The sequence below is a fragment of the Chthoniobacter flavus Ellin428 genome (genome assembly GCF_000173075.1).
Classification (GTDB): domain Bacteria; phylum Verrucomicrobiota; class Verrucomicrobiia; order Chthoniobacterales; family Chthoniobacteraceae; genus Chthoniobacter; species Chthoniobacter flavus.
This window is the reverse complement of sequence record NZ_ABVL01000018.1, coordinates 57,423-115,093: the sequence shown is the minus strand read 5'-3', so window position 1 is coordinate 115,093 and position 57,671 is coordinate 57,423. Positions and strand designations below refer to the sequence as shown.

46 protein-coding genes and 1 pseudogene are annotated in these 57,671 nt (G+C 60.7%); 23 read left to right on the top strand and 24 right to left on the bottom strand.

The annotated features are described in order from the left end of the window. Positions 1–214 precede the first annotated feature (214 nt). From CFE428DRAFT_RS23885 to CFE428DRAFT_RS36130, 6 genes and pseudogenes are all read left to right on the top strand, one after another. On the top strand, positions 215–1,480 hold the full coding sequence (locus CFE428DRAFT_RS23885; RefSeq protein WP_006982241.1) for an MFS transporter: 1,266 nt from the start codon (positions 215–217) through the stop codon (positions 1,478–1,480). Positions 1,481–1,494: 14 nt separating this feature from the next. After that, positions 1,495–2,145, top strand: a pseudogene (locus CFE428DRAFT_RS41320) (PP2C family protein-serine/threonine phosphatase); the annotation flags it as partial. Between the two features lie 207 nt (positions 2,146–2,352). Next, a complete protein-coding gene (locus CFE428DRAFT_RS41315; RefSeq protein WP_420196895.1) occupies positions 2,353–3,117 on the top strand; it encodes a serine/threonine-protein kinase in 765 nt (254 codons plus the stop codon). Position 3,118: 1 nt separating this feature from the next. Beyond that, positions 3,119–4,894: a sulfite reductase subunit alpha gene (locus CFE428DRAFT_RS23875; RefSeq protein WP_006982239.1), complete on the top strand. Its 1,776-nt coding sequence runs from the start codon at positions 3,119–3,121 to the stop codon at positions 4,892–4,894. 5 nt (positions 4,895–4,899) lie between these two features. Continuing rightward, positions 4,900–6,627, top strand: coding sequence for a NirA family protein (locus tag CFE428DRAFT_RS23870; RefSeq protein ID WP_006982238.1), 1,728 nt, complete (start codon positions 4,900–4,902; stop codon positions 6,625–6,627). Positions 6,628–6,629: 2 nt separating this feature from the next. Next, complete coding sequence (locus tag CFE428DRAFT_RS36130; protein WP_162145307.1) at positions 6,630–10,403, top strand: DmsC/YnfH family molybdoenzyme membrane anchor subunit; 3,774 nt, start codon at positions 6,630–6,632, stop codon at positions 10,401–10,403. A gap of 89 nt (positions 10,404–10,492) precedes the next feature. Here CFE428DRAFT_RS36130 and CFE428DRAFT_RS23860 read toward each other — a convergent pair whose 3' ends face one another. The 5 genes from CFE428DRAFT_RS23860 to CFE428DRAFT_RS23840 form a co-directional block, all read right to left on the bottom strand. Next, positions 10,493–11,266, bottom strand: a complete 774-nt coding sequence (locus CFE428DRAFT_RS23860) for an SDR family NAD(P)-dependent oxidoreductase (protein WP_006982236.1) — start codon at positions 11,264–11,266, stop codon at positions 10,493–10,495. 15 nt (positions 11,267–11,281) lie between these two features. After that, positions 11,282–13,051, bottom strand: a complete 1,770-nt coding sequence (locus CFE428DRAFT_RS23855; RefSeq protein WP_006982235.1) for an IlvD/Edd family dehydratase — start codon at positions 13,049–13,051, stop codon at positions 11,282–11,284. Continuing rightward, positions 13,048–14,529, bottom strand: a complete 1,482-nt coding sequence (locus tag CFE428DRAFT_RS23850) for an NAD-dependent succinate-semialdehyde dehydrogenase (protein WP_006982234.1) — start codon at positions 14,527–14,529, stop codon at positions 13,048–13,050. Before CFE428DRAFT_RS23850 ends, CFE428DRAFT_RS23855 begins: the two co-directional genes overlap by 4 nt. 20 nt (positions 14,530–14,549) lie before the next feature. Continuing rightward, positions 14,550–15,695, bottom strand: a complete 1,146-nt coding sequence (locus tag CFE428DRAFT_RS23845; RefSeq protein WP_006982233.1) for an iron-containing alcohol dehydrogenase — start codon at positions 15,693–15,695, stop codon at positions 14,550–14,552. A gap of 100 nt (positions 15,696–15,795) precedes the next feature. Next, entirely contained in the window at positions 15,796–17,154 is a 1,359-nt protein-coding gene (locus CFE428DRAFT_RS23840; protein ID WP_049975737.1) for a glycosyl hydrolase family 28 protein, read from the bottom strand. Between the two features lie 212 nt (positions 17,155–17,366). On the opposite strand from CFE428DRAFT_RS23840, the gene CFE428DRAFT_RS23835 reads away from it, so the two are divergent. Both CFE428DRAFT_RS23835 and eno read left to right on the top strand, forming a co-directional pair. Further along, a complete protein-coding gene (locus CFE428DRAFT_RS23835) occupies positions 17,367–18,359 on the top strand; it encodes a phosphotransferase family protein (RefSeq protein ID WP_049975736.1) in 993 nt (330 codons plus the stop codon). Then, a complete protein-coding gene (gene eno / locus CFE428DRAFT_RS23830; RefSeq protein WP_006982230.1) occupies positions 18,356–19,663 on the top strand; it encodes a phosphopyruvate hydratase in 1,308 nt (435 codons plus the stop codon). The genes CFE428DRAFT_RS23835 and eno overlap by 4 nt, the downstream gene beginning before the upstream one ends. Here the strand turns inward: eno and CFE428DRAFT_RS23825 are convergent. The 6 genes from CFE428DRAFT_RS23825 to CFE428DRAFT_RS35105 all read right to left on the bottom strand — a co-directional run bounded on the left by CFE428DRAFT_RS23825 (position 19,583) and on the right by CFE428DRAFT_RS35105 (position 24,519). Continuing rightward, positions 19,583–20,932: an MFS transporter gene (locus CFE428DRAFT_RS23825; RefSeq protein WP_006982229.1), complete on the bottom strand. Its 1,350-nt coding sequence runs from the start codon at positions 20,930–20,932 to the stop codon at positions 19,583–19,585. The two genes, eno and CFE428DRAFT_RS23825, sit on opposite strands and share 81 nt — an antisense overlap. 115 nt (positions 20,933–21,047) lie before the next feature. Next, a complete protein-coding gene (locus CFE428DRAFT_RS23820; RefSeq protein ID WP_006982228.1) occupies positions 21,048–21,869 on the bottom strand; it encodes a sensor histidine kinase in 822 nt (273 codons plus the stop codon). Further along, a complete protein-coding gene (locus CFE428DRAFT_RS23815) occupies positions 21,866–22,849 on the bottom strand; it encodes an ATP-binding SpoIIE family protein phosphatase (protein ID WP_042725659.1) in 984 nt (327 codons plus the stop codon). Before CFE428DRAFT_RS23815 ends, CFE428DRAFT_RS23820 begins: the two co-directional genes overlap by 4 nt. 29 nt (positions 22,850–22,878) lie before the next feature. Further along, the gene (locus tag CFE428DRAFT_RS23810; protein WP_006982226.1) at positions 22,879–23,289 is read right to left on the bottom strand and encodes an anti-sigma regulatory factor; all 411 of its coding nucleotides are present in this window, start codon (positions 23,287–23,289) and stop codon (positions 22,879–22,881) included. Continuing rightward, a complete protein-coding gene (locus CFE428DRAFT_RS23805) occupies positions 23,286–23,660 on the bottom strand; it encodes an STAS domain-containing protein (protein ID WP_006982225.1) in 375 nt (124 codons plus the stop codon). The genes CFE428DRAFT_RS23810 and CFE428DRAFT_RS23805 overlap by 4 nt, the downstream gene beginning before the upstream one ends. Before the next feature lie 13 nt (positions 23,661–23,673). Continuing rightward, positions 23,674–24,519 (bottom strand): PAS domain S-box protein, encoded by an 846-nt coding sequence (locus CFE428DRAFT_RS35105; protein WP_006982224.1) that lies wholly within the window; start codon positions 24,517–24,519, stop codon positions 23,674–23,676. Positions 24,520–24,768: 249 nt separating this feature from the next. Here CFE428DRAFT_RS35105 and CFE428DRAFT_RS23795 point away from each other — a divergent pair, with 249 nt between their 5' ends. After that, the gene (locus tag CFE428DRAFT_RS23795) at positions 24,769–25,077 is read left to right on the top strand and encodes a putative quinol monooxygenase (protein WP_006982223.1); all 309 of its coding nucleotides are present in this window, start codon (positions 24,769–24,771) and stop codon (positions 25,075–25,077) included. Between the two features lie 24 nt (positions 25,078–25,101). Here the strand turns inward: CFE428DRAFT_RS23795 and CFE428DRAFT_RS23790 are convergent, their stop codons facing one another. The 4 genes from CFE428DRAFT_RS23790 to CFE428DRAFT_RS23775 are packed head-to-tail and all read right to left on the bottom strand — an operon-like array spanning position 25,102 to position 28,883. Then, positions 25,102–25,845 carry a polysaccharide pyruvyl transferase family protein gene (locus CFE428DRAFT_RS23790; RefSeq protein ID WP_006982222.1) on the bottom strand — a complete coding sequence of 248 codons (744 nt, stop codon included), beginning with the start codon at positions 25,843–25,845 and terminating at the stop codon, positions 25,102–25,104. Beyond that, complete coding sequence (locus tag CFE428DRAFT_RS23785; RefSeq protein WP_006982221.1) at positions 25,842–27,350, bottom strand: glycosyltransferase family 2 protein; 1,509 nt, start codon at positions 27,348–27,350, stop codon at positions 25,842–25,844. Before CFE428DRAFT_RS23785 ends, CFE428DRAFT_RS23790 begins: the two co-directional genes overlap by 4 nt. 25 nt (positions 27,351–27,375) lie before the next feature. Beyond that, positions 27,376–27,996: a hypothetical protein gene (locus CFE428DRAFT_RS23780; protein ID WP_006982220.1), complete on the bottom strand. Its 621-nt coding sequence runs from the start codon at positions 27,994–27,996 to the stop codon at positions 27,376–27,378. 53 nt (positions 27,997–28,049) lie between these two features. Then, entirely contained in the window at positions 28,050–28,883 is an 834-nt protein-coding gene (locus CFE428DRAFT_RS23775; RefSeq protein ID WP_006982219.1) for a hypothetical protein, read from the bottom strand. An 81-nt stretch (positions 28,884–28,964) separates the two neighbouring features. Here CFE428DRAFT_RS23775 and CFE428DRAFT_RS36125 point away from each other — a divergent pair, with 81 nt between their 5' ends. The 3 genes from CFE428DRAFT_RS36125 (at position 28,965) to CFE428DRAFT_RS23760 (ending at position 30,489) form a co-directional block, all read left to right on the top strand. Next, positions 28,965–29,459, top strand: coding sequence for a GNAT family N-acetyltransferase (locus tag CFE428DRAFT_RS36125; protein WP_083805313.1), 495 nt, complete (start codon positions 28,965–28,967; stop codon positions 29,457–29,459). Positions 29,460–29,537: 78 nt separating this feature from the next. After that, positions 29,538–29,870 carry a PadR family transcriptional regulator gene (locus CFE428DRAFT_RS23765; RefSeq protein ID WP_042725657.1) on the top strand — a complete coding sequence of 111 codons (333 nt, stop codon included), beginning with the start codon at positions 29,538–29,540 and terminating at the stop codon, positions 29,868–29,870. Then, entirely contained in the window at positions 29,863–30,489 is a 627-nt protein-coding gene (locus tag CFE428DRAFT_RS23760; RefSeq protein WP_006982216.1) for a permease prefix domain 1-containing protein, read from the top strand. The genes CFE428DRAFT_RS23765 and CFE428DRAFT_RS23760 overlap by 8 nt, the downstream gene beginning before the upstream one ends. A gap of 108 nt (positions 30,490–30,597) precedes the next feature. Here CFE428DRAFT_RS23760 and CFE428DRAFT_RS23755 read toward each other — a convergent pair whose 3' ends face one another. After that, positions 30,598–30,804 (bottom strand): hypothetical protein, encoded by a 207-nt coding sequence (locus tag CFE428DRAFT_RS23755; protein WP_006982215.1) that lies wholly within the window; start codon positions 30,802–30,804, stop codon positions 30,598–30,600. An 11-nt stretch (positions 30,805–30,815) separates the two neighbouring features. Here CFE428DRAFT_RS23755 and CFE428DRAFT_RS23750 point away from each other — a divergent pair, with 11 nt between their 5' ends. From CFE428DRAFT_RS23750 to CFE428DRAFT_RS23730, 5 genes are all read left to right on the top strand, one after another. Next, entirely contained in the window at positions 30,816–31,832 is a 1,017-nt protein-coding gene (locus CFE428DRAFT_RS23750; RefSeq protein WP_006982214.1) for a 3-keto-disaccharide hydrolase, read from the top strand. 214 nt (positions 31,833–32,046) lie between these two features. Then, complete coding sequence (locus CFE428DRAFT_RS23745; protein WP_006982213.1) at positions 32,047–32,538, top strand: PepSY domain-containing protein; 492 nt, start codon at positions 32,047–32,049, stop codon at positions 32,536–32,538. Positions 32,539–32,901: 363 nt separating this feature from the next. Next, positions 32,902–33,555 (top strand): response regulator transcription factor, encoded by a 654-nt coding sequence (locus CFE428DRAFT_RS23740; RefSeq protein ID WP_006982212.1) that lies wholly within the window; start codon positions 32,902–32,904, stop codon positions 33,553–33,555. Further along, entirely contained in the window at positions 33,552–34,991 is a 1,440-nt protein-coding gene (locus CFE428DRAFT_RS23735) for an ATP-binding protein (RefSeq protein ID WP_006982211.1), read from the top strand. The genes CFE428DRAFT_RS23740 and CFE428DRAFT_RS23735 overlap by 4 nt, the downstream gene beginning before the upstream one ends. A gap of 39 nt (positions 34,992–35,030) precedes the next feature. Beyond that, the gene (locus CFE428DRAFT_RS23730) at positions 35,031–35,972 is read left to right on the top strand and encodes a hypothetical protein (protein ID WP_006982210.1); all 942 of its coding nucleotides are present in this window, start codon (positions 35,031–35,033) and stop codon (positions 35,970–35,972) included. A 482-nt stretch (positions 35,973–36,454) separates the two neighbouring features. Here CFE428DRAFT_RS23730 and CFE428DRAFT_RS34355 read toward each other — a convergent pair whose 3' ends face one another. After that, positions 36,455–37,477 carry a lactate racemase domain-containing protein gene (locus CFE428DRAFT_RS34355; RefSeq protein ID WP_006982208.1) on the bottom strand — a complete coding sequence of 341 codons (1,023 nt, stop codon included), beginning with the start codon at positions 37,475–37,477 and terminating at the stop codon, positions 36,455–36,457. A gap of 848 nt (positions 37,478–38,325) precedes the next feature. Here CFE428DRAFT_RS34355 and CFE428DRAFT_RS23720 point away from each other — a divergent pair. From CFE428DRAFT_RS23720 to CFE428DRAFT_RS23700, 5 genes are all read left to right on the top strand, one after another. Then, positions 38,326–40,608 (top strand): glycosyltransferase family 4 protein, encoded by a 2,283-nt coding sequence (locus CFE428DRAFT_RS23720; protein WP_006982207.1) that lies wholly within the window; start codon positions 38,326–38,328, stop codon positions 40,606–40,608. After that, positions 40,605–42,059, top strand: coding sequence for a glycoside hydrolase family 130 protein (locus CFE428DRAFT_RS23715; protein ID WP_006982206.1), 1,455 nt, complete (start codon positions 40,605–40,607; stop codon positions 42,057–42,059). The genes CFE428DRAFT_RS23720 and CFE428DRAFT_RS23715 overlap by 4 nt, the downstream gene beginning before the upstream one ends. Before the next feature lie 197 nt (positions 42,060–42,256). Further along, positions 42,257–43,162 carry a hypothetical protein gene (locus tag CFE428DRAFT_RS23710; RefSeq protein ID WP_006982205.1) on the top strand — a complete coding sequence of 302 codons (906 nt, stop codon included), beginning with the start codon at positions 42,257–42,259 and terminating at the stop codon, positions 43,160–43,162. A 634-nt stretch (positions 43,163–43,796) separates the two neighbouring features. Next, positions 43,797–44,468: a PEP-CTERM sorting domain-containing protein gene (locus CFE428DRAFT_RS23705; protein ID WP_006982204.1), complete on the top strand. Its 672-nt coding sequence runs from the start codon at positions 43,797–43,799 to the stop codon at positions 44,466–44,468. Between the two features lie 203 nt (positions 44,469–44,671). Next, entirely contained in the window at positions 44,672–47,653 is a 2,982-nt protein-coding gene (locus tag CFE428DRAFT_RS23700) for a beta-galactosidase trimerization domain-containing protein (protein WP_006982203.1), read from the top strand. Positions 47,654–47,682: 29 nt separating this feature from the next. On the opposite strand, the gene CFE428DRAFT_RS23695 is transcribed toward CFE428DRAFT_RS23700, so the two are convergent. Next, positions 47,683–48,930, bottom strand: coding sequence for a sialate O-acetylesterase (locus CFE428DRAFT_RS23695; RefSeq protein ID WP_157447614.1), 1,248 nt, complete (start codon positions 48,928–48,930; stop codon positions 47,683–47,685). Positions 48,931–49,605: 675 nt separating this feature from the next. After that, entirely contained in the window at positions 49,606–51,123 is a 1,518-nt protein-coding gene (locus tag CFE428DRAFT_RS23690; protein WP_006982201.1) for a methyltransferase regulatory domain-containing protein, read from the bottom strand. A gap of 170 nt (positions 51,124–51,293) precedes the next feature. Between CFE428DRAFT_RS23690 and CFE428DRAFT_RS23685 the strand changes: the two genes are divergently transcribed. After that, the gene (locus CFE428DRAFT_RS23685; RefSeq protein ID WP_006982200.1) at positions 51,294–53,261 is read left to right on the top strand and encodes a carbohydrate binding domain-containing protein; all 1,968 of its coding nucleotides are present in this window, start codon (positions 51,294–51,296) and stop codon (positions 53,259–53,261) included. An 8-nt stretch (positions 53,262–53,269) separates the two neighbouring features. Here the strand turns inward: CFE428DRAFT_RS23685 and CFE428DRAFT_RS23680 are convergent, their stop codons facing one another. From CFE428DRAFT_RS23680 to CFE428DRAFT_RS23655, 5 genes are all read right to left on the bottom strand, one after another. After that, positions 53,270–54,031 (bottom strand): phytanoyl-CoA dioxygenase family protein, encoded by a 762-nt coding sequence (locus tag CFE428DRAFT_RS23680; protein WP_006982199.1) that lies wholly within the window; start codon positions 54,029–54,031, stop codon positions 53,270–53,272. 419 nt (positions 54,032–54,450) lie between these two features. Further along, positions 54,451–55,005, bottom strand: a complete 555-nt coding sequence (locus tag CFE428DRAFT_RS23670; RefSeq protein WP_006982197.1) for a hypothetical protein — start codon at positions 55,003–55,005, stop codon at positions 54,451–54,453. Beyond that, positions 55,005–55,550 (bottom strand): DUF4166 domain-containing protein, encoded by a 546-nt coding sequence (locus CFE428DRAFT_RS23665; RefSeq protein ID WP_006982196.1) that lies wholly within the window; start codon positions 55,548–55,550, stop codon positions 55,005–55,007. The genes CFE428DRAFT_RS23670 and CFE428DRAFT_RS23665 overlap by 1 nt, the downstream gene beginning before the upstream one ends. 18 nt (positions 55,551–55,568) lie before the next feature. Further along, on the bottom strand, positions 55,569–56,729 hold the full coding sequence (locus tag CFE428DRAFT_RS23660) for a serine hydrolase domain-containing protein (RefSeq protein ID WP_006982195.1): 1,161 nt from the start codon (positions 56,727–56,729) through the stop codon (positions 55,569–55,571). Between the two features lie 33 nt (positions 56,730–56,762). Continuing rightward, the gene (locus CFE428DRAFT_RS23655; RefSeq protein ID WP_006982194.1) at positions 56,763–57,551 is read right to left on the bottom strand and encodes a hypothetical protein; all 789 of its coding nucleotides are present in this window, start codon (positions 57,549–57,551) and stop codon (positions 56,763–56,765) included. Between the last annotated feature and the right edge of the window lie 120 nt (positions 57,552–57,671).

Sequence of the window (57,671 nt, the reverse complement as noted above, 5' to 3'; positions counted from 1 at the left end):
AAAGACGCCATTGCCGGCGACCCGCGAAGAAGCCCGATTTCAGAGGAAAAGCGGGGATCGCGAAAATTTTTTGTCAAGGGCGGACCGCCCAGGGACGTCGTAAAGCTCCGAAAATCAGAGGCATCGCCCGTGTATGAAAGTTTTTCATGACGTGAATGAGGACGATGAACGGCATTTCGCGAGCAATTCGTCTTCTTTGGCACGGGCGGAGCTAATGGCTCGGGCGCGTGCTGTCACAACTGCCAGTGCGTTAAACCCAAAACCAACCGCCAATTTGAAATTCTCCGATCTCAAAAACTCCGGCCACTGGCCAACGTTGCTCACCGCATTCCTGTATTTCGATTTCAGTTTCATGGTCTGGACCGTGCTCGGTCCGCTCGGCGCGCAGATAGGCGATGCCCTGCATCTCTCGCCGGAGCAAAAGGGCTTCATGGTCGCGGTGCCGATCCTCTCGGGTGCGGTGCTGCGTATTATCCTCGGTTTGTTGGTGGATCGCATCGGCGCGAAGAATACCGGGATCATCGCCCAGCTCGTGGTGATCGCTGGCTTGATCGGCGCTTACGTTTTCGGGCTGCCAAATTATCAGGCCACACTGCTCATGGGCATGGTCCTCGGCTTCGGCGGGGCCAGCTTCGCGGTCGCGCTGCCGCAAGCGGGACGCTGGTATCCGCCGAACATGCAGGGCGTGGTCATGGGCCTCGCCGGTGCAGGCAATATCGGCACCGTGCTCGATGCGCTCTTCGCACCACGCCTCGCAGCGGCCTACGGCTGGAAGACGGTGTTCGGTCTCGCGTTGATCCCTGCGGTCATCGTGTTGGTGATTTACGTGGTCTTTTCGCGTGAAGCGCAGGTCGAAGTGAAAAAGAAGCGCCTCGTGGATTACATGACCCTGCTTAGGGACAAGGATGCCCACTGGTTCTGCTTTTACTACACGGTGAGCTTCGGCGGTTTCGTGGGCCTGGCGAGCAGCTACGTGCTCTACTTCAAGAGCGAATACGGTCTCACGGCGGTGCATGCTGGTGACTTCGCCGCGCTCTGCACGTGTGTCGGGGCGGTGTTGCGTCCGGTGGGCGGCGCGATGGCCGATCGCATCGGTGGCATTCGCGCGCTCTACGTGTTCTATGCCGTCGCGGGTGTGGCCCTCGTTGCCGGAACCTTGCAGCACAACCTCGGCTTCAATGTCACCACCTTCATCTTCGCCTCCGGCGCGCTCGGCATGGCGAATGGCGCGGTCTTTCAATTGCTGCCGCAGCGCTTCGGCAAGGACATCGGCGTGATGACTGGCCTGGTCGGCGCGGGCGGTGGCGTAGGTGGCTTTTACCTGGCCAGCTCGCTGGGCCTGGCCAAGGGCTTCACGGGTTCCTACGCGCCCGGCTTCTTCATCTTCGCCGCGCTCTGCCTCCTGGCGATCTGCGGTCTCGGCCTCGTGAAAACCCGCTGGCGCACCACTTGGGGCGCGATCGCGAATGCCCGCATCTGACTTGATTTGAACTGATGAAAGTGAACCTGACCAGTTACGGCCTCCCGCGCGACGGCAAGGAATCGGAAGACGCCTTTGCCGTGAAGGCGTGGGACGAGACGGTGATCGCCGTGCTCGCCGACGGCACCGGCGCGGCGCGCCGGGGCCGCGAGGCTTCCGCGCGCATCGTGGAATCGCTGGTCAGCAACTACAGCGCGCGGCCCGAATCGTGGCCGCCGCAGAAGGCGCTCACCGAATTCACCCGGCTCATCAACCGCACCTTGCACCACGAATCCATGCTGCAGCACGACGCTCCCGAGATGATCTCCACGCTTTCTGTGGCGGTCATCGAGGGCAACCGTCTCTTCGGCCTGAACGTCGGCGACTCCCGCGTGTATCTCGCCCGCGGCGGCCAGCTCGCGCGGCTTTCTGAGGATCACGTGGATGAGCAAATGCGGCATGTCCTGCGCCGCGCGATCGGCCTCGCGCCGGATGTGGAGCCTTACTGCTTCGAGCGCGAGCTCAACGACGGGGACATCGCTTTCCTCTGCTCGGACGGCGTTTCGAACGTGCTCGATGAGAGCGAGCTCAACGCGCGCCTCGCGCAGCGTTACGCCGCGCGGGCGATCGTCCAGCACGCGCGTTCGGTGGCCAAACCCGAGCAACTCGACGACATGAGTGCGATCGTGATTGATATCGCAGAAACGGGTAAGCTGCGCGCCGTGAGCCAGCTCCCGCTCCATATCCCCGAGACATTGCAGAAGGGTGACGTGATCGATGGTTACGAACTCGTCCGCCCGTTTCAGCACAGCGATCGCGTGTGGCTTGCGACCAAGGATGGCCAGCGCTGGACGCTGAAGTTCGCGCCGCTGGAAGCGCGGGACAGCGAGGCGGTGTTGCATCAGTTCATCAAGGAAACCTGGAATGCCACCCGTCTCGGCGGTGCCTTTTTCGTAGAGGCCGTGGTGCCCGAAAAGCGCACCGCCCACTACTACGTCATGGAGTTCGTCGAGGCACCGAGCCTGCGCATGCTCTTGAAGGCGCGGCCGCTGGCGGTGGATGAAGCGGTGGAGCTCGGCAAGTTTCTCGTCGAGGCTTCGCAGTTTTTGCTGCGGTGCGACCTGGTGCACGGCGACATCAAGCCGGAGAACATCCTCGTCATCACCGGCTACGACCGGCTGAGTTTCAAGCTTGTCGATCTCGGCAGCGCGACGGAAATCTTTTCCATCACTTCGCGGGCCGGCACGGCCAGCTATCTCGCGCCCGAGCGTTTCCGCCAGGCCCCAATCTCCGAGCGCACGGAAGTTTTCGCCATCGGTGTGACGCTTTACGAAGCGCTGACCCGTTCCTTCCCCTATGGCGAAATCGAACGGTTCCAGACGCCGGTGTTTAATAAGGCGAAGGCGCCGGTTCGCTTGAATCCCAATCTCCCGCCGTGGCTGGATTCCCTGATCCTACGCGCGCTCGCGGTGATCCCGGAACGCCGCTACCAGCACTATTCCGAAGTCGCGTTTGACCTCGCTCACCCGGAAAAGGTCGAGCCGTTTTATCAGGAACCCGGCGGTGGAAAATGCACTCCCCTGCGCTTTTACCAGACCGGCTTTTTCATCCTCCTCGCCCTCACCCTCTACCTCCTCGCCAAATTATTGCATCACTGACATGAATAAGATTCCGTTTATCCCAGAAAACGCCCCGTTCTCCCCCGAACAGCGCCTCTGGCTCAACGGTTATCTCGCCGGTATGTTCTCCGACGCCAGCATGGCGGAGAGCGCCCTGGCGGGCCTGCCCTCCGGACCCGCCGCACCGGCCAAGCCCCTGGTCGTTTTCTACGGCAGCCAGACCGGCACCGCAGAAGGCCTCGCGAAAAAGACCTCGAAAGAAGCGGTGAAGCGCGGCTTTGCGCCGAAGCTCGTGGACATGGCGAAATACGAAACCGTCGACCTCACCAAGGAGGAAAACGTCCTGGTGATCACGAGCACTTACGGTGACGGCGAACCGCCGGACAACGCGCAGGCGTTCTGGAATTACCTCCAGGGCGAAGCCGCGCCGCCGCTCGCCCACCTCCACTATTCGGTTCTCGCGCTGGGCGATACGAACTATTCGGCGTTCTGCCAGTTCGGCAAGAACTGCGATGAGCGCCTCGAGAAGCTCGGTGCAAAGCGTGTGCATCCGCGCGTGGATTGCGATGTCGATTACGAAACGCCCGCGAAAGAGTGGACGGAAGGCGTCTTCGCGGCGCTTTCCTCTTCCTCGGACACTCCCGCTCTCACCTCCGGCGAAGCGGACGCCTCCACGGAGGAGGCTCCGCAAGGCTGGTCGAAGAAGAATCCCTTCCCGGCCCGCCTGCTGGCGAATCGCCTGCTCAATGCCGACGGTTCCGGCAAGGAAGTGCGACACTATGAAATCTCACTCGCCGGCTCGGGACTCAGCTACGAAGTCGGTGACGCGCTCGGCGTGATGCCGGCGAACTGCGGTGCGCTCGTTCACGATGTGCTCGAGGCGCTGGGTTGCGACGGGGAAGAAGCGGTGACGACGCCGGAGGGCACCGAGACTTCGCTCCGCCTGGCGCTTACCCAGCAGTATGACATCACGCGGCCGACGCCAGACCTGCTCAAGGCGGCCGGCGAGCGTGGCGCCGCGGGCGGTGAACTGGCCGCGCTGCTGGATCCAGCGCGCAAGGACGATTTGAAGAAGTGGCTGTGGGGCCGCGAGATCATCGACGTGATTGGCGGACTCACCCAGCCCTTTGCCGCGGCGGAACTCACCGGCTTGCTGAAGAAGCTGCAGCCGCGTTTGTATTCCATCTCCTCCAGCCCGAAGGCGCATCCCGATGAGGTGCATCTCACGGTGGCGGCGGTGCGCTACGATGGCTATGGACGCAATCGCAAAGGCGTATGCTCGACCTTCCTCGCGGATCGGTGCGCGGATAATACACCGGTGCCGGTCTTCGTTCAGACTTCTCATGGCTTCCGCCTGCCGGAGAATGGCGACGTGCCGGTGATCATGTGCGGCCCGGGCACAGGCATCGCGCCCTTCCGCGCTTTTCTCGAGGAACGCCGTGCGACCGGGGCGAAAGGAGGCAACTGGCTCTTCTTCGGCGATCAGAAGCGTTCGACGGATTTCCTCTATCAGGAGCAGCTCGAGGGCTGGGTGAGCGATGGTCACCTGACGCGGCTCGACCTCGCCTTTTCCCGTGATCAGGCGGAAAAAATCTATGTGCAGAACCGCATGTTGGAAAATGCGGCGGAACTTTGGTCTTGGTTGGACAGCGGCGCCCACTTCTACGTCTGCGGCGATGCGAGCCGCATGGCGAAGGACGTGGACGCCGCGCTCCACCAGGTCGCGGAAACGGCCGGCGGATTGAGCAAGGAAGCCGCCGCCGAGTTCATCCAGAAACTGAAATCGGAAAAGCGCTATCAGCGCGACGTCTATTGATTTTTATGAGCACCGCCAGTCTGCCCATCAGCAACATCAACGGTCAGCCGTTGAACGAGGAACAAATGAGATACCTCACCGGCTTCTTTGCCGGTGTGGCGGCGCGTGGCCAACGCTTCAGCGATGTGGAAGCTCCGCCGATCTTGGCGAAGAGCATTGCGCATGAGGACCTCGTTTTCGAAGAGCGGGTGAAGAAGGAGCTGCATCCGCTGGATGCGTATCCGCTGCTGCTCGAACACGCGGCGTCGAACAAGGCGCCGGAGAAGGAAGAAGTTTTCCGTTTCAAGTGGAACGGCCTCTTCTACCTCAGCCCGAACAAGGAAGCGTTCATGGCGCGCCTGCGGATTCCGGGCGGCCAGTTGCGCACATTCCAATTGCGGGAGTTGGCGAATATCGCCAAGCAACTCACCACCGGTTACGTGCAAATTACCACCCGGGCGAATCTGCAGATGCGGCTCATCCAGCCGAAGGACACGCCGGAGTTCCTGCACCGCATTCAGTCCGTCGGGCTGCACGCGCGCGGCTCGGGTGCGGATAATATCCGCAACCTGACCGCCAACCCGACCGCGGGTGTCGATCCGCACGAGCTGATCGACGTGATGCCGCTGTGTCACGAGATGGGACAGATCATCCTGAACGATCGCTCGTTCTACGATCTGCCGCGGAAGTTCAATATCGCTTACGATGGTGGTGGCTTGATTGGCACGGTCGAGGATACGAACGATGTCGGCTGCAAGGCCGTGAAGATGGGCGAAGAGATCTTCTTCCGCATCGCGCTCGGTGGCGCGACAGGCCACAAGGCCTTTGCGCGCGATCTCGGGGTGCTCGTGAAACCGGAGGAACTCAACAAGGTCGTTTCGGCGATCGTGCGAGTTTACATCGAGCATGGCAACCGCGGGGACCGCAAGAAGGCACGGCTCAAGCACCTGTTGGAGAAATGGACGCTCGAACAGTATCTCGAGGAAACGGAAAAACTGCTGGGCTATCAGTTGCAGCGCGTGCCGCTCGATCCTGCGTTGATCGAGTATCCGGGACAGAAACTCCCGCACTCGCATGTCGGTGTCTATCCGCAGAAGCAGAAAGGGCTGAACTATGTCGGCGTGGCGATGCCGGTGGGGCAGATTACGCCCAAGCAGATGATCCGTATCGCGGAGATCGCCGATCTCTACGGTTCCGGTGAAATCCGCCTCACCGTATGGCAGAACTTCGTCATCCCGAATGTCCCGGATCACTTCGTCGCTACGGTGAAGAAGGCGTTGCGGAAGATTGGTTTCGACACGCAGCAATCGAATCTGCGCAGCGGCATCATTGCCTGCACGGGCAACTCGTATTGCAAATTCGCGCAGGCGAATACCAAGGGTCACGCGATGGAACTCGCGGACTACCTCGACAAGCGCATCAAGCTCGATCAACCGGTGAACATTCATCTCACCGGTTGCCCGCACTCCTGCGCGCAACACTACATGGGCGACATCGGCTTGCTCGGCACGAAGGCCAAGATCGCGGGCGAAAGCGTGGACGGGTACCACATTTTCGTGGGCGGTGGCTTTGGAGCGAGCCAGGCGGTCGGACGCCAGGTCTTCAACGCGATCGATTTCGAAAGCGCGAAGCCGCTGGTGGAAAAAATGCTGCGCGGCTACCTGCGCCATCGCGAGGGGAATGAAACCTTCCAGGCCTTCACCGCGCGCCACGATTTGAACGCATTGCAAGGCATCTTCAGTAACGAGGAATGACATTGGCCAACTCGCAAGAGTCCGGAAAATCCGATCATCTGCGCACGCTCATCGACGAACTGCTCGACGAGCAGCAACGGTTGACGGCGGTCGAGCGCTTTGCCCGGAAACATGAGCGCGGCGAGGTGCCGGCGCAGGAGCGTTACTATCGTGACCTGATCCCGCAGACCAAGCCCGGTCCCGGCCAGCAGTATGCCTTTGCCGTCGATCTCGACGCTTGCACGGGATGCAAGGCGTGCGTGAGCGCATGCCATTCGCTGAACGGCCTCGAGGAACACGAAATGTGGCGCAGCGTTGGGCTGCTGCATGGCGAATCCTATCGGCAGACGGTCACCACCGCGTGCCACCATTGCGTGGAGCCGGCGTGCCTCGAAGGCTGTCCGGTGATGGCCTACGACAAGGATGCGGAGACGGGCATCGTGCGGCATCTCGATGACCAGTGCATCGGTTGCCAGTACTGCATCCTGAAGTGTCCCTACGATGTGCCGCAGTATTCCGAACGGCTCGGCATCGTGCGCAAATGCGACATGTGCACCGGCCGGCTCAGTGCGGGCGAAGCGCCCGCTTGTGTTCAAGCCTGCCCGCATGAAGCGATCAAGATCGAGTTGGTCGACCGCGCGGAAGTCGTGCGCCTGGCCGAACCGGGAGTGGCGATGATTCCCGGGGCGTTCGAATCGAACTATACCAAGCCGACGACGCGGTTCTCTTCCAGGAATCCGCTGCCGGTGAGTGCGGAAGCGGCTGACGAATCCGCGTTGCGCCTCGAGCATGCCCACTGGCCGCTGATCTGGATGCTGCTGCTCACGCAGATGGGCGTCGGTCTTTTTGTCATGCAGACATTGATGCCGGGCGTGCGCTCGGTCGGGTTGGTCGGATGGGTCGCCTTGCATCTGGGGCTCGCCGTTTCCGTCCTGCATTTGGGACGTCCCATGGGCGCCTGGCGTTTCTTCCTCGGGTTGCGTACCTCGTGGATGAGCCGTGAGATTCTCGCTTTCGGCATCTTCTCGATGGTGTCTACGCTCACGGTGGCGACGATGCTTTTTCCGCCCACGCGTTTTCTCGCGCCGTGGATCGCCGGTTTCAACGCGGTCCTCGGTCTTGCCGGAGTTTTCACTTCGGCGATGATTTACATCGATACCCGTCGTCCATATTGGTCGACGCGGCTGACCATTCCGCGGTTCTTTGGGACGACTCTCGCCCTGGGCGCTGCCGCTGGCGCGGTGGTGCTATCCTGCTTCGGCACTGCCGCGGACGCGCACGTGGCCATTGGATTGGCCATGGCTGTGCGGATGGCTTTGGTGGTCTGGGAAAGCATGCACGAAGTGCCGAAGGCCGCGCGCACGATGTTGCGCCTGCTGCCGTGGGCGCGAAGTGACGATGCTCAATCTCGCGCTGGCCATGGCGGCCAGTGTGGTGGCGATGTTTACCGCGTTTCCCATCGCCGTTTGGGCCACCGTGGTGGTGCTGGCCAGCACCTTTGCATCGTCGTTGATGGAGCGTTACAGCTTTTTCACCACGTGTCCGGCGCCGCGCATGCCGGGAGGAGTTTCACCATGAATGCCCTGGTCAATACGATTGCGCCGCTGTTGCGGCAATGGCAGGGACCACTGACCGAAGAGTTGGTCCGCTCGCCGGGCCGCTTCGGCCTGGGACAGGTGCCCGAACGACTGGCGCCCGATAGCACCACGACGATGGTCTGTGGCTTTTGTTCCACGGGCTGCGGCTTGAAGGTCCACCTCAAGGGTGGCAAGGCGATCAATCTCAGCGCCGAGACCGATTACCCGGTGAATCTCGGCATGGCCTGTCCCAAGGGCTGGGAAGCTCTGACGCCGCTCTCCGCGCCGGATCGTGCGACGACTCCGATGCTGCGGAACGAAAAGACGGGCGTGCTCGAACCCATCGATTGGGAACGTGCCCTCGTGCTGTTCTGCGAGCGTTTCAAGGAGATCAAACGCAAGCACGGCGCGGAGTCGTGCGCATTTCTTTCCAGCGGCCAGATCGTGACTGAAGAGATGGCGTTGCTCGGCGCGTTGTGGAAGTTCGGCATGGGTTTCATCCACTGCGATTCCAATACGCGGCAGTGCATGGCGACCTCGCACGTGGCCTACAAGCAGTCGTTCGGCTTCGATGCGCCGCCCTTCACCTACGCCGATTTCGAGGAAAGCGACGTGCTCGTTTTCGTTGGTTCGAATCCGTGCATCGCGCATCCGATCATGTGGCAGCGTGTGATGCGTAATCAGAATCGGCCGGAAATCATTGTCGTCGATCCGCGCAAGACCGAGACGGCGATGGCTGCGACGCAGCACTACCCGATCCAGCCGAAGAGCGATCTCGTGTTGCTCTACGGCCTGGCGAATATTCTCGCGGCGAGTGGCTGGATCGATCGCGATTTCATCGCGCAACACACCACCGGGTTTGCCGAATTTGCGGAATTCATCACGCAATTCACCACCGAGCGGGTCGCGGCGGAGACGGGACTGACCGAGGATGATCTGTGGCATCTCGCGCAGACGATCCATGACGGCAAGCGCGTCTCTTTCTGGTGGACGATGGGCGTAAACCAGGGCCACGAGAGCACCCGCACCGCGCAGGCGATCATCAACCTCGCGCTGATGACCGGCAATATCGGACGGCCTGGCACTGGGGCGAATTCCATCACCGGACAATGCAATGCGATGGGTTCGCGGCTCTACGCGAATATCACGAGTCTGATGGGAGGGCACGACGCGGCAAAAGAGGCGGATCGCGAGAAAATCGCGAAGGTGCTGGGCATCGACGAGAGCGTGATCCCCAGGCAACCGGCGATGGCTTACGATCAAATCGTCGAAGGCATCCGCGAAGGAAAGATCAAAGGACTCTGGGTGCTTGGGACGAATTCCTCACACTCGTGGACGCAGCAAAAGGAATTCAACGAGCTCCTGAGCAAGCTGGATTTCCTCGTGGTGCAGGATCTCTATCACACGACCGCGACGGCACAGCATGCGGATCTGGTGCTGCCTGCGGCGGGTTGGGGCGAGAAAGAAGGCACGTTCATCAACTCCGAACGCCGCATCGGCCTCGTGAAGAAGGTAGCCAAGGCGCCGGGCCAGGCGCTCGCGGATTTCCACATCCTTCAGCTCATCGCTCACTACTGGGGATGCAGCGGGATGTTCGCGCGCTGGGCTTCGCCGGAGGCGGCCTTTGAATTGCTGAAAGAGATTTCCCGTGGAAAGCCGTGCGATATCTCCGGCATCGAGGATTACCACATGATCGACGCGCGCGGCGGCATCCAGTGGCCGTTGCCGGAAGGCTCTGCGCCGCCTGAGACGGAGCGTCGTTTGTTTGCCGACGGGCGGTTCTATCACGCCGATGGTCGCGCGCGTTTCCTATACGATCTGCCGCGGCCTGCGCCGGAGATGGCGGATGCGGAGTATCCGTTCATCCTGCTCAGCGGACGCGGAAGTTCGGCGCAGTGGCACACCGGTACGCGCACGGATAAGTCCGACGTGCTGCGGCAACTCGCCCCGAAGAGCATTTACATCGAGATGAATCCCGTGGATGCACGGCGGCTCGGCATCGAGACCGGCGATTCGGTGCGCGTGACCTCACGCAATGCGGAAATCATGGCGAGCGCCTTCGTGACGCCGACCGTCGCCGAAGGGCAGGCGTTCATCCCGATGCACTACGAAGTGATGAACCAACTCGTGTCTACTGTCCTCGACCCGCATTCGCGCCAGCCCAGTTTCAAATGCTGTGCGGTGCGGCTCGCGGCGGTCACGCAGTGGGCCGCGCCTTGAATCGGAGGGATGCGCTCCTGCGCGTTCCCTGTTTGCGGGGCGGGCGAAAGAAAAGCGTGGGAACGCGCAGGAGCGCGTCCCTCCGATGTTTAGCGTAGCGTCAGCGTGCCTCCATCCACCGGCAGGCCAATGCCCGTAATGAACGAAGCCTCATCGCAGCAAAGGAAAAGCGCGGCGGCGGCGACTTCTTCGGGTTCGCCCATACGACCGATCGGCTGGGTCTTCGAAAGCTTCTCGAACATTTCCGCTTCACGCCCAGGATAGTTCTTGGCGATGAAACCATCGACGAAAGGTGTATGCACACGCCCAGGAAGGAGCGCGTTGCAGCGGACACCCTTGTCGAGGAAGTCCTTGGCCACGGAGTAGGTCATCGAGAGCACCGCGCCCTTGCTGGTGGCGTAGGCGAAGCGGTCGGTGATGGCCATGACCGAGACCGTCGAGGCGAGATTGACGATGCAGCCACCGCCGTCGACGACCATGAATTTCAAGGCGGCCCGCAGGCAATTGGCCGGGCCGAAAACATTCACCCGTTGCACGCGCTCAAAGTCTTCCGGCGTGGTGCTCAAGGCATTGCCAACATGGGCGACGCCGGCGTTGTTGATGAGGATGTGAATGCGGCCACGACGGGCGTGAATGCGGCCGGTGACTTCCTCGACGGCTTTGACATCCGTGACGTCGCAGGCTTCGGCCGCGACCGTTCCGCCGGCCGCGCGGATTTCTTCCACGGCGCGACTCATCTCGTCGGTGTTGCGGTCGAGGATTTCCACGATGGCGCCTTCGCTGGCGAAGAGGCGGGCGATGGCGAGGCCGATACCGGAGGCGCCTCCGGTGATGATGGCGGTTTTGGACGTGAGCTTGGGCATGGGTCGAGGGGGTGGTCAGTGATTGTGGCGCGGTACGGTGTGGCAGACGCCGCGGTATGCGCAGGCAAAGTCAAAGCAGCCGCCAGTGTCAAGCTGGCCGACGTGCGCGCGGTAAAGTTGTTGCCACGGGGTGGCGGTGGCCGGTGGTGCAGGCGGAACATCCAGGGCGCGGCGTTGCCATTCTTCCTCGGACACGATGGCGTCGACGCGGCGGGCACGCAGGTCGACGCGCACGCGGTCGCCGGTGCGGAGTCGCGATAGACCGCCACCCGCGGCGGACTCGGGCGAAGCATTGAGAATGGACGGGCTGGCCGAGGTGCCGCTCTGGCGGCCGTCGCCGAGCGTGGGCAACTCGGTGATGCCGGCGCGCAGCAGCGCGTCGGGCGGTTGCATGTTCACTACTTCGCCGGAAGCGGGAAAGCCGATGACCCCACAGCCACGCACGACGAGCATGGTATGTTCATCGATGCCGAGCGACGCATCATTGATGCGCGCGTGATAATCCTCCGGGCCATCGAAGACGACCGCGCGACACTCGAAGGTATCCTCCGCGCCGGGCGCGCTGAGATAGCGGAGACGGAAATTTTCGCTGATCACGCTGGTCTTGATCAGCGCGGAGTCGAAGAGATTGCTCTGCAGCACGAGGAAGCCGGCGCGCTCGCGCAGAGGTGCGTTGAAGGGCTTGATGATTTCGCCGTCCGGGAAAGGCGCGGCGGCCACGTTTTCTCCAAGAGTGCGGCCGGTGACGGTGAGCGCACTGCCGTCGAGATGACCGGCGGTGAGTAGTTCGCGCAGCACCACCGGCAGGCCGCCCGCGCGATGGAAGTCTTCGCCGAGATATTTGCCGGCGGGTTGGCAATTGACGAGCAACGGCAGCGCATAGCCCTCCGTTTCCCAATCCTGCATGTCCAGTTCGATGCCGGCGTGACGGGCGATGGCGATGAGGTGTGGCGGACAATTCGTCGAGCCGCCGATGGCGGTGTTGACGCGGATCGCATTGAGCAGCGCCGCCCGGGTGAGGATGCGCGAGGGGCGCAAATCCTCCTCCACGAGTCGCACCACGGCTTTGCCCGTCGCATGCGCCATCTGACCGCGTTCCCGCCAGGGGGCCGGAATGCTGGCGGTGCCCGGCAGCGCCATGCCCATCGCTTCCGCGAGGCAATTCATCGAGAGCGCAGTGCCCATGGTGTTGCAATGGCCGGGACTGGGCGCGGCGCCGGCGAGCATTTGCAGAAATTGCGCATCATCGATCTCGCCCGCGGCGCGGAGCTGACGCGCCCTCCAGGTGACGGTGCCGGCCCCGGCCGGCTGGCCGTCCAGATAGCTGTTGATCATCGGGCCGCCGTTGAAGATGAGCGAAGGCACATCGGTCGTGGCGGCGGCCATGATCGCGGCGGGTGTGGTCTTGTCGCAGCCGGTGGTGAAGACGACGCCATCGAGCGGATAACCGTGCAGGATTTCGACCAGGCCGAGGTAGGCGAGGTTGCGATCGAGCGCGGCGGTGGGACGACGGATCGATTCCTGCAGCGGGTGCATTGGAAAGACGAGCGGCAGGCCGCCCGCGTCGCGCACGCCGTCGGCGATCCGCGCAACGGTTTGCAAGTGGATGCGATTGCAGGGCGTGATGTCGCTTCCGCATTGCGCGATCCCAATGATCGGGCGTCCGCTTTGTAGTTCCTCCGGCGTGAGGCCGTAGTTCAGAAAGCGCTCGAGGTAGAGCGCGGTCATGCCGGGATTTTCCGGATCGTTCCACCAGGATTCGCTACGATAGCGGCGGTTCTTCATGCGTGATCGAAAGTGGGTTTAGGCATCGAGATGACCTGGGTATCGAGAAATTCGCGGATGCCTTCGACGCCGCCTTCCGAGCCGAGGCCGCTCATCTTCACGCCGCCAAAGGGAATCTCGGCTTTCAGCGGCCGCCATTCGTTGACGCCAACGATGCCGACCTCGAGACCGGAAGCGACGGCGCGGCAGAGCGACAGGTCGCGGCCATAGACGTAGGCGGCGAGACCGTAGGGCGTTTCGTTGGCGCGCCGCACCGCGTCGGCGACGGTGGCGTAACTCAGTAGCGAAATAACCGGGCCGAATACTTCATCGCGGGCGAGAGGCATTTCATCGCGCACGCCGGTGACGAGAGTCAGCGGAGCGAAACTGCCCTCGCGAAGCGAAGGGTCGCGCTCGAAAGAGCGGTTTTCGCAAACGATGCGCGCACCATCGGTTTGCGCGCGGGTGACCAGCGCGCCGACTTCTTCGCAGGCCTTGCGGTGAATGAGCGGGCCGGCGTCGACACCATCGGCGAGTCCGTTGCCGACCTGGGCGGCAGCGAGCCGTGAGGCGACCTTTTCGGTGAAGGCGGCTTCAACGTCGGCGTGGATGAACACGCGATTGGCGGTGACACAGACCTGGCCGGAGCAAAGGAGTTTCACGTGCACGAGCTCATCCGCGGCGAAATCGAGATCGGCGTCCGGCAGGACGATGAACGGCGCATTGCCGCCGAGTTCGAAGGAAAGCCGCTTGATGCCGCCGGCTGCCCGGCTCATGAGCGCACTGCCGGTGGCGGTGGAACCGGTGAGGCTAAGGACACGCACGGCGGGATGCTCGGCGAGAACGCCGCCAACCACCGATCCGGAACCTGGAACGATTTGCAACACGCCCGGTGGCAATCCTGCTTCGGCGAGCAAGGGCGCCGTGGCGAGGGCGATGAGCGGAGTCAATTCCGCCGGTTTCCAGATGGCCGTGCACCCCGCCGCAAGCGAAGCGGCGACTTTTTTCGCGCCTTGGGCCAGGGGAAAGTTCCAAGGCGTGATTAGCCCGGCGACGCCGGCGGGTTTGGTCTCAACGAAAAATTCGCGGCCCGGTGCGGGGTGTGGTGCGAGACGGCCGGATACGCGCCTCGCCTCCTCGCCGAACCACTGGAAAAAGCTCGCGGCATAATCCACTTCGCCGGCGGCCTGCGCGTAGGGTTTGCCTTGTTCGGCGGAGAGCAACCGGGCGAAGGCGTCCTTGCGTTCGATCAATAATACTGCGGTGCGTTTGAGGATTTCACCCCGCGTGGCAGCCGGAGTTTCGCGCCACGATTTCTGCGCTTTGACGACGCCCTCGATGGCGCGTTGCACAGTAGCGGCGTCGGCCCGGATCACGTCGGCCAGATGCGCGCAGGTGGCGGGATTGGAGACGGTGAACGTTTCGCTCGGCGAAGGATGGAACCATTGGCCGTCGAGCCAGGGGCGCGGTTCGAACCAGAAGTCAGGAACGGTTTTCATCGGCTTCGTCGAGGTTGCTTTTACGCAAGCACCGCGCGGTACATGCGGGCCGCGTCTGCTTCCGTCACGTCGCGTGGGTTGGGATCCATCAGTCGGCGGATGGCCACGGCATCTCGCGCCATGGTGGCGATGGCCTCGTCCGAAACAGGCGTTTGCGCGAGACGCGCGCTCAGGCCGATGGCCTTGGCCACCGTGTCGAGGCGCGCGGCGAAATCGGTCGGTTGCATCAAACCCCAACCGAGTGCGACGCTGAGTTCGGCGAAGGCAGTCCCGCAATTTGGCGCATTGTGCCGCATCATCTCACCCGCGAAGCAGCCAGTGATGACCCCGTGCGGAATGTGAAACTGTCCGCCCAAGGGCAACGCGAGTGCATGGACGGCGCAGCAGGAGGAATTGGCAAAGGCCATCCCTGCGAGGTGCGAGCCGATGGCCATGCCATCGCGCGCGGCGCGATTGCCCGGTTCGCGGCAGACCACTTCGAGTGAGCGGCCAATGTATTTCACCGCTTCCAAAGCCAGACCGCGGGCCAGGGGCGTGGCGACCTTCGCGATGTACGCCTCGATGGCGTGCACGAGCGCGTCCATGCCCGCTGCCGCAGTGACCGCCGCCGGCAGGCCATCAGTCAGTGCCGGATCGACGATGGCGATATCGGCGAGGATATTGGGATCGACAACGCCGATTTTATTTCCGCTTTCCGGGTCGGTGAGGATGGAGACGAAAGTGGCTTCGGAGCCCGTGCCCGCCGTGGTCGGAATCAGCACCGTAGGAATGCCGCGCCCGCCGGCTTTCCCAATGCCGACAAATTCTCGCGCAGGTTTTCCGTGGTGCGCGACGAGCGACGCGACCTTGGCCGTATCCATGACGCTGCCGCCACCGAGTGCAATGACCGTATCCGCTTTCGCCGCCACGATCTGCGCGGCCACACGGTCCACCGTATCGATGGGCGGTTCTGGAGCGACATCCGTAAAGACACCGGCGAGCAAGCCGGCCGCTTCCAGCGGAGCGGTGAAAGCCTGGACGAGGCCGGCGCCTTTGACGCCTTCATCGCTGACGACAAAAGCCCTGCGCAGATCCTTTTGCGTGAGGGTATTGGCGAGATTGCCGCTCGAACCGCGGCCAAAAATGACACGGCGCGGCAAATGATTTTCGAAGGGGCGCGGGAACATGGTTTCGGGGGGAAGTCGCCAACCCTACTAAAGGGCGGCGGCGGCATCTATCGCATTTGTCGTCAATTCTAGGCGAGCGGATTAGCCGGAATGGCCTGACTTAAGGGGCAATCGTGACACCGCTCACGAACGCGTTTTGGCGCACGTCGCTTGGCTTTAGTTCGCGCTGGCCGACGATGACGTGTTCGAAGTGCACATCGTGCACCGCATGGTCGGCGTCGAAGCCGACGAGATCGGCGTAGGGACTGGAGATGGGAGTCACGGACTCGATATTCTTGAAGGTCACGCCGTCGATATGCCCGCGCTCGCTTTCCTTGCTCCACACCGCCTTGCCGATCCAGACCGACATGAGCCGCCGCGCTTCTTCGATGCGGATGTGATCGAAGGTGACATTTTTGACCGGCGCGGAATCGCAATGATAGACGCGGAGCAACCATTCGCGCCCCTTGTCGTGAATGACGTCGCAGTCCGTGAAGAGCACGTTGGTCAGCGGTTCGCGCAATTCCGCGCCGAGGCTGAGGGCGTGGGCGAATTCATTCCACAGGACACAATTCTTCACCGTGACGTCGCGCAACTCGCCCTGGCCTTTGTCCGTTTTCAGCACGACGAGATCATCGAAGGTGCGCAGGAAAGAACCGGTGACTTCCACCTGCCGGCTGTTGCAAAGATCCATCCCATCCGAGTTGCCGCGCCAGCCGAAGATTTTCACATTCTCGATCTTTACCCGATCCGAGCGCCGGACGGGCAGGGTGAAGCCGCTCGAGTCGCGCAAGGTGACGCCTTCCACGTGGATGTCGCTGCCGACGACGGCGACGATCGATCGCGTATGCCAGGGGCAAAGGCTGCCGTCGATGATACCACGGCCGCGCAGGGTAATATTCGCGCCTTGGAGTCGGAAGATCGGGTCGTGTGGGTTATTGCCACCCCCATCGCCATAGACGATGGCGCCCCCGGCGACGTAGACCGTTTGGCCGGCGTTAACCGTCATGCTTTGCACGTGGTGAACGCCGGGGCCGAAGTAGATGACCTTGGGATCCTTCGGATCGGGAATATCTTTCTCGACTGGATCGACGAACAGATGGAGCGAGTGAATCCAGTCGCCATTCACCTCGATGGTCAATGGTCCCGGCTTGTTGACGGTGAAAGTGAGTGTCTTGCCGGAAACCTCCGGGCGCAGGCCCGAGGTGATGGGAAGCACGTTGACGCTCTTCACCTCTTCATTGCAAGTGACTGTGACTTTCGCCTGGCCCTCCAGATCGAAGGAGGCGAACGCGGTGGTCGTCGTCTGACTCTCCACGGGTGGGCCGAGGCGTTTCCGTTCCTCGGCGGAAAGTGAGCAAACGCGTGCGAGATAGACCGGGACATTGGCTTGCTCCGCCCTCACCTTGAATTGCGCGGAGAGCGGTTCGCCCTCGGGGGCGGGAGAGACGTGCACCTTGTTTTCCGCGCGTGCCGACATCGCGAAAAGCAGCGCCCCAAAAATCGCAGCGAGGCAGGATATCGGAGTTTTCGTGTTTCTCGTTTTCATTTAGGAGAGGCCAAGTAAAGCGGATCGCGTTCGTTCGTTCCAGCGACCTGCTGGAGTAAATCTGCAAAGGATTGATTCTCTTTGAGCATCATCCAATGCTCGCCGGTTGCGACCGTTGTCGCGCGTCATCCCCACCAGACCCCGTGAACGAATCCGCTGAATTTTTGCAACTGCTCCGCCAGGACGGCGTCGTGCGGACAGACGATGCGCGGCTCATGCCGCTGACGGGCGGGGTTTCGTGCGAAATTTATCTCGTGGAAGACGGCGCCGAGCGCTTCGTCGTCAAGCGCGCTCTGGCCAAGTTGAAGGTCAAGGCCGACTGGTTTGCCGATATCTGCCGCAATCGTTACGAATGGGAGTTCATTCGCTATGTGTCGCGTTTTCTTCCAGCGGTGGTGCCGGCGCTGCGACATTGTTCGGCGACGGGGAATTACTTCGCCATGGAGTATCTGGGCGGCGAATTTCAGAACTGGAAGCAGCAACTGCTGGCAGGTGAGGCGAGGCCGGAGGCGGCGGCGCAAGCGGGCGGCTTGCTGGCGGAAATTCATCGTCATTCGACGGGAGATGCGGAGGCGAAGCGGATTTTCGATACGACGCCGAATTTCTATCAATTGCGCATCGAGGCCTATCTGCTGGCGACGGGAGTGAAGCACCCTGAGTTGCGACCGTTGTTTGAAGCGGAGGCGGCGCGATTGGCGGCGACCCGCGAGTGCCTGGTGCACGGCGATTTCAGTCCGAAGAACATTCTCGTCAGCCCCGAGCGGATGGTGCTGCTGGATTGCGAAGTGGCCTGGTATGGCGACCCGTCCTTCGATCTCGCTTTCATGCTGAATCACTTTTTCCTCAAGACGCTGCTTCATGCGCCGCGGGAGGTCGGTATGCGACGGATGGTCGAAGCATTTTGGGCGGCCTATCAAACGGGACGGCCGACACCGGAGCTCGAAACGCGCGTCGGACGGTTGCTGGTGATGCTGCTCCTGGCTCGCGTGGACGGCAAATCGCCGGTCGAATATCTCGACGTTGGTCGACAGGATTTCGTGCGCCAATTCGCGCGGGTCATGCTTCACGAAGAAGCACCTTCCCTCGGCGTGGTGACGAACGCGTGGTTTGCCCGGCTGTCCCAATTTACTTCATGAAAATTAGCTCCATCTCGGCCTATCAAGTTTTCGATTCCCGCGGCAATCCGACCGTCGAAGCGGAAGTGGTTTTGGAAAACGGCGTGCGCGGACGTGGCACCGTACCTTCTGGCGCCTCCACGGGTCAGTTTGAAGCGTTGGAACTGCGCGACCGGGATGTCCAATGCTTCCGTGGAAAATCCGTTCTGCGGGCGATCGCCAATGTGCAGGACATCATTCGCCGCGAACTGCGTGGGCGCGATGTCTTCGACCAGGCGGGCCTGGACCAGGCGATGATCGAACTCGATGGCACGCCCAATAAAAGCCGGCTCGGCGCGAATGCCATCCTCGGTGTTTCCATGGCGGCGACAGCGGCGGCCGCGAGTGCGCGGGGCGAACCGCTCTTCGCCTATCTCGGCACCGGCGATCTCCTGCCGCTGCCCGAGATCCAAATCACGGGTGGTGGGGCGCATGCCAATTGGCGGACCGATGTACAGGACTATTTGCTCATCGCTACGGGAGCGCGCAGTTACGCGGAAGTGATGGAGATCACGCACAATGTCTATCATGCGGCCGGCGATATTCTGAAGAGGCGGGGAAGTTACTTCGGCGTAGCGGATGAGGGTGGCTACTGGCCGGAGTTCAAGACGAATGAGGAGCCGCTGCAGTTACTGGTCGAGGCGATCAAGGCCGCGGGTTACGAGCCGGGGCGTGATGCGGTGATCTCGCTGGACGTAGCGGCGAGTGATTTGTTCGACGAAGAGAGTGGCACTTATCAGTTTGGGCTGGAGCAACGCCGGTTTTCGACGGCGGAATTTGCCGCGCTCATCGAGGATTGGTGCGCGCGTTATCCGATCATCTCCCTTGAGGACCCGATGGCGGATACTGATTGGGAAGGCTGGCAGATGGTCTTCCAGAAGCTCGGGCGCAAGATCCAGCTCATCGGCGACGATCTTTTCACGACGAATATCCACCGCATCCGGACCGGCATCGAAAAAGGCATCGCCAATGCCGTGCTCATCAAGCTCAACCAAATCGGCACGGTGACCGAAACGCTGGAGGCGATTCGCACCACGCAGCAGGCCGGTTGGCTGCCGGTGGTTTCCGCGCGCTCCGGCGAGACGGAGGATACTTTCATCTCACACCTCGCCGTGGCGGCGAATGCCGGTCAGCTCAAGGTCGGTTCCTTTTCCCGCAGCGAACGCATGGCCAAATGGAACGAAGTCATTCGCATCGAGCGAGCCCTAGGCGAGCGCGCCCGCTTTGTCGGCAGCCAGATTTTCGAGACGATTCTTCCGGGTCGAAATGAGCACGGCGGCGGCTGAGACGAGGCAGCAAAAGGCGACGAGCAGCGCGGGGTAGATGGGATTCGGGCTGCGATCGCGAATGCCGCCAACGACATACGGGCTCACGAAACCGCCGAGGTTGCCGACGGAGTTGATCCACGCGAGTCCGGCCGCGGCGGCCGCGCCGGAAAGCATGCTCGTGGGCAGCGCCCAAAATGTGGAGATGCTCGACATGATGCCGGCGACGGCGAAGGAGAGCACGACGATGCCGAGCACGGGTGGCAGCCCGTGCAGTCCACAGAAAATCAGGAACACCGCCGAGACGAGCAACGCCACGGTGAGATGCCAGCGGCGTTCCCCGGTGACGTCGGAGTGGTGGCCAAACCAGATCATCGTGACTGCACCCACGCCCCAAGGGATGATGGAGACCAGGCCGATTTTCCATGGGTCGGTGGTGATGCCGCTCTTGATGATTTCCGGCATCCAGAAGCCGACGAAATAATTCGCGACGACCATGCCGAAATAGACGAGGCAGAACCACCAGACCTGCGGGCTGCGGAAAGCGCCGGCGATGCTGTGGTGGGACTCGCCCTGGCTGCGCTTGAGCGCTTCTTCCTCGGCGAGCGCCTGGACGAGAATTTCCTGTTCCTCCGCGCTGAGCCATTTGGCCTTCTTCGGACCATCGTCGAGGTAGTAAATGGCGATGATGCCGACGATGGCAGAGGGGATGCCCTCGAGTAGGAAGAGCCATTGCCAATTGGCCAGCCCGCCGAAGGTGCTCATTTTTCCCATGATCCAGCCCGAGAGGGGACTGCCGAACGCCCCCGAGAGCGCGATGGCGCTCATGAACATGGAAATGGTCTTGGCGAGATGAGTGCGAGGAAACCAAAACGTGAGATAGAGGACGACGCCTGGGAAGAAACCCGACTCAATGGTGCCGAGGAGAAAACGCAGCGAGTAGAAGAGCGTCGACGTTTTGGCAAACAGGGTCAGCGAGGAGACGACGCCCCAGACGATCATGATCGGCCCGATCCAGCGCCGTGCACCGACCTTTTGCAGCATGAGATTGCTCGGCACTTCCCACAGAAAATAGCCGATGAAAAAGATACCCATGCCGATGCCATACATTTCCTCGGTCATGCCGAGGTCGTGTTGCATCTGGAGCTTGGCAAAGCTCACGTTCACCCGGTCGACATAGGAGAGGATGTAGCAGAGGAAAAGGAAGGGGATGAGGCGCAAGGTGACTTTACGGTAGACGGCCTGGCGTGCGTCACGGTGTTCCTGGGAGGAAGAATCAGTGCGGATCATGAAAGTGGGGGAGAGTGCCTGCGGCGGATCGCACGGCACCGTTTGAGGTATTCCGCGGAGTCCGCTTCGGCAAGCGGGTTTGCGAAACGCCGCCGCAACAGTCGCACCGGCTCCGCTAGTTCGGCAGCGTGAAGAAAAACGTCGCGCCCTTGTTTACTTCCGCCTTCGCCCAGATGCGGCCGCCGTGCCGATGGATGATGCGCTGCACAATGGATAGTCCGACGCCGGTGCCCTCAAATTGATCGGCGCTGTGCAGGCGTTGAAAGACGCCGAATAATTTGGCCGCATACGACATGTCGAATCCTGCCCCGTTGTCGCTGATGAAAAAGACCAGATCCTTGGGTTCCTGATAGTAGCCGATGTCGATCGTCGCCAACTCCCGTTTGCGCGTGAATTTGAACGCGTTGGAAATGAGATTGAAGAAGACCTGCTTGAGAAGCGTCAGGTCACCGCAGCAATCGGGTAACTCGCCCACCCGGATGTCCACCTGGCGCCCTTCGCGCTCCCCTTGCAATTCATCGAGCACCTGCTGAACGAGACTGACGGTGTTCACCGTGCGCTTGTTGATCGGTTGCCGGCTGAGCCGGGAGAAATTGAGCAGATCATCGATCAAATGCCCGAGGTGCTGGGCGCTGTTGCAGACCTTGTCCAGCAAGGCTTGGGCGGGTGGAGGGAGTTGCTCGCCATAGCGCTCGCGGAGCAGTTGGCCGAATCCATCGATGTGCCGCAGGGGCGCCCGCAGATCGTGCGAGATGGAATAGGAAAAGGCTTCGAGCTCTTTGTTGGCCGCGGCCAATTCGGCAGTGCGCTGCTCCACGCGCTTCTCCAGTTCGAGCGTGAGGGCGAGGACTTCGCGATTGGTCTCGGCGAGTTCTTCCTGCAGAAGGCGGATCGTTTCCTCGGGGTCTTGCAGGTCGGAGGGGCTCACGAAGCTCATGGTTTTGCGGTGCGGGCGACGAGGACGGTGGCGTCATCGTCTATTTTTCCGAGGTCGGTGAGCAACCGCTGGGCGATGATCCCAGGGGCGCTTGTCGCCACGTGCCGAAATTCCTCCCACGCCCATTGGGTGCGCAAGCCGTCCGAGTGCATGATCAGGATGCTCTCGGGTGTCCACGGATGCTCGGCCACCACAGGATTCGGCGCGTTCAAGCCCACAACGCCTCGGCGCACGGGAACATTCCGGTCCGCACCACCGATCAAACGCGTCTCGATGTTGCCCACGCTGGCCGTGGCCACCGTGTGCTGCGCCGCGTTAAAGCGGGCCAGTGCCATCACGACGCCGCGCGTGGCGCTGCAGGCGCGGCCCGCGCCACGGAAAAGATTTTCCAGCGATTGGTCGAAATGCTGGTCGAGATATCTCCGGGCGCATTGGGCGGCCCGCTGGGCAAATGGTCCGTGCCCGAGGCCATCGATGACCCCGGCAAGAGCGCCGCCTTCCCATTGGCGGATGAAGAAGGTATCCCCATTCTCTGGTTGGCGGCGATAGGCGCGGGTGGCGGCGCCAAATTCCAGCCAGCGCACAAATGGCGTCGCATTTTTGGCACGAAGCCATCGCTGACAGACAATGCGAGTGCCGGTGGGGGAGAGAGAGTAAAATTCCAGCTCATGCATCAGCCGGTTCACCGTGCCGAGTCCCGTCCCAAGACTGCCCGCGGTGGAATAGCCGTCGGTGAGTGCCTGTTCCACATCGAGAATGCCCGGGCCACGATCCTCGGATTCGACCTGAATACCGGCCCGGCCGTCGGTGGCGCGGAGCGTGATTGTCCCGCCGCGCGTGTGTTTGGTCAGATTGGTCGCCAGCTCGGTGACCGCCAAAACGATTTCATCACAATCCTGGGAACCGAAGCCCAACGATGCCGCCAGACGCCTCGCCGCATCCGTGGCACGCTTGATCTCCGCGGGGCGTGCGACCTCCACCCGAATACTTTCAGCTGGTGCCTCTGTTGTCAGATCATGCGCCATTTCTTGAGGGTGATCGTAGTGCCCTGCCCGGATGCGGTCTGGATGTCTAATTCATCCATGAGCCGCTTGGCCCCGGGCAGGCCGAGCCCCAGGCCCGCTCCCGTGGAATAGCCCTCCTGGAGAGCCAGTTGCACGTCGGCGATACCGGGACCGTGATCAATAAATCGCAGTTCGATCCCCATCCGGCCGGGCTCTTCGAGCTGGCGCCAGGTCATGGCGCCTTCGCCGGCATACTTGAAAACATTGCGCGCCAGCTCCGAGGCGGCCGTGACGATGCGTGTGACGTCGGTCATCCCGAAACCCACCTGCATCGCGGCGTCCCGTACCGTCCGTCGCGCTGCGACGATATCGCTTTCGGATTTGATGGCAATTTCACCTGGGAGGACCGGGTTCATCGGGGGTCCCGCGGACGCTCGGCCGTAGCGGCATCGAGGGCGCGTTCTACGTTGAGGGATGTTTCGATGTTCTTCAGGGTCAGGCCGATCTGCGTGGCTGTGACCGCCACGGCCGGCCGCATCCCCGCGACGATGGTTCGTCCGCCCATCAGCGCCACCATTTGCGCGGTTTCGGAAACGGTGCGCGCGAAAAACGAATCCAGCGTTTCCACCGTAGAGATATCGAGGATCACTCCCTTGGCGTCCGTGCGTTCCATTGCGGTGAGGACTTTATTTTGCAGCGAGGAGATCGTGGAATCATCCGGGTCGGAGGGCATGGTGACCATGAGGATATCGCGCACCTTGATGACCGAGATGCTTTCGTTGTTCATGATCTGGAAGATCTTACGACTTGGGGCCGACTTTCAAATTGAGGATTTCCAGCGCCATGCGCACGCCGGCGGTAAGCGAGGAGCGGGTAAAGACATTCGAGAGATCGATGCCGAGATGCACGAGGGTCTGGGCGATAGTGGGACGGACTCCGGTGAGCACGACATCGGCGCCGAGCAATCGCACGGCGGCAACGGTCTCGATGAGATGCTGCGCCGTCTGCGAATCGATGGTCGGCACGCCGGTGATATCCAGCAGGGCGACCGGCGAACTGGTTTCGGTGACCCGCTGCAGCAGGCGCTCCATGAGATGCTGTGTGCGCTGGCTGTCGAGCGTGCCGATGAGCGGCACGAGCAGAATGCCTTCCCACACCTGCACTACCGGCACCGCCGCCATTTCGAAAATCTCCTGGGACTGTTTTCTGATCTTCTCCTCAGCCGCACGTCGCTCCGATAGATCCCGGGTGACCTTGCCAAAGCCGACCAATTTGCCCTCTTTATCGCGCAACGCAGTAAGAACGACATTGGCCCAAAACCGTGTCCCGTCCTTGCGCACGCGCCAACCTTCGTCTTCAAAACGCCCTTCCTTTTCCGCGACCGCGAGTTCCGTGGCAGTCTTGTGACTGACGTTATCTTCCGGGGGATAGAATTTGGAAAAATGCTGTCCGATGATTTCTTCGGCTCTCCACCCTTTCAGCCGCTCGGCGGTGGGACTCCAGCTTGTGACGTTTCCTTTGGGATCCAGAAGGATGATCGCGTAGTCGCGAACATTTTCTACCAGCATCCGGAGCATGTCCGGTGTTGTAACTGCCTCGAGGCGTTTTTCGCCGCCGCCATTGGGGGATTTCGTTTTCGACTTCATGATTTGCACGCAACTTGAAGGTCAGACCACAAACATTCGTATCCGAATCGCACGTAAAAAGAAAAGAGGTCTTTCGAAAATCGTCGGTAAGGAAGTACCGGACGGAGAGCGATGTTACTCAATCCATCGAATGTTATACATCGATCGGGATAATCTCTTTAGTCGACTTGTATGACATGACTGGCTCCTGTATCAAAATGACAAGGGAGGATTGCCAAATCCGCGTTGGAAACTCATGGTGCAAATCCCATGATCCACGTCATCGCCATCATCACCACCAAACCCGGCCTACGTGACTCCGTCCTCTGCAAGTTCTCGGAAATCGTGCCCCTCGTTCGGGCGGAACAGGGCTGCGTCGAATATGAAGCAGTGGTGGATTTCATGCCAGTGCAGGACGGACAGACGCCGCTCGGTCCCGATACCTTCATGGTTGTGGAGAAATGGGAAAGCGCGGAAGAGTTGGACGCGCATTCCAAGATACAGCACATGGTGGTCTACCGTGGAAAAGTGAAGGACATGATTGCCGGTCGCGCGATTCACGTCCTTTCCCACGCTTGATTTTCGAATGAAGGCCGTCGCGGCTCAGACGAAGGGCCTGGGAGTGATGCGAATTCCCAAGTGGCGCTCGAGGAAGGAGATATAGCGCTGGCGCCAGGCGGACACGTCCTGCACGAACGGCGTGTCGTAGCGCGCGCCGACGGCATCGAGGATGGAAAAGCGGCGATTGCGTTCGCGGTTTCCCCAGCGCATCGGATCCTGAATGATGACCGGCGTCCCAAAGGCGAGACAGGGGAGGGCGACATGCAGTCGCGAAGTGGTGACCAGCTCGGCGCACCGGTAGCGCTGGAGTAACTCGCGGGCCAGGCTCAATTGCGCGTCCCACTCCATGTCGCCGATATCGTGGCAGATCGCGGTGCCTTCCGCGCCTTTCGCATCGACCGCATAAATGCCACTACGCGGACCGGTGTAGGGATCGAAAGACAGCGTCGCGCAACCGATGAGGGTGGCGCGAATCTTCCGGTCGGCACACCACATCACGGTCGCCGGGTCACGCGCGCCGACCTCGGAGAAACGTGAATTGCCGATCCAGCGATAGTTATGCTCGTTGCTATGCACATACACGCCGGCGAAGAGGCAATTCGGATTGGTGACCGGAGGTTGGTTATTGCCCAGCCAGCCATTGACGATGAAAGGGATATCTTCCGCGGGGGTATCGAGATCCCGCCAGACATAACTCACCGCGGGCAATAGTCGCTCGAGCGCGATGGTCTGGATCGCATCGCCGATGTTCCAGGTCTTGCGGTAGCGGTGGACTTGAAAGGTCATGGATTCACCATGGCACCAGGGGCATCGGCCTGCAGCGGTTTCCAACCCGCCTCCATCTGCGCGCGAATGAAATCCGCCCGCCGCGAAAAATGGTCACTCCGGTGCCAGAGGGCATGCGGTTCCGGCAGATGCTCCATCGCGAGGGAAGTATCTCTGCCGCCGTCGCGGGTGACGACGCACGGGTATTTGGTCGCGCGTTGAATCGACATGCACATCAGCAGGTCGTCCTCGCACTCCACGCGATGAATGCCGAGCGCCGCGGCGGCGAGAAAGATGTGCTTCAAATTGGCCGTGCGAATGAAATAGGAGCGGACGAGGAAATCGACCGGCAGGACCCTCCGGGGTGAGCGTTGCCTGTCATGGACGAGTTCCTGGCCGTCTGGCGAAATATGCCGGCCGAATTCTCCCATCACCGAAAAGTGCGGATATTCGGCCGCGCAGAGGAGGAGATGCTCGACGGCATTGGGTCCGGGCAACAGATCGTCATCGTGAAAAAGCGTGTACGGCGCCATGTAGCCGAGGCAGGGGACGAAGCGATTGAAGGAGCCGAAATTATGGCCGAAGACGAAATGCCGGTGGGCCATGCGCAGGACGTCCTTGGGAAGCGCGTACTCCGGTTGGTCCGCGGCATCAATCACGGTCACCGAGCAGAATCTTCCCTGCCGGCGAAAAGCTTCCACGATGCGCCGCACATTATCCGGCCGACGCCAGTTCACCACGACCACTTCCACCGGATGCGTCCGCTTGGTTTCTTCCACGATGCGTCCGGTCTCGCGATGGATGCCGCGCCGGCCGTGATCGTTGATCGCCACGCCATTGGCCGGACCCATATTCTGCATCTGCCAGCCATTTTGGCGGAGCGCTTCGCTGAGATAAACATCGTCGCCTTCTTTCACCAGGCGCCGGTCTGGCCAGTCGAGCGCACGCACTGCTTTGGTCTTGATCAGCCAGCATCCGCCCGCGACGAAGAACCACCGCCCATCACCGCTCTCCCGGCCCTCGTATTCGAATACGTCTTTGCCACCCGGTTGCCAGGAGGGCGGCTCTTTGCCCGCAAACCATTCCGCGCGCCGGACCCATTCCACCGCATCGCGCCCGTAACAAAACTCATGTTCGTGGCTCACATAGTAGACACGGCCCCACATCATCGTCTCCGGCGAAGCCGTGCGCGCGGCATCCATCCATTTGGAAAAGGTCTCCGCATTCTCAATCCACGAATCGTCATCGAACCACCAAATGTATTCCGTCTGCACTTCGGCAAACAGGCGCCGCATCATCGGGCACTTGTTCACATTCTCCTCGCTGCAAATCAGCGTATCGATGTCTCCCGACGCGTGGAGTGTCTCGAGGTAATCCCTGGTTTCCGGTCCGGGCGAATTAGCCGCGACGAGCAGGCGATACTCCGTGCGCGGACAGTGCTGCTGAACGGACTCGATGCATCGGCGGACCAAACCCATATAATCCCCGTAGGTCAAAACGCAGATACTGACGATGGCTGAATTCATGAAAGGGGTTCGCGAGAAGCTCAGCTCAGCGCGAACCGAAATAGAAGAGCATCAAGGCGAGTGGCAACGCCTCGAGCTTGTCGCTGTAGGGAATGACATCCTGCCAGTTGAAGAGTTGCACGGCGATGGCCAGGGCGACGGCGAGCAGGGTGATGATCGCCTTCAAATCATCAAACCACGATGCTCCCTTGACGGGCTTTCCTTTCACAAACCGCGTGGCGATGGCGCCGAAGCCGATGCCCAGGAAGTACGAACCCACGCTGACTAATACGGGTATTCCGACGGGATCGCGCAGACGCCCCTCGCAACCGAGATAGATCGCCAGGGCGACGAAGGCCAACACGATCACCGTCCGCAGGGAGTGCCGCGGCAGAAAGAGCGGGTGCGGTTCGTCTTCGAGCAAGTCTTCCGCGGTCAGCTTTTGAATCAGCGCGGGCGAAAGCGCCACAAAACGCCGGTGCGCGAAGTAGTGCGCGAGGACGATGATGAGGGACTCGAACCAGAGCAGGCTGATGCGCCGGCCGCGGGCGGTTTGCACGATGATGAAGCCGACGGTCATGAGCGTGAGGAGCGCGCGGATGCTGCCCGCGGGCAGGCCGAGGACCCGGCGGGTCCGCGGCGCCATGAGTAGAAGTTGATAGGGCATGACGATGCGTTGCTAGGGTCAAGCAGACGATGCTCCCCCTGCGGATGGAATGATTAGAGCGCGGGTTGATCCCCGGCGGCCTGATCCTTCGCGGCTTCGTCGTCCAGCAAGGTCGCCCGCTGGTGGAGGACCCGGTCGAGTTTCTCCCAGTAGAACCACAGGCCGATGATGTTCTCGTAGCGCTTGATCACGGTCTGATGATTATCCACCGCGAGCAGGTCGCCACCACCGAAACTCAGCACGGTTTCAAGCACGTCGCGATATTTCGTCACGAAGCGCAGGCCCGAGCGATCGGTCAGCTCCGAGCCTTCTCCAAAGTGAAATTCCGCGATTTCATTCGGGCTGAACTTCTTCTTCCGGTCGAAGCGCATCTCGAAGAGCGAGCAAACCCACGGAATGAGCAGCAGCCAGCAGAGCACTGTGACGGTGCCGTGGTCATATTGCGGGTCGAGCATCGCGAAGTGATGCACGATCGGGCCGAGAATCACGATGTCGCGAAGGTTCTCCAGATACTTACAAAGGAGCCACAGCGCTGCGATCACCAGCACCCAGAGCGCCAGCTTCTTCAGGCTCATGTCGTAGAGTAGCGCGAGGATGAAAAAGACCAGCGTGGTAATGAATATCCACGCGCCGGCGCTGGCGCTGAGATAGAGCGGGACGAGAAATTTCAAGGCGAAACCGACCGCGATCACGATCCAGAGATAAAACGCGCGCGGCGCGGAGTAGACGACGATCTCGTCGATATTCGACTTACCTCGGACGAGATAAGCGACGAGGGTAAAAGGCGCGAAGATGATGCGCCGGATTCGGTTGGGGTTCTTGCTTTTTGTCGGAACCGGCGACGGCGTTTTGTCCGGGAACGCCTGCGGATTTTCTAATTCAGCCATCGAAAGTGGTAATAGACTTAACAACAGCGCCCGCCAAAACAAGCAAAACGCGGAAGTCCGCCGCGGAGAAGAACATCCGGCATGTCGGTTGCTTTATCTGTAACTGCTTCAGGGGAGGTTCGAGAACCATCGCTTCAAAAAAATAAATCCCGCTGGGCCCGCTGCAGCGGCGGACAGGGGGGTACGGCTGGCGATGAGGATGGCCAGGGCGAGTCCACCCCAGAAGCGGAGGTTGAAGCGCCCATTGCGGAGCCAGTCGACGACTGTGTCTATGATGGACTATCCGATGATCAGCACGTTGTCGGGCATGTCATGAGTTATTGGGAAGACGACCGGTGTGAGGTGACGTATTGGCTTGGGAAAGAATTTTGGGGACACGGCCTGGCCAATCGATCGCTGGCGGATTTCCTGGCGCACGTTCAGAAAATTCGCCCCATCTATGCCCGCGTGGCCAAAGACAACATGGCCTCACGCCGGATCCTGGAAAAGAACGGCTTTGCGCTGATCAGCGCGTCGAAAGGTTTTGCCAACGCCCGCGGCGAGGAGATCGAAGAATTACTTTTGGAACTGAGATAGGGTCCGGCGACACTCCCACCAGGCATCATTTATTAAAAATGATTTGCGATACATAGAAATGCTATGCATTATGGTCCTATGCTTCGCAAGGAACTCGTCGCGGCTTCCGCGGAACCGCTCATTCTTTCCATCCTCGCCGAAGGCGAAAGCTACGGCTACGCCATCATCCAGGAGATCAAGACCCGTTCTCAAAACCGCATGGAATGGACCGATGGCATGCTTTACCCCGTCCTCCATCGCCTCGAGCGCAAGGGTCAGATCAAGTCCCGCTGGGTCGAGGCCGAAAGCGGCCGCAAGCGAAAGTACTATTCCCTCAAGCAGCCCGGCAAAAAGGCCCTGGCCGAGCATCGCGAACATTGGGCCATCGTCCATGCCGTCCTTACCGGCTTCGGCCACCAATCGTATGTTTGACCTCCAGCAATCGATCACCGCGTGGCGACAGCAGATGCTGTCGGCCGGTATTCAGACGGACGCACTCCTCGACGAATTGGAAAGCCATCTGCGAGAGGAGATGGCCCGGCAAATGCGCTCGGGCATGGCCGCACCGGAGGCCTTCGAGTCCGCCGTCAGCCAGATCGGCTCGACGGAAGCCCTTCGAGCGGAGTTCGCCAAGGTGAACTCGCCCACTGCTGTCCAATGGCGCAGATGGGGTGTGATCGGCTATTCCTTGGAATTGGTGGCCTACACGGTGCTGCAGCTGCGCCAACTTTGGAGGGCTGAACCTTCGCACCAGGACCTCATCCTAGGAATCATCGGCCTCGCCGTTACCCTTGGCGTCGCCTCTGCCATTTGGCGACTGGCTCCCGCCGTGATGGGCTACATCGCCAACCAGGCCGTTCGGTCGGGCATCGTCGTCGCCAGCTGCGTATCTGTAGTAGCCTGGCTGGTCGTTTTTGCGCGGTTCATTCTGCCTGACTTGGAGCTCACGTCGGGGCAATTTGCCGTCGTTTTCCTTTGGGCGATGCTCCCGCCGGTGGCATTTCCCGCCGTCGTCAGCGGGCTCGACCAGGGCCAACGGGAGTGTGCCTGATGAATCTCCCCGCTGGGCTGGGCGATTCAACGCCTTCGGCGCAGGCGGACTCGTCGCGCTCCACGTAACGGATGGCTGGCCCCGAATGGCATTGCGTTGCCCCTCTGCTCACTTCGGCTGTCGATTCCTTCGCTGGCTGCCGATCCCGTTTTCATAGACATCGGATGACTTCAATCCTTTGCCTTGGCCGGCGGTGGCCTTTGTGGTGATTCCGTTTTCCCATCGAAAAGCGATTTCGGCAACTTTTGCGACAATTTCTCTCTTTTCGACGAATGAGGGGCCGGTATAACGACGGCTGACGCCCTTGTCGCGCATCCCTCTTAACCATGAAATTCCCCCTCTTTTCTCTCCTCCTGGTTTCGCTCTCCGCCAGCGCGCTCGTCGCGGCTGAACCCGCGACGCCGAAACCGGCCTTGAAAGTGTATTCCGATCCGGACCACACGGATGCCGATTTCCAGTTCCAGGGCGAATATGCCAGCGCGGACGCCAGGCTCGGCGGCCAGGTACGCGCCTTGGGCAACGGGCAGTTTCGCACGGAGTTTTTCGTCGGCGGCCTGCCGGGCGCCGGCTGGGACGGCAAAACGATCATTCAGAAAGCACCCAGCACCGACACGACGACGCCCGCGGACTCCCAGCTCGAGGGCGGCAAAGTGGTGATCGACCAGGTTTACAAGGGCACTTGCGACGGCCAGACCATTACCGGCCAGACCGACACGGGCGCGAAATTTGAACTCAAGCGCGTGCTTCGGAAAAGCCCGACCCTCGGCGCCGCTGCCCCGTCGGGCGCCATCGTGCTCTTCGACGGCACGAACCTCGATGAGTGGGAACCCGGCGCGCGGATGACGGAAAATAAATGGATTACGTCCGAGGGCAAAGGCGCGACGACGAAGCGGAAGTTCGAGGACTTCACCCTCCACGTCGAGTTCATGATTTCTTACATGCCGGAGACGCAATCCATCTATCAGCGCCCGAACAGCGGGGTTTATCTCCAGCAACGTTACGAAATCCAAGTGCTGGATTCCTTTGGGATCATCGAGGGCGTGCACGATTGCGGGGTGCTCTACGCGCAAGTGACTCCGACGGTCAACATGTGCTTCCCGACGCTCACCTGGCAGACCTATGACATCGATTTCACCGCCGCGCGTTGGGACGCCGCCGGCAACAAGACGAAGAATGGGCGTTGCACGGTGAAGTTCAACGGCGTGACCACGCTGGACGATGTTGAGATCCTGCATTCCACCCCGGGTGGGATCAAGGAAAGTCCCGAGCCGGCGGGCATCTATCTCCAGGCGCACGGTCACCCGGTCTTTTTCAAGAACGTCTGGCTCGTGGAAAAGAAGTAGGCGTTCGCTGGGAAACGTCCCGAGGACTGCGGTACGCCAAGGCACCGGAGCAATCGGGCTCGAAGAGGGGAACTTTGGAGGACGAGGGAAAAAGTTCGGCGGCGTCATCTTCCGATCATCTTCCGTGGGTAGCATTTCTCCCAGTTGGCAACACTGCCCACTGCGCATGGCGCTTTCGTCGTGCGAAACCTCAAACACCCATCACAAACGAATCATGAAAAACCACATTATCGCCGCTCTTTTTGCGGCTGCCTTCACCACCATCCCGGTTTCCGTGAAAGCGGGAGAAAGTGAAAAGGCGGTCAAGCTCTCGGACCTTCCGGCCGCGGCTGCCGCTGCGCTCGAGAAGCACGCCGCTGGCGGCCAGATCGTCAAGGTCGAGCAGGACGAGGAGAACGGGAAAATCTCCTTTGAAGCGAAGATCAAATCGGCTGCTGGCAAGATCAGCGAGGTGAGTGTCAACGCGGCCGGCAAGCTCCTGGCCGTGGAGGACGTCATCGAACTATCCGCGGCTCCCGAAGCGGTCCGCACCGCGATTGAGAAGGAGGCCACCGGCGGCAAAGTCGAAAAACTCGAACGCGTCACGGAAGACGGCAAAACCACTTACGAGGCGCTGATCTCCGCAAATGCCAAGCGCCGGGAAGTCGTGTTCTCGAGCGCCGGGAAGGTGGTCGAACGCGAAAACAAAACCGGAAAGAAGGACTAACCATTCTTTCAACGGCACGGCTCCGGGGCGGTGTGCACTGTTCCGGGCCAAGCATTACCCGCATCTTTTTGAGGTTCCCACAAAGACAAGAACTGCCTGCGAATCACGCCCATGACGCGGATGAAATCCTTCCCGATTCGTGTCATCTGAGTGATTCGCGAGCTTCTCTGTTCCCCTTTCGAGATGTGGGTAATGCTGAGGCCCCCGGGGCCGCTGCCCTTTTTGAATCCCCCATTTCCTCTGCTCCGGTGTCTTGGTGGTCCTGATTGGAGTCGGCGTTTTCCTGGTCCTGCAACGACCCGCACCAGCGGCCCAGCCAGGATTTGCCGATTGAAGCGGCCGTCTCTCTTGTCAGAGTGATTCATGCGCGTCCTCCTGGTCGAAGACTCCCCGCGATTGCAGCGCTCCCTCGGAGCGGCGCTGCGGAAATCTGGCTACGCGGTGGACATCGCCGGCGATGGAGAGCAAGGACTCTGGCTGGCCGAGACGAACAGCTACGACGCGGTGGTCCTCGATATCATGCTCCCCAAACTCGACGGCCTTTCCGTCGTTCGCCAACTTCGGGCCAAGGGCCGGGATACACACATCCTCCTGCTTACGGCAAAGGATACGGTGGATGATCGCGTGCGCGGCCTCGCGGATGGAGCCGACGATTACCTGGTCAAACCATTCGCCCTGGAAGAGCTCCTGGCCCGCGTCCACGCGCTTTGTCGCCGCACCTACGGCGGGAAAAGCACTTCGATTTGTGTGGCCGGTCTGGAACTCAACACGTCTTCCAAAACCGTCAAACGGGGCGAACACATCGTCGACCTTCTTCCGCGGGAATATCGGCTCCTGGAATACCTCGCGGCACGCACCGGTCAGGTCGTCACTCGCACCGAGATCGAAACGCACATCTACGATGATCTCGCCACGCCGATGAGCAACGTGGTCGACTCCGCGATTTGCGCTTTGCGGAAAAAGATCGGCAACGAGCGGATTCGAACACGGCGCGGTTTGGGTTACATCTTCGGATGAGATCGATTCGCCGCCAAATCACCCGTTCATTGCTGTTCGGGTTCATCATCTTGATGGGCCTCACTGGCTCCGCGGTCTATCTGTCGGCTCGCTATTGGCTCACGGCAGAGTTTGACCACACCCTATCCGCCACCGCGCGCTCGTTCGCCATGTTGACCCGGTTCGATGACAACAAGGTGAAAATCGACTTCGAAAACGAGCTCATGCCGGAATTCGATCGGGCGAACGGCTCCGCCTTCTTCCAACTGCGCGTCGCCGGCGGAAAGACCATCCGGCGCTCCCGCTCCCTGCACGAGTCGGAATTGCCGGAGCGATTTGGCGAAACCGATCGCCCGTCATTTTGGAATCTGACTCTGCCCAGCGGGCGCGCCGGAAGAGCGATCGGCATCCACTTTGTTCCCAAGCCTGCGGAGGAGGATGATGAAAACGTCACCCCAGTTGGCATCCCCGCAGTCACCATCGTCGTCGCACGGGACCGCACGGACCTCGACCGCTCGCTCCGATGGCTGGGTGCCTTGCTGGCCGGCGTCGGGTGTATCGCGCTGGGCGGCGTCCTCTTCATCGTGCACCGCGCGGTCACTCGCGGACTGATCCCGTTGGCGGATCTCGGCGAACGCTCCTCGCAGATTGGCTCGCACACCCTGCACACCCGTTTCCCGGTCGAGTCCATGCCCTCCGAGTTGGCGCCGATCTGCGCGCGACTCAACGATCTTCTCGCGCGTCTCGATCGAGCATTTGAACGCGAACGCAGGTTTGGCGCCGACGTGGCGCATGAGCTGCGTACGCCGCTCGCCGAACTGCGCTCTCTTGCGGAGGTCGCCCAGCGCTGGCCCGATCCGAACTCCGAAACGGCGGGCTTCTTTCGCGATACCCTCGACATTGCGCGCCAAATGGAATCGCTCGTCCTGGCTTTGCTCGCCATCGCCCGCTGCGAAGAAGGCCGCCAACCCATTCGGCGGACAGCTGTGGAGATGCCTTCGTTGATTCGGGAAATTTGGGGACGCTTCGCGCCGATGGCACGTGACAAGGATCTCAAGATTGCCATCGAGGTGGAGCGTGGCGGGATTCTGCGCACGGACCCCGAACTCCTGCGCATCGCGCTCGCAAACCTCTTCTCCAACGCCGTGGAGCATGCCCCCGCCGGCGGCACGGTCTCGATCGCCATGGATGTCGACGAGAAAGGGGTGCGCCTGACCATCGCTAACACCGTGTCGGATCTCCAGCCCGAGGACGTAAGCCATCTATTCGACCGCTTTTGGCGAAAGGATAGCGCTCGAACCGATGGCAATCACGCTGGGCTCGGACTCTCCATCACTCGTGAACTGACCACCCTGATCGGCGTCGAGCTCTCCGCGAAGATGCCCTCGCCGGAATGGGTGGAGTTCTCGTTGCAGTTCCCGGGAGCGGCTCTTGCCGGGCAGCCCGTTGAGCAATAGAGGCGGCACAATCGCATCGCTCTTCACACGACGGTCCTTATGCTGGTCGCGATGGTGAACTGCTTCGACTACGGCATTCTCGTTCTCCTTTTCCAAGGTCTCTCACTGCCCTTCGGAGTGGTGGCGGTTTATTTCCTGTGCATGCGGCAGTGGAAGCAACTGGTGGCGATCCAGAAGCATGCCGGGTCCGCGGCCAGACGCGGCGCATTCCACGAAGCCACGCGGGGCCTGCCGGCATTCGAGCCGTTGAAATGCTCGAAATGCGGTGCGGGCCTGTTGCTGGAGCCGGAGGCCTTGCATTGCGGGAACTGCGGGCATCAATGCAGCGTGCCGCCAGATTACCGTGCGGCGGTCGTGCTCGAGCAGAAACTGCAGCGGCTGCTCCGCAGCGCCCAGGGAGCATGGCGTTTCGCGTGGGTGCTCACGTCGCGTCCGGCGAGGATCCTGCTCGTGCTTCTCATCGCGGCGCAGGTCTTCGCCCTGGTTCCCCTCGCGATGTTGGATTTCGATCGGCGGCCTGATACCGCCGTATTTCGTTATCTCGCGACCTTGCCGGAAGGACCGCTCTTCTTTACCGGAGTGCTGGGCGAGGCCTCATGGTTTATCGGTTTGTGCCTGCTGATCGATCTGAGCAAACGCATGCGTCGCGACCTGCCGGTCGTACCGGTGCTGAGCCAGGAGTTGAAGGTGAGCGAAACCACGTCCTGCCAATCCTGCGGCGGCGCCATCCATTACGACCACCGTGCATTCGCAGTGATCTGTCCGTACTGTCACGTGGAGAATTTTCGGGTGCAATCCACACGCACCGCGCGGGGCCGTGACGAGAAGCACCAGGCGCGGGTGGAATTTGCGTTGTTTGGCGCACTCAACATCGTCAATGAATTCCTGTGGACCATTTGGATCTGGGGCGCAATGGCGGTCGCCGCAGCTCTCGTGATCGCTGGAAAGATCGCCCTGTGGAGCTGGCTCCACTGGGACTGAATGTTTCGATGGCGATCACACATGGGGCGGTGTGCTGATCGGGAAACAGAGTCACAAGCTCGCTGCAGCGTTCCTAAAGCGCTTCGTTCACTTTGGGAACGGGAGGTGGATATGGGAAACAGGTCCTGACGCGCGCGGTGCGCACGACTTCACCGGTGGTCGCGCATCCTGTCCTGGGCGAGCCGTAGTCAAGCTTGCGACAGCACTTTGGGGTAAGTGGAGCCGCCATACGGATAAATCAAGACCGTGGCATGCTTTGGAGCCCAGCGGCGGGGCGGCGCCCATCATTTTCTCGACGTCGGCAAACTGGACGAAGATGCCGAGTTTTTTTCCCGTGTCCGCGGGGAGTGCGCGTGAGTAAACGAAGACCTTGTTTCTTCGTGCGAGTTGCGCGGCGAAATGGGAGAGGAATCGCTCTTCGATGCCGGCATCCTTCCGGAAGGTGTCGACGAATCCGAGAACGCGCTTGGAGCCAATGAAATTCAGGATGCAGCGCAGCAATCCATTCGGCAGGACGTTGGCGGGACGGTCACGTCGCCGATCCCGTGACGGCATTCGGCGAGGCCGATGAGCAAGCCGCCGGGACGCACGCTCTTCTGGACGTTGCCGATGCACTTCATGCTTTGCCGGAGGTCAGCGTTCATGGGGTTGGAGGCGGTGATGACGACGTCGGCCTGCTGGGCGACCGGCCGCTCGGTCAGTGATCGGGAAAATTGGATCCCTTCCCGTTGCGCCTCGATGGCATCGCCGGCGAAGAAAGCGCAGATTTCGAGAGACTCGTTCATGACCACGTTCACGATGAATATCTCCTTGCCCAACATTTTCGCGCCTTCCTCGAGATCGAGCCGCATCGGGCTTTCCGTGGCGCCGACGTAATTATATCTTTCGCCGCTGACTCCCTGCATGTGGTTCTCGCCAATGGTGCGCGACGATGCGAGGCCGGGGATGAGCATCTTGCAGCCACCGCTGAAGCCGAGAAGCAAATGAGGTTCGATGGCACCGACGGGGATAATGAGGTCGGCCTCGGCCAGATGGCGATTCAACGAGACATAGGTGCCTCGGGAAGTCGTTCCGAGATACTTGAGTTGCTGTTCGTCGGTATGGGAATGATTGCGCCAGGGAATCCCGCGCAAGTCGGTGTGACCCAGTTTCACGTGGGCTTCCTCCGGCGTCATGTTCCGATGCACGCCCAAACCGAAAAGAATCAGCATGTTTTCGCGTTGCGCTCCATGGGTCAGCAAATAATCGAGCAAGAGGCCGAAGAACTGGGCCGTGGGCGTCGGACGGCTGATATCATCGACGCAAAGGACAATGCGCTTCTTGCTGAGATCCCTGGCTTGCAGTGGCTTTGTGCCGTGAGGATGGTCGAGTGCATGGACAAGGGATGCCTGCAAATCCGCGACCTTCGCGTGATGAGCCGGCCGGACGGTCTCCAAGATCGTCCATTCCGCGGGCAACGAGAGCGCGAGTTCTCCATGTTCAAACGGAATCTTCACGGTAGTCATAGCAACGCCTTCGGAGTGGTCGTTTTGTTCAAGTCTAGCCTGTGCCGACGAACCGAAAAGCGCCGAAAGTCCGGTGATCTGGAGGAAGTGGCGACGGGAAAAAATCATGGCGGCTTCTTCGCGGAAGGCGAGCGCCCGCTGGCAAATGCTTCCGGCAGTAATGTATACGTCCCGATCGAGCCGGGGTGCGCCCTGAGCTAAGGATAGGAGCGACAGGGGCGGTTGTTTTGGTGCCCGTTGTGCCGGAGGCGCCCTGACACGCACGGCCTCGGGGTCTCGCGAAACACCCGGAAGGAAAAAGGAACTGCGAATGGACGCCAATGAACGCGAATAAAGGCAGCGAGTCGCTTTTCTATTCGCGTCTATTGGCGTTCATTCGCGGTTTAAAAAGCTCCGTGGATGCTGCATCTCATGTCCCTCCTTGCTCACCCGCCGCCTTCAGGCTTTTCGAGGCTGCGGCTGGGTGCGGGGGGCTGTTCCTCATTTCGAGATAAAACAGCTGCCAGGATGTCGACCCAGCTGAAGCGGATGCTGTCTTTCCAGACGGAGCGCATAGCGAAGAATCGTTATTGGGTAGCGAACTGCGTTTGTTGGCGCCATCGCGACACCCAGCAGGACAAATTTAGGAACCGCGTCCATGCCACTGGAGAACATGCCGTTCACTCGATAGGAACCGCCCGGACAGACCAGCAACGCAAGGCCATGGAAAGCACCCGACAGCAATCCAAGTTGACCGCGATCGGATCAGGCCCGACTGTGCGAGTGTTTCGTCCAGGACTTCTCGCCGCCGCGTGGCGAGTGCCACGTCGCTGCCATCGTGAGGCGCTCGGAATTTTTTTTCGACCGCCATGGATTCATCGCCCAACACCAAACACATCGCTTTCCTCGGCGATTACATTCCACGGCGGTGCGGCATCGCGACTTTCACGGCGGATATCTGTGAGGCGGTCGCCACCGCTTTCCCGCAGACGCAATGCATCGTCGGATCGGTCAATGATCGCCCGGAAGGTTACGAGTACCCCGAACGCGTCCGCTTTGAGATCGACGAGCGGGAACTCGACTCCTATCGGCGAGCCGCGGAGTTTCTGAATATCAACAACGTGGAGGTCTTGTCGGTCCAACATGAATTCGGCATTTATGGCGGCCCGGCGGGGAGCCATCTGCTGACGCTTTTGCGCGAGGTGCGCCGGCCGATTGTCACGACGCTGCACACGGTCTTGAGTGAGCCCAATCCCGACCAGCGCATGGTCATGGAACAACTGAACCAGCTTTCGAATCGCTTCATCGTCATGGCGGAGCGCGGGCAGCGCATGTTGGAATCCGTCTACGGAGTGGATCCCGGAAAAATCGATCTCATCCCGCACGGCGTGATCGACATGCCGTTTATCGATTCCAACTTTTTCAAGGACATCTTCGGCGTGGAGGGCAAGACCGTGCTGCTCACCTTCGGCCTGCTTTCGCCCAACAAAGGCATCGAATATGTGATCGAAGCACTGCCCGCGATCCTCAAACGGCACCCGAACGTGGTTTATCTCGTGCTCGGCGCGACGCATCCGCATCTCCTGGCGCATGAAGGTGAGGCCTACCGCGAAAGGCTGGAACAGCTCGCGAAGAAAAGAGGCGTGGCCAACCAGGTCATCTTCCATAACCGCTTCGTCACCGTGGAGGAATTGAAGGAATTCATCGGCGCCGCCGACATTTACATCACCCCCTATTTGAATGTGGCGCAGGTCACTTCCGGAACGCTCGCGTATACGTTCGGCGCGGGCAAAGCGATTATTTCCACTCCCTACTGGCACGCCCAGGAGTTGCTGGCCGGCGACCGCGGCGTCCTCGTTCCCTTCCGCGATGCGCCGGGGATTGCGGAAGGCGTGAACCACTTTCTCTCGAACCCAACGCTGATGACCGCGATGCGGAAGCGAGCCTGGAAAGCGGGACGCGAGATGATCTGGCCGGTCGTCGCGGAGCGATACATGGAGAGTTTCGAGCGGGCGCGGGCCAGCCTCAGCAGGCCATCCGTGGAAATGGCGGCGGTGCGAACCATCGAGAACGCGAACTATCCGATGCCGCCGCTGAAGCTCGATCACCTCTACACGATGAGCGATCACACCGGCATCTTCCAGCACGCCATCTACAACGTTCCGAACTATCACGAGGGGTATTGCACGGATGACAATGCCCGGGCCTTCATCTTCACCGTCCTGCTCCAGGAGGCCGGCGAGCGGGACTCGCGACTGGATCGCCTGGCGAGCAGTTATCTCGCATTCCTCTGGTATGCTTTCGATGCGAACACGTGCCGCTTCCGAAATTTCATGAGCCATCACCGCGAATGGATCGAGCGCGCCGGCTCGGAAGATAGCCATGCGCGGGCGCTTTGGGCGGTCGGCACGGCGCTGGGACGATCTCGCGATCACGGGCACCGCAGTCTCTGCGCTCTGCTCTTCCAGCGGGGCCTGTCGCCGGTGGCTCGTTTCAGCTCTCCTCGTGCTTGGGCCTTTGCCATCCTCGCCATTCACGAATATCTGCGGGCCTTTTCCGGGGATCGTGTGGTCAGCCAGATGCGGGATGTCCTCGCCGGCCAGCTCCTGGGACTCTATCGCGCGAACGCCGGAGCCGGCTGGCAGTGGTTCGAGCAAACCGTGACCTACGACAATGCCAAGCTTTCCCACGCTCTCATCCTGAGCGGCTATTGGACCTCGAACGGCGAAATGCTCGACATCGGCCTCACGTCGTTGCGCTGGCTGCTGGAAGCGCAGACGGCGGATAGTGGACATTTCACGCCGATCGGATGCCACGGATTCTGGATTCGAGGCGGCGAGCGAGCGAGGTTCGACCAGCAACCGCTGGAAGCGCACGCCATGCTCTCCGCCTGTCTCGAAGCATTTGCGGTGACGCGCGACACGAACTGGCGGGACGCTGCGCAGCAGTGTTTCGAATGGTTTCTGGGCCGCAACGATCTCGGCGAGCCGCTCTACGATCCCACCACGGGGGGCTGCCGCGATGCGCTCCTCCAGGACCACCTGAACCAAAACCAGGGGGCCGAATCGAGCCTGGCCTTCTATCTCTCGCATGCCGAACTGACGCTGGTGAAGAGCCGGGCAATCGAAACTCCCCAAACATGCGCCGCATGACCATTCATCCGACTGGAATCCAACTCCGGCCTGATAGCGCGAGAGTCCTGGTCCGTCCCTTCATTCCCTCCGAGCCCGCCCGCATCGTCAATATCGTGGGACGCGCCCTGGCCATGAGCGAATCCGAAGCGGAAGAGGAACTCGCCGCCGTGAGGGCGGAGTTTGGCCATCGGCATCAGGAATTGACCGCCATCTGGCGCCGTGCCTTCGAACGCGTGCAGGCCCACGTTTTCACCGGGCGCCCTCTTTCCGAGACGCGTCGGCTTTTGATCGGTGCCCTCTTCTGCGGCGAGTACGCCCTCGAATCCGCCGCCCTCTTCAATCCCTCCATCGTCCCGTCCCCGGACCAATCCGGCATGCAGGACGGCGAACTGCGTTTCGTTCTCAGCCTGCGGGCGACCGGCGAGGGGCACATTTCGTCCATCGAATTCCGCGGCGGCGTGATCCATGCCGATCACAGCATCACTCTCGAGACACCATCCGGATTCGTCACGGCGCCCGTTCAGAACCCCAATCCGACCTATCGAAAATCCGTCTTCCTGCACAAGCTCATGGAGATGGGATTCGAGAACGATTGGTCGACGGCTCTCCTGCAATCGCTGCAGAACGATTTTACGCTGAGCGAACTCGAAACGGCGATGCGGCAATCTGCGGGCGGACTCGGCCCGCTATCACGCGAGGAGCAGCGCACGAGTGAATGTGTGCGCTGGCTGGCGCAGTCGAATTACGAAGTGCATTTCGATGAATCCGTGCACGTCTCCGAACGGATCATCTTTCCCGTGTCGTCGAATGAAAGCAATGGGATGGAAGATGCGCGCTTTACCCGTTTCATCGAGGACGATGGGACAGCCACCTATTACGCCACATACACCGCCTACAATGGACGCGCGATTCTTCCGCAACTGCTGGAGACTTCGGATTTCTTGAGCTTCCGGGCACGCACGCTGAACGGGCGCGCCGTGCAGAACAAGGGGATGGCGCTTTTCCCGCGCCGCATCCACGGGAGGTACGCGATGATTTCCCGGCAGGACGACGAGAATCTGTTCCTCATGTATTCCGATAATCCGCACTTTTGGAGTGAGCCCCGGCTCTTGCGCCGCCCGCGGTATTCGTGGGAAGCGGTGAAAATCGGGAACTGCGGGTCTCCGTTGGAAACCGACGCGGGCTGGCTGGTCATCACCCACGGCGTCGGACCGATGCGCAAATACAGCATCGGGGCGATTCTGCTCGACCTCGAAGATCCGAGTAAAGTGCTGGCCGAAACGGCGGAGCCTCTCATCCGCCCGGACGGGAGTGAACGCGAAGGGTATGTGCCCAACGTCGTCTATACCTGCGGTGCGCTCCTGCACCGTGGACGGTTGATTCTGCCCTACGGCGTGAGTGACACGATTTCCACCATCGTCACTATCGAAATCGATGAATTGCTGGCCACACTGAAGTGGTTGGAGTGACAGCGCGCCGCGACGAGCCGCCTGACTTTGATCGCATCGAGTGCTGCGGTCCCTCGTGGCCATCATGGCGGCACCACTTGAAACCGTTCGCTTTCCCGTTTCCATACGCTAAATAGGCTTCGATTTCCGTGTTCCACTTCCCGCCACGCTCGCCTTGCTGGAAGCGCCGTTGGCTCTTCCCCCTGTTCCTGCCTGCGGTGCTTCTCCCGAGCATCGTTCTGGCCGGTCGCGCGCTCACGGATGACGCCGCGTCTGGTCCGACGGTCATTCTCGGCAACAAGCCCGCTGACGCTGCCGCCAGTCAAGCCAGGGCTGCTGTTTCGCCGGCGATCGATCTCAATGAGATCATCCGGCAGAAGATCGCCTCCATGCCGGTGGGCGGAAGCTATCGGGCGAATAGCATCGCCATCGCTGCGCTTCGGCAGTCGATCCAACTCACGGATTCTCAGTTGGCGATCAACCCCCACGTGGCCCAGCCCAGCTTCTGTTCCGGTGCCACTTATCTGGTTTTTCTGTCGGTCCTGAAGCAGCTTGCACGGGACGGCCAGATCCAACTGGATGCCGTCACCTTGCGGTCCCTGCTCATCCAGGAACCCCAACCCGACGGCAACGGGGTCTGGGGACGCTGGAATGCCAATGGCCCCGGCACGGCGCGTCTGTTCTACGAAACCGGCATCGGCTACAATTTCACTTCGCTCGAAGAAGCCAGGCCGGGCGATTTCCTGAAAATCTTTTGGCACGATGAAATCGGCGCCAGGGAGACCGGCCATTCCGTCGTGTATCTGGGGACGGTCAACACCCCTCAGGGCCAGGCGGTGCGCTATTGGTCTTCGAATTTAGCCAATGGCTACGGCGAAGCGATTGTGCCACGACAACGGATCCGTCGGATGCTCTTTTCCCGACTGGTTCACCCGGAAAGAATCCAGCAAGTCAACGCCCTTTCTCCGCGGGATGCGTATCTGGCCGCGATGCTCCAGCGCGACAGCACTCCCGAGGAAATGTATCGGATGGTCGGTGTGACCAACCCACCGCCACCGCTCCCTCCGCCGCCGAAGCCGCCAGCGCAGATCCGGCGCCTTCTCGGCGGTACATCGGGGAGATGAGGGGACGGATAGAGTCAGTCAGGCAACATTTTTGACTGCCCCACTTTCCACATCGGCCTCATGGCCCTGGGTTTTATATGTTTAATTGTGACACTTAAATTTACAGGGCGCGCTCTCTTGCTAATGGGGGTCGAAATTGCTGCTGGTAGTTGTGCTCGCATTCAATTTCGTTTCTTGTGAAAAAAGGCACCGTGGTTTGACCGTGGAACTTCCAAGGAACAGGTTTATAAAATCCTCGGCAAACCTTCGAATAGTGATCCGGAGCTCGTAGCGGTTTGGCTCGAGAAACCAACTGCGAATGCCCGGCGACCAAAGCTGGCGTGTTCTGCTCGCTAATCAGAGGGGAAGGGTAAAATGGATAGCTGTTTTTGACGATAAGGGGCCGAAGCCTGATGGGCTTGGTTTGCCCTGCCCCAAACCTCGATTGCGGCTGATATGGACGACGACACGGTACGAGACATGGCGAAGCATTTTTAAGGAAAACCGGATTGATCTGAAACTAATGCCCTTTGCCTGATATTTATCTCCCCATGAACGGTGGAAGGGGTGAGGAATGTTGTTTATCGCATGCAAAACGATTGACTTTCCGGGCAGGATGCCCTCACCATCCGGCCATACCCCCGGGGTTTTACTTATGTCCAGCCCGACTTCGTCTGCCTGCCTCCGCGTTTCGCTCGCGGTTTTCATTGGGCTATTAGCTGCGCAGACGGCCAGCGCGAGTTTGTTGACCATCGGCGATCCCAGCTTTGAAGGAGTGTCGTTGGGTGCGGGGGGATTCACTTCCGGGAGTTACGCGGCCAATTCGTGGAATTCGAATTCCAACGCGGGAATTCTTCGTCCTACGGCGAGCGAGTATCCGGGTGGGGCTCCCGATGGAGTGAACGTCGCCTATTCGAATTCCGGCGCGGTAATCGACCAGGTCCTTTCGGCAACTCTCACCGCCAACACCACCTACACCTTGAGTGTGGATGTCGGCAGCCGGCTGGATGGTCCGTTTAATAACGGCTACTCCATCGAATTATTGGCGGGCGGTGTGTTGCTGTCCCAGACCACGAATGTTCCTGCTCCGACGAATGGTTCATTCGTCCTGGCCACCGATGTGTATACGGCGGGTGCCAGCGACCCGCATTTGGGTCAGGCGTTGGAAATCAAACTGGTCTCGGCGAATACTGGCCAGACGAGCTTTGACAATGTGACTTTGAACGCCGCGGCCGTCCCCGAGCCGAGCAGTCTGATGCTGCTGGGTCTGGCGGCCACGGGCGCCGGCTTGTTTCGCCGTCGAGGGAAGAGTCGAGAGACGAAGTAGAGCGGGTGCAGGCGGGGAGTAGGTGAAAGGGTTAAAGGTGATTCGTCAGCCCGGTGTACTCTGCGGAGACCTTTGCTTCCGAAATTCGCAATTGCGGTTTCAAGCGGGACGCTTTCAAGAAGCGCAAAGAAAGAGAACCACCATCGGTTGAGTACATCGAGCGTCGGCCGCTCGCCGGCGACGCTGTTCCCCCCACACGTGCCATGAAATATTTCGTCGTCCTGCTTCTTTTCGCCGCGAGCTCGGTGCTCCCGGCGCTCGCCTCCACGGTCTTTGTCGAGGCGGAGACCTTTCGGTCGGATGCCGGATGGCAGGTCGTTTCCGGGCCGGAGACGCGATCGGCATCCGGCACGGCGGCGCTCTCGGGATCTCAAGGCGCGCCGGATGGCACGGCGACGGCCACGGTCAGCATCAAGGATGCGGGGCATTATCGCGTCTGGGTGCGCTATACGAGCCATCCCACCCGCCGGGCGCCGTTTCACGTGACCGCGCTCAGCGGCGGACGTGAGTTGGCGGACGGACTCTTCGATGCCGCCTTCGAAGGCAAAGGCGCGCGCAACCAGGAGACTTGGAAATATTTCGAGGCGGACCTCCCGGAGGGCGAGGTCACGCTGCGCTTGAGCAAGCACGAACGGAAAAACTCCGACAGCGGGACGCGGCTCGTCGACTGCCTGCTGCTGACGATGGATGACAAACTCGTGCCGAATCATCTCAACTACGGCGCGCAGACTTATGTCCGCGTGCGCCTGGGAGATTGCGGGACGCGGCCCGTCTATCTGCACATCTTTGCCGATCACTACCACGCCCCGTGGTATCAGCATTACAGTCTGGGACGCAGTGGCGCCGTCGCCGGCACCGCTCCGCCCAAGGCAGACTTATTAAAGAGCGGAGAAGAAACCGCCTGGTGCAATCTCACGCCGCTAATTTTCCAGGACTCCGGCGCGATGCTCCGGATTACCGCGCGGCATAGTTACGCCGAGCAAGCGGATCGGCTCCGGGCGACCTTCGACTTTGCCACTGCGCCGGAGGAGAAGGCCATCGTCGCCACGGTGCCGGCGGATTACTCGCCCAGCGGCTTTTCCGTCTTTCTGCCGCCGAATCTGCTCACGGCGGAAAATCGCGCCCTGCTCAAAACCTCGCAGGAGATCGCCGCGGAAACGGGCAAGCTGGCCGACGCCCATGCCTGGCCGGTCTTCGGGCGAAAGCCGGAACGATTCCCATTCTTTGTCACCGCCTCCCTGGACGACTCGATGTTTGCCCTCGATGCAGCGCTGATGGCGCGCGAGCACAAGACGCTCGATTATTTCGATTTCACCTCGCCGGGACACCGGCGAATCGGCGGGGCGTGGCTGATGGAGAATGGCTCGTACTGTCAGCCCGACGTGGCGAAGATGCAGACCCGCATGCGCGAAGCCGCGGCCGCATTCCAGAAGGGGGGCGGCAAGGTCGAAGACATCGTCTATTCGGAATTGACGGACGAGCCGACTGGCCAGCCGCTGGATCGCATCGTCAGCGACCCCGCTTACCGCGATCATTTTCGCGCGTGGTTGCGGAGCCGGGGCGAGACGCCGGAGAGCTTGCTGGTGAAAGATTGGGACAGCGTGAAGATCGTCGCCGAGGCGCAACGCGATGCGTTTCCGGCGCTCTATTACTTCTCCCAGCGTTTTCGGACGCAGGCTCTGGGCGATTTCATGGCCGTGCAACATCAACTCGTGGAGCAGGCCTATGGCGGAAAGTTTCCGGTGCTGGCGAATTTCAGCGATGGGGCCGTCTACAACGCGAACTTCTTCATGCAAGGAGTGGATTACTTCGATCTGCTCGATTCCCCGCAGCAGAACGCCATCTGGGGTGAGGATTGGTCGAACGGGGCGTCCACTTACCAATGCGCCTCGTTCAACGTCGATCTGATGCGGGCGGCGGCGCGCGATCGCGGGCAGATCATCGGGCATCACCTGATCGCGTCTGCCGGACGCAAGGCTTGGGACATACAGCTAAAAGCGGCCAGCGAACTCGCCCGCGGAGTGAAAATGATGAATAGCTTCTCCTACGGCCCGAGCTGGGCGACGCACGAGGGCGGTCCGTACTGGCGCAGTAGTGTGTGGTATGCGAAGCCCGAAATGTGGACGGCCAGCGCGTCCATTACCCGCGAGGTTGGTGCGGTGGAAGACCTGCTTTGCACCGCCATGCCCGCGCCGGCGAAAGTCGCGTTGCTCTACAGTTCGTCGAGCGACGTCTGGACGATCGACCAAAACCTCGCCTACGGCTTCGACCGCATGCACACCTGGCTGGCCCTCACTCACTCCCAGGTGCCGGTGGATATCGTCTCCGAGCGGCAGACCGCGGACGGACAGCTCGATCACTACACCGTCTGCTATCTCTCCGGCCCGAATCTGACCCGCGCCTCCGCCGCCAAATTGCATGCGTGGGTCGAACACGGCGGCACACTCTGGGTCACCGCCGGGGCCGCCTCCCGCGACGAATACAATCGCCCCTTGCACGTGCTCGACGATCTCCTCCCTGCGACCCGGGGCGACGTTAGCGAACTGCAGAAGCAACTTGGGTCCGGCCGGACCTTGCGGCTGCTCACGCCCAAGGATGAAGTGCGATGGAAGGACGGAGTCGCCTCGGTCCTCTCCGTCAAGCAGGCGCTGACTCCGCTCCCGGGCGCATCAGTGGTCGCCAAATTCCAGGATGATTCACCGGCTATCGTCCAGCGCGGCCGTGTTTATTGCGCCGGATTCCTGCCCGCGCTGGATTACATCAAGCGCGCCCTCGACGCGCGCTTTGTTCTCGAGGAAAAAGCCAAGGTCGACGCGAAATCCGTTCCGCCGGAAACCGCTGCGCTGCTCGACCGCTCCGCCAATCCATGGGAGTTCCCGGCGGCCATTCGCGATTTGCTTCTCACTCCGGTGCGGAACGCCGGCATCACGGGTCCCATCGAATGCGACACGCCCCTGGTCGATGCCGTCCTAATGACGGATAAACAGGGTCTGCTCATTCCGCTGGCCAATTACACGAACCAACCCATCGCCAAATTGTCGCTTCGCGTCAGGACCCCGAAACCCATCGCCCGCGTTGAATCCGCCATTCGCGGGCCACTGGAATTTCATACCGCCAGGGATGGAAGCGTGGAGATGGTGTTGCCTTTGGACAGCAACGATTTTCTGAAGCTCTACTATCGCTGAGCAGAAGCAAATTCGATGAATAACCCGGCCTATTTTGTCCCAAGCGGGATAGCGTCCGTGCGGAAGGGGCCTGCGGGCAAACCTTCTTTGTTATAAAGGTCGCCGTGAGGGTTATCCGCCCAATCGTAACGAACGGATACAGGATTCGCGACCTTTTCGCTGGAAACAACGACGGTGTTATCTTGTCGATGAAGGCTTTGGCTTCCACGAAATGATTGTCCACTCCGGCGTATGACAAAACCGGTCAAATCCTGGGGAGGCGTGGAGGGGCGTGGAAGTTCCACGGCGTAATAAAGGTGGAGTGGCGGGTTGTCGAGAGAGAGGCCGCCGCCGATGGAATCCGGCTCGAAGGTGATGCGGACTTTGTTCCCTTCCACAGTCTGGCTTTTGTAAACGGGCCCGTGCGCCACAAGATTGGGCTCGCCATAAACCTTTTTACGCGCCAGCAGGGAAAGTCGCTCGGCTACATCCCATTTATCCCATGGGTGCAGCGAAACTTTGATCGCGGCCAGGTCAATCGTCACCGCCAGGTCGGTATTGGAAACCGCTGCAGCGATATTCTTTTGCGCTTCCCGCATCGCCGCCCAGACCGAGGGGCTATCCGGCGGCATGATTGGCTGTTGCCCGCCCTGGATGAAGTTAGGCAGTTGCACAATGAAGAACGGGAAATCGCCGACGCCCCATTTCTTTCTCCAGTCGGCAATCAACGCCGGTAGCAGTGCCTGGTAATGTAACGGCTGCGACGCACTCGATTCGCCCTGGTACCAAAGCGCCCCTTTGATGGCGTAGGGGATCAGCGGCGCAATCATGCCGTTGAAAAGCGCCGAAGAGACCTGGTTGTTATTGGCGAAATCGCGCGGCTCCCGGGGCGGCTGTTCCGGACGGGGCGGAACTGGCTGTCCGGCAGCCTTCAGCTTGTCCGCCTCATGTCCCCAGTCCTTCACATGGCGGGCGTATTCATTGAGCGGATATCCCGCTTTCTTTTCCCATTCGGCCACCTCTACTTTCCATTTTTTCATCTCCTCATCGTACTTTTTCAAATTCTGCTCGTAACTGGCGCGATAGCGCGGCACCGAGTCAGCTTCCCCTTTGAGCCGGGGATCGGATTGCAATCCCTCCAAACTAATCCATGGCTGTGCAGGAGTGCCGCCCCAGACCGACGCAATCATCCCAACCGGCATTTTCGTCTTCGCGTGGATGAAGTTACCAAAGTAATAACCAACCGCAGAGAAGCCCTGCCATTGGCCCCCCTTCATGGCATTGTCCACCGTGGCCACGAGCCATTTTCCGGAGAGCGGACTTTCCGGTGTCGGAGGCGCCATCTCTCCTTCGGAGGGATAGGGCCTAATCGAGCGCGGGACGGTGAAGAGACGAATCTGCGGCTCATCCTGGAGCTTGATTCCCTTGAGGGAGGTAGCGCCGAGGCCAAATTCCATATTCGATTGTCCCGAGCAGAGCCAGACATCTCCCACCAGCACATCCGACAGGACGACGGTGTTTTTTCCCCGGATCGTCATGGTGGTCGGCTGGGAATTCTCCGGAAGAGGTGAGAGCTTGATCCTCCATTTTCGATCTTTATCCGCTTCGCCAGTGGCCGTAACTCCTGCGATCTGCACGTTCACTTTTTCCCCGGGTTCGGCCCAACCCCAGACGGTCAACGGCACCCCGGATTGCAATACCATGTGGTCGCCAAAAATGGGGGGCATCGTCACGTCGGCGTGTAGATGGGCGATGGCTGAGAGGCTGATTGCTCCGGCGAGCGATTTGGAGAAGAAGGACAGCCGGGAGAGCAGAGGGGCTGGGGAGGTGTGAAAATTCATTTTGCGTAGAATGAGCAGTTCGAGCAGGTGCGGCCATTGGCCGTACGGACAATGGCGAGTCGCCCACTCATCACATTCACCCAAATGGAAAATAGCCTCGGTGGAAGACCGGGGTAGCCACCAAGTCCGCCGCTAACCTTCCAACAGGGCAGCGCGCGCAAATTTGTGCAGGCTCGTCTCGAGCGCTTCGTCGGTGACGGTAAATCCGCTCTCGGCGGCCTCGCTCGCGAGTTCCGCTTTGAGCATCGCACGGTCACGCGAACCATCCAGCAAACGCGCCAGGGCGTGTCCCAGCGGATCGTCCATGACCACGGTGGATTGCCGCAAGGAGGTCACGAAATGAACCACCCGGAGTTGCAACCGCGCCAGGGCACTGATCCGGGGGGTGGCACCCGGCTGCCGGACTACGGGCAGCCGGTGGGCACGAAATTCGAGAAACGCGGCGCCGAGCAACTGCAGGAGTTCCGCCGCCAGCGATTCGGCCGCACGCGACCGACTCTCCGGGTCGGAGGGGGCGCCACTCACGGTGATGGCGTGCTCGAGCAGGTCGGAAAAAGAGATGCACTCGGGCCAGAGCGTCCCAAGATGGACGAGGGCGGCTTTCAGTACGGGGTCGTTGGTTTCGATTTGAGAACCCTCCGGGCCGTGAAAGATTTCCGGCGTGAGTGACCGTGGATCGGCGTCGGCTGTCGCCGGGCGGATTTCGCCGGCGATCCGCAGAAGCATGACCCGCTCCGGGGACATTTCTTTTTGGCGGGGCTGATCCTGACGGCAAAGCAGCGTGTGGCGAAAGCCGCGGCACCGCAGGAAATCGAGATATTGTTCGTGGGCCACGAGATCATTCGGATCCAGTTCCGCGAGCGCCGCTTCCGCCCTGGGCGAGTAGTGCCTGGCGAAATTATCCGAGACCTCAGCCTCGGCCAGGAATTGAAAACCGTGGGGCGCAGCCTGGGCCATGAATTCGTGAAAATAGAACGGCTGGTTCAGCGGATTCAGGTCGTCGTGGAAGAGGGCGCCATCCGAATAGTTCTCCAGCCGTTTCGCCTCCTGATCCAGGAGATGATGATACAGTTCCCGTGGCTCTTGCGAGTCGGCGAGGAATCTCACCAGGGCACGCGACTGCCGGATTTTCTCCTCCGGCCGGACGAAGTGGGCGGCGTGATAGTGCATCATGCCACGCACGAGCTCCCGCAGGTGATTTCCCGGGTAAACGTTATAGCTGATCAAGGCGACGCCATTGCGCGCGAGGCTGCGTGCGCAGACTTCCAGGATCTTCCGCCGGACCGGCTCCGGCACCCAGGAGTAGAGCCCATGGGCGATGATGTAATCGAACTCACCGAGGTCTCCCGCCTCGAGGAGGTCCAGCTGCCGGAGGTGCACATTGCGCAATCCCAGCTCCTGGCAGAACGCGATGCCACGCTCGATGGGAGTAGAGGCCAGGTCGATGCCGGTGAATTCGCCGCCGGGCAACCCATAGGCCATCGAGATCAAGTTCCATCCGTCCCCGCAACCGAGTTCCAGGACCCGGCAACGTTCCACCGGCGCTGGATCGATTCCGTAAAGCGTGGCCATCACCGCGAGCCGGTCAGGATGGGTCCGTGGATAGGCCGAACTCGGATACGGAAAAGCGTCGTATGAGGTCGCGGACATGCCTTTGTTTGAATGGCAGAACCGTTCGCGTCAACACCGGCCGGGTGCCACGATCCGCGGAGCCTTAGTTTCGAGTAGGCATCCGGCCTGTCATCCTGCTATCGAATCCCCGTGCAAAGTCGTCTCCCCAGATTGTCTTTCGTCGCTTTCACCTCCCTCTGCTTCACCCCATGAATGCCGCATTCCGCACCCTTCACCTGACCTGCGTCCTGCTCCTCGCCTTGCTCGGGCTCGGCCAAATCCCGCTGCACGCCGTGAATCCCCGAGGCACTGCGGTCGGTGCGATTCGTTGGGACGGCAATACCGGTGACACCCCGACTTTCGGCTGGGCGAATGGGAATTACGTTGGCCAGCAGGTCGAACGCGCCTTGGGACCGAATCAATACCACTTCCGACTCCCCTTCTTCGGCGTCGAGACGGGCACCGATACGGCGCAGGCTCGCGAGCTCACGCAGGCGGTCATGGACCGCGACATCATTTATGCAACGACCGCGGGCATCGATTACTGGGCGTTCGTCTTCTACCCGGATGGCAGTGGCATGGATACGGCCCGCAACCTTTACTCCTCCAGCGCCTACAAGAGTTATGTGAACTATTGTTTCGTCGCCAGCGGCCAGATGCCCGCTTCCTATTTCAGCACGCTGGTCACCAAGTTCGCGCAGAGTAACTACCAGAAGGTCTTGGGCAACCGGCCGCTGCTCTACATTTTTGGGACCGGCGTGTATTCGGCGAGTGACATCACGAACCTGCGGAACCAGACGGTTACCGCCGGCTTGGGGACACCTTACATCGTGGTCATGACTTTCTCCGCGAGCGCGGCCTCGACCGAAGCGACCAACATCGGTGCGGACGCGATCAGCTCCTACTGCAGCCCGGAGATTGACGGCGCGCTTTACAGCACTCTTGTCTCCGCGGAGAATTCGAATTGGAATAGCTTCATGGCGACAGGGACGAAGGTCGTCCCGTGGGTCACCTCCGGATGGGATCCGCGCCCGCGGATCGACCATCCGGTCACGTGGACTTCCTATCCCTCCACCGAGTGGTGCCAGACAGCGACGCCCTGGCAGATCGCCAGCCATCTCCAGGAGGGATTGAATTGGGTCGATAGCAACCCGACGGTCGCCGATGCCAACACCGTCATCCTCTACGCCTGGAATGAATTCGATGAAGGTGGTTGGCTTTGCCCCACGTTGTATACCGGCACGGATCGGCTCGACATGCTCAAGGCGATCCTCGATCCGGCTGTGGTCGGTGTAAATTCACTCGCCAATCCTGGCTTCGAGAGCGGCACCACTTCGTGGGCGGCGCAGTCCGCGACCCTCGCGCAGAGCATCACCATGGTGCATTCCGGCAGCTATTCGCTCCATATCTCCAATCGCTCCGCGATCTGGGGTACCGCCACCCAGGATGTGAAAAGCACGCTGCTGGCCAAAGGGCAGGGACTATACACCGCCAGCACGTGGGCGGCGCTGGGTAATGGTTCGGATACGATTCGGATCGTGATTCATACGACAGATAGTAGCGGCAGCTATTGGTTCACGACCTCGCCTATGACCTTGGGCACCGCCTACAAACAACTCGCGGGCGTGATCAATGTCACCTGGAGCGGCACGCTCGCCAGCGCGATCATCTATACGCAAACCACGTCTTCCCTCGCCGATCTTTACGAGGATGACTTCAGCCTGGGCATGGCGAATCAACTGACAAATGCGGGCTTCGAAAATGGCGCGTCCTCCTGGGCGGCCCAGACCAGTTCCATCGCCGCCAGTTCCACGAATGTGCACAACGGCACTGGTTCCCTGCAAATCTACAACCGCACCGCGATCTATGGCGCTGCCACACAGAATGTCACCAGCGTCCTGCTCGCCAATGGGCAGGGCGACTACACTGCCAGCGCCTGGGCCCAATTTGCCTCGGGGACGGACAACGTCATCCTGGTCATCAACACCACGGACAGCACAGGTAGCCATTGGTTCACCAGCGCGCCGGTTGCGATCAGCACCCGCTACAAGAATATCTCGGATACCATCCACGTCACGTGGACCGGCACGCTGTCCCGCGCGCTCATCTACACGCAGACCGCCACTTCGCTTGCGGATCTGTACGAGGATGACTTCAGCTTGAGCAAGCTGCCGTAGGGTTAGTTCTACCGTAAGAACCCACTCCTCCCGCTCCCTGCAGCCGAGAGCGCATCGTTGCGCGGATCATCGAGCGCCAGGATTCGCCGGCGCAGCGGGCTCAGCCGTGCCTGCACCTCAGCGCGCACCAGGCGCTTTTGACACTGCTGCTGCGGCTTATCTCCACGTGTGTAATACACATGCATCGCCCGCCGCTGATGGTCGGTGAAATTCTCGCTGCCCCCGTGCCAGAGATGCGCGTTCATCACCACCACGTCCCCGGCTTTCCCGGTCACGAGCATCTCCCCCTCCGCCTTCGCCCCCGGCTCCGGCGCGCGTCCCCACCGATGCGACCCCGGCACGATCCGCAAGGCCCCGTTGCGCTCCGTAAAGTCATCCAGCATCCACACGGAGTTACAAACCGAGTTACCCTGATCATCGGGTAACTCACCACCATCGATATGCAACGGTTGCGCGCACCCATTGTGCGGATTCGCCGAACGCACATTCAGACTGCTCAACTTGAAATCCGTCCCCAACACGACTTCCACCGCCGCCAGGACAGCGGGATGATCGATCGCCTCCTCGAACACCTCTCCTTTGTCCACGGCATTGGCGATCCTTCGCGCCCCAGGCTCCATCTTGAATTCGCGCCCGGCATTTTCTCCTTCCGCAGCAAACAACTCCTCCACGCGCTCATTCAATCGAGCCACTCGCGCCGCCGCAACGAGTCCCGGGAAAACGAGGAACCCTTGATGGATGAGCTGTTGCTTCTGGGAATCGGAAAGCATGTCAATTCGCTCTCAGCGATTCTCGAAAATAAGGCCACGCTGCGCGCAAATAAAAGTAAAAGGGCAGCCACCAAATGAAATCATTGGTGAGGCACAAGACGAGGGTTGCCGGCGGCCAGACGCCTTGTAGCAGGAGACGAATCAACCCGATGGGCCCGAGAATTTTTCCCGTGAGGCCAACAAAGGCCAGCAACCAACCACGTTCCGGAACGCGAGCTACCTCCAGATATAGGACGCCATAGAGGCCGACGACCATCCCCAGGCACGCAAAGATTTGGGGATGGTTGTCCAGGGGCATTCCGGCAAACCGGAAGAGCCACTGTGGATCTGCCGCCGCATAAAGGCCCCAACTGATATTGTAAATTCCGGCGACGATAAAGAGCCAGCGATACCATTGCCGCCGAGGTAACGGCGGACATTCACTCGGGACGGCGGATTTTCGGCCAGGGCCAGTTACCATAAGGCAATCCCAGTGAAGCATAGAAATCGCGGAGGCCGGAGGAAAATACCCCCGCAGCCATCAGCAACAGCGCACCAATCAGCCAATCGGGGACATCGGGGCGTTCTGCCTGGAGGCCGGTGGGCAATGTCCACCATCGCCACATGACCGGAATGAGCGTTGCGATCATCGCGCCGTAGACAATTCCCATGAACGAATGCGTCACCCGCTCGCCTGCATAGACATCGCCCATGGGTTTACGCACACCAATCTCCACGACAAAATCCCACAACGTCAGAACAATCTCTATTATAATAACCGCCGCGAGCACCCACACCCAGCCACCATGCCAGCCCAGCCATGGCAGTGTCCCAAAAAGCACGGCATAAAAGAAATCCCTCGCGGCGTGAATTCTTAATTCAGGCGCGGCAATTGGACCTTGCGCCGGGAGGCGGGCGCGCCATTCATGATAATAGAAAGTGTCAAAGGCGCCGATAACACCGAGCACGGCGAGCAGGCAGAGAGGAATTTTCATCAAGTCACCTTTCTTACGTCCAAATGCCCTTCATAAGAAATCAGGATCCCAACGAGCGGCAATTTGACGATCACCGATACAAGGACTTGGCTTACCCCGTCGAAGGTCTCTTTTGCCTGAACCGCCGGAGCGCAGAAGCGCGGCAGGGTGAGGCGTAGTGCACCCAGGCAAAGCTTTGCGGCGCATTGGTCGTAGTAAAGGCCTCCATTATCTTCTCTGAGCTTGAAATGCATTTCCCACTCCCGAAAGCGTTCGACGAGGTGTTCGCCGTCCTGCCATTGCCTGGTCGTAAAAACGGCGTCATCAAATTTTCGTTCCCAACGTTCGCCGGTAGATTCGGGAAGGATTTTCAATCGCGTGTCAGCCGAGACTGCGCTTTGAGGTAGATGCGACCAGCGGGCCAGCAGCTTCGCCAATCGCCGCTCCCCATAAGAAATGCGGAAGGAGCCGTGCAGATCTGTGCCGATCGAATGGGCGAAGCGGATACTTTCATGAAGTCGCCACCAAATTCTTCCCAAAACCTGCGGATACAATTCGCTGTCCATTTAGGAGATGGCTGACCTTTATTTTCCTCCTCCCACATCTTCCTTCCCGCCCTTCCCGACGGCTTCCGCCGCGAGGGTTCCAATCACCTTCCATAACTTGATTACGTTTCCGGCTTCCGTGGGGTGGTTTCGATTCGAGAGGAAGATCACGAACGTCTCGCTGGCCGGATCGATCCACAACGAGCCACCGGTCCATCCGGTGTGGCCGTAGCTGCCGACGGGAAAGACGGTCCCCCGCGGACCGGAAAAACGGGAATCGATGTCCCAGCCGAGTCCGCGGCGATCGGCCAGCGCGGCGGGGCTCTGCACCGTGGTCATGAGTTGCACCGTTTCCGGTAGTAGCAGGTGGACACTCTCCAGGCTGCCGCGGCCGAGGAGCATCCGGGCAAACCGGGCCAGGTCGGCCACCGTGGTGAAAAGGCCGGCGTGACCCGCGACGCCGCCCATGAGTTGCGCGGTCGGATCGTGCACGAGGCCGCGCGGAGTTTCGCGGGTGGTCGGCGCGATCCGTCCCCGCAACGTTGCCGGCGGACGAAATAGCGTGTCGCTCATCTTGAGCGGACCAAAGATGCGCTCTGCGCAGAACTCGTTCAACGGCTTGCCGCTCACCCGCGCCACCATCGCGCCGAGCAGAATGAAATTCAGGTCGCTGTAGCGGAACGCCGTGTCCGGCGCTGCTGTGGGGCGCTCCCGAAAAACACGGTCGAGGGTCGCCTCGTAACCGGGCGGGCCTCCCGGTGGAAGATCCGGCCGCAACCCGGAGGTATGCGTGAGCAGTTGCCGCACCGTGATTTTTTCGCGGCCGTCTCCGGTAAATTCCGGGAGATACGTCTGGACCTTCTCCGCGAGCTTCACCTGCTCTTTCTCCACCAGCAGCATGACTGCGGTGGTGGTCGCGATCACCTTCGTCAGCGAAGCGACATCGAAGATCGTCTCCTCGGTCATCGGCTCGCCGGTGGGCTCGACGCAACGGCTCCCGTAAGCGCGATGGTATGCCGTGCCGGCGTGCTCGAGCCAGAGGACGCCACCGGGACATTTTCCGTCGGCGATCGCCTGCGTGATGACGGCGTCGAGTTCGCGGATTTTCTCGGGGCGGAAAGCCGGCGCCGTTCCTTGCTGCGCGAGAGCCACGATCGGGAACGCGCACAGCGCGAGGAATACCGGAAGGATCCGATTCATCGGAGGATCACGCTCGAAGATTGCGGTCGAAGATCAAAACCGCTTCCACTCCGTGGCCATCTTCTCCTCCGTGCTGCCTTCCACGCGATAAGTTGGCGGTGACCAGCGCGCGTGCTGCTCGTCCTTCGTGGAACCATATCCCGCTTCGATCCAGAGATAGAAGGACCCGATCGAATCCGCCGAGTCGTAAATCAACGCCGTATAGGAAGGAAAGTTCACATCCTTCACCACCGGTTCGTAGGTGAACTTCCACTCCCACATCGTCCGCGCATCGACATGCACCTTGTGACTCTCGCCGGCCGGAAGCTGCACCTGCTTCCCACGCTCGACCGTCAGGACATACTCGGTATTCAGCTTCCATCTCCACGGCACGGTGTTCGGTTTGCCCACGCCCGATTCGATCAGCAGCAGGTCGTTCTTCGGATCGGCTTCCTTGTAATCCGTCGATCCTCCTCCGCGATTCACCAACCCGCCCCAGTTCACCTGCTGCACCGGCTGGTTCCCTTTCTTCACGAGCTGCGGCCCACCATGCGCCCAGGTCTTATTCGGGAAATTCACCTGGATGGCGAAAAAGTTCAGACCGTTAGGCGACGCTTTATCCACGATCAAATGCGAGCTCACCTGGACGATTTTGGAACCCTTCGGGATATTACTAAAGCTCAGATGCGTCGGCTGCTCTTCGCCCGCGCCGATGCCGATCGTCGGAGTCTGCGAAGTCGAAGCTGGCGAAGCCGGCAGCGCTGCGCCAGACCTGCCTACACCGCCAGCCAGCACCATGGTGACCAGAGCGCCCGCGAATAAAGGGGAGAATCGATTGCTCATAGGGGGATATTAGTTTTGGGGAAGATAAGGGTCAGGCGAAGGGCACGCGACATTTTCTGACTGACATCAGTGTCATACCCACAAATTCCGATCCAGCGTGTCATACTGGATTGCTTCGCC

What these genes read in the sequence shown, in the direction of transcription:
- CFE428DRAFT_RS23660 (WP_006982195.1), bottom strand. Translation starts at nt 56,729, where the DNA reads ATGAATCGGATCCTTCCGGTATTCCTCGCGCTGTGCGCGTTCCCGATC.
- CFE428DRAFT_RS23750 (WP_006982214.1), top strand. Translation starts at nt 30,816, where the DNA reads ATGAAATTCCCCCTCTTTTCTCTCCTCCTGGTTTCGCTCTCCGCCAGC.
- CFE428DRAFT_RS23685 (WP_006982200.1), top strand. Translation starts at nt 51,294, where the DNA reads ATGAATGCCGCATTCCGCACCCTTCACCTGACCTGCGTCCTGCTCCTC.
- CFE428DRAFT_RS23735 (WP_006982211.1), top strand. Translation starts at nt 33,552, where the DNA reads ATGAGATCGATTCGCCGCCAAATCACCCGTTCATTGCTGTTCGGGTTC.
- CFE428DRAFT_RS23875 (WP_006982239.1), top strand. Translation starts at nt 3,119, where the DNA reads ATGAATAAGATTCCGTTTATCCCAGAAAACGCCCCGTTCTCCCCCGAA.
- CFE428DRAFT_RS23745 (WP_006982213.1), top strand. Translation starts at nt 32,047, where the DNA reads ATGAAAAACCACATTATCGCCGCTCTTTTTGCGGCTGCCTTCACCACC.
- CFE428DRAFT_RS23705 (WP_006982204.1), top strand. Translation starts at nt 43,797, where the DNA reads ATGTCCAGCCCGACTTCGTCTGCCTGCCTCCGCGTTTCGCTCGCGGTT.
- CFE428DRAFT_RS23845 (WP_006982233.1), bottom strand. Translation starts at nt 15,695, where the DNA reads ATGTTCCCGCGCCCCTTCGAAAATCATTTGCCGCGCCGTGTCATTTTT.
- CFE428DRAFT_RS23790 (WP_006982222.1), bottom strand. Translation starts at nt 25,845, where the DNA reads ATGACCTTTCAAGTCCACCGCTACCGCAAGACCTGGAACATCGGCGAT.
- CFE428DRAFT_RS23775 (WP_006982219.1), bottom strand. Translation starts at nt 28,883, where the DNA reads ATGGCTGAATTAGAAAATCCGCAGGCGTTCCCGGACAAAACGCCGTCG.
- CFE428DRAFT_RS23785 (WP_006982221.1), bottom strand. Translation starts at nt 27,350, where the DNA reads ATGAATTCAGCCATCGTCAGTATCTGCGTTTTGACCTACGGGGATTAT.
- CFE428DRAFT_RS23805 (WP_006982225.1), bottom strand. Translation starts at nt 23,660, where the DNA reads ATGAACAACGAAAGCATCTCGGTCATCAAGGTGCGCGATATCCTCATG.
- CFE428DRAFT_RS23665 (WP_006982196.1), bottom strand. Translation starts at nt 55,550, where the DNA reads ATGGACAGCGAATTGTATCCGCAGGTTTTGGGAAGAATTTGGTGGCGA.
- CFE428DRAFT_RS23855 (WP_006982235.1), bottom strand. Translation starts at nt 13,051, where the DNA reads ATGAAGAACCGCCGCTATCGTAGCGAATCCTGGTGGAACGATCCGGAA.
- CFE428DRAFT_RS35105 (WP_006982224.1), bottom strand. Translation starts at nt 24,519, where the DNA reads ATGAAGTCGAAAACGAAATCCCCCAATGGCGGCGGCGAAAAACGCCTC.
- CFE428DRAFT_RS23720 (WP_006982207.1), top strand. Translation starts at nt 38,326, where the DNA reads ATGGATTCATCGCCCAACACCAAACACATCGCTTTCCTCGGCGATTAC.
- CFE428DRAFT_RS23670 (WP_006982197.1), bottom strand. Translation starts at nt 55,005, where the DNA reads ATGAAAATTCCTCTCTGCCTGCTCGCCGTGCTCGGTGTTATCGGCGCC.
- CFE428DRAFT_RS36125 (WP_083805313.1), top strand. Translation starts at nt 28,965, where the DNA reads ATGTCGGTTGCTTTATCTGTAACTGCTTCAGGGGAGGTTCGAGAACCA.
- CFE428DRAFT_RS23820 (WP_006982228.1), bottom strand. Translation starts at nt 21,869, where the DNA reads ATGAGCTTCGTGAGCCCCTCCGACCTGCAAGACCCCGAGGAAACGATC.
- CFE428DRAFT_RS34355 (WP_006982208.1), bottom strand. Translation starts at nt 37,477, where the DNA reads ATGACTACCGTGAAGATTCCGTTTGAACATGGAGAACTCGCGCTCTCG.
- CFE428DRAFT_RS23765 (WP_042725657.1), top strand. Translation starts at nt 29,538, where the DNA reads ATGCTTCGCAAGGAACTCGTCGCGGCTTCCGCGGAACCGCTCATTCTT.
- CFE428DRAFT_RS23795 (WP_006982223.1), top strand. Translation starts at nt 24,769, where the DNA reads ATGATCCACGTCATCGCCATCATCACCACCAAACCCGGCCTACGTGAC.
- CFE428DRAFT_RS23730 (WP_006982210.1), top strand. Translation starts at nt 35,031, where the DNA reads ATGCTGGTCGCGATGGTGAACTGCTTCGACTACGGCATTCTCGTTCTC.
- CFE428DRAFT_RS23715 (WP_006982206.1), top strand. Translation starts at nt 40,605, where the DNA reads ATGACCATTCATCCGACTGGAATCCAACTCCGGCCTGATAGCGCGAGA.
- CFE428DRAFT_RS23755 (WP_006982215.1), bottom strand. Translation starts at nt 30,804, where the DNA reads ATGCGCGACAAGGGCGTCAGCCGTCGTTATACCGGCCCCTCATTCGTC.
- CFE428DRAFT_RS23740 (WP_006982212.1), top strand. Translation starts at nt 32,902, where the DNA reads ATGCGCGTCCTCCTGGTCGAAGACTCCCCGCGATTGCAGCGCTCCCTC.
- CFE428DRAFT_RS23810 (WP_006982226.1), bottom strand. Translation starts at nt 23,289, where the DNA reads ATGAACCCGGTCCTCCCAGGTGAAATTGCCATCAAATCCGAAAGCGAT.
- CFE428DRAFT_RS23780 (WP_006982220.1), bottom strand. Translation starts at nt 27,996, where the DNA reads ATGCCCTATCAACTTCTACTCATGGCGCCGCGGACCCGCCGGGTCCTC.
- CFE428DRAFT_RS23850 (WP_006982234.1), bottom strand. Translation starts at nt 14,529, where the DNA reads ATGAAAACCGTTCCTGACTTCTGGTTCGAACCGCGCCCCTGGCTCGAC.
- CFE428DRAFT_RS23870 (WP_006982238.1), top strand. Translation starts at nt 4,900, where the DNA reads ATGAGCACCGCCAGTCTGCCCATCAGCAACATCAACGGTCAGCCGTTG.
- CFE428DRAFT_RS23700 (WP_006982203.1), top strand. Translation starts at nt 44,672, where the DNA reads ATGAAATATTTCGTCGTCCTGCTTCTTTTCGCCGCGAGCTCGGTGCTC.
- CFE428DRAFT_RS23690 (WP_006982201.1), bottom strand. Translation starts at nt 51,123, where the DNA reads ATGTCCGCGACCTCATACGACGCTTTTCCGTATCCGAGTTCGGCCTAT.
- CFE428DRAFT_RS23825 (WP_006982229.1), bottom strand. Translation starts at nt 20,932, where the DNA reads ATGATCCGCACTGATTCTTCCTCCCAGGAACACCGTGACGCACGCCAG.
- CFE428DRAFT_RS23885 (WP_006982241.1), top strand. Translation starts at nt 215, where the DNA reads ATGGCTCGGGCGCGTGCTGTCACAACTGCCAGTGCGTTAAACCCAAAA.
- CFE428DRAFT_RS23760 (WP_006982216.1), top strand. Translation starts at nt 29,863, where the DNA reads ATGTTTGACCTCCAGCAATCGATCACCGCGTGGCGACAGCAGATGCTG.
- CFE428DRAFT_RS23680 (WP_006982199.1), bottom strand. Translation starts at nt 54,031, where the DNA reads ATGCTTTCCGATTCCCAGAAGCAACAGCTCATCCATCAAGGGTTCCTC.
- CFE428DRAFT_RS23655 (WP_006982194.1), bottom strand. Translation starts at nt 57,551, where the DNA reads ATGAGCAATCGATTCTCCCCTTTATTCGCGGGCGCTCTGGTCACCATG.
- CFE428DRAFT_RS23840 (WP_049975737.1), bottom strand. Translation starts at nt 17,154, where the DNA reads ATGTCGGCACGCGCGGAAAACAAGGTGCACGTCTCTCCCGCCCCCGAG.
- eno (WP_006982230.1), top strand. Translation starts at nt 18,356, where the DNA reads ATGAAAATTAGCTCCATCTCGGCCTATCAAGTTTTCGATTCCCGCGGC.
- CFE428DRAFT_RS23860 (WP_006982236.1), bottom strand. Translation starts at nt 11,266, where the DNA reads ATGCCCAAGCTCACGTCCAAAACCGCCATCATCACCGGAGGCGCCTCC.